Raw genomic sequence first — 55,521 nt, forward strand, 5'->3', positions numbered from 1 at the left:
TGGCGGCGATCATCACGGGCGGCGTGTTCGACCCGGTCGTCACCGACGAGACGGTGCTGCTGCGGTTCCGGCCAGGGGTACGCCAGCAGCTGCGCCCGATGATCGCCTCCGCCGCCACTCGCACGAGCGTTTTCACCGTCATTCGCACGAAATTCCTCCGTCCCCGCGCTGTCCCAGCCTGCGAGATGCTTGCCCTACGGAAAGCATGTATGGTTCCGGACGGGTCGGGCAACACGCGGTAGAGACTCCGGCAAGGCGTGCTGCAAGGGGACGGCGATCGTGGACGAAACATCAACTTTCACACCGGCATCAATCCTCAAGGAGCGGCGAGGCGAAGTCCACGACAGGGTCCACGCCGAGCTGCGCCTGTCCAACCCGGCACTGCTGGACAACGACGAGCGCCGGCGGCAGGTCACCCACCAGGTCGACGGTGTCCTTGACGACGTCGAACGGTGCCTGTCCGGCCCGCGCGGCACGCCCGAGCGGTGTCAGAGCACCACCGGTGCGCGCCGCAGGAGCCACGGGCTCCTCCCGGCGGAGTCCCTGCGGATCGACGGCATCCTGTTCGAGGCGGCCCTGGTCGTGCTCACCCGCGACGAGCCGGACCCGGCCCGGGTCGCAGCCATCGCCACGTGCCTCAACGATGCCATCATGCAGCGGGCGAGCCGCGCCACCGGCGCCTACGTCACGGCCCTGGTCGAGCACAACTGGCTCTCCCAGCGCGCGGAGCGCCGCCGGCTGGCCCGCGAGATGCACGACCGGGCGGCACACAGCGCCGGCGTGGCGCTGCAGAGCCTGGAGCTGCACGAACTGTTCAGCGTGCACGACACCGAGCGGGCCGCGGCCCACCTCGTCACCGCGCGGCAGAGCATGCTCGAAGCGGTCGAGACGATCCGCGCCATCGCCACCGAGGTGCGCGACGCCCTCGCGGGCCGGGACCTGGGCGAGGCACTGACCGCCTACCTCGACAAGTTCGCCGGGCCACGGATCAAGACCGTCGTGCACGTCGCCGGTGACATGTCCGCGCTGAGCCCCGCCGTCGCCGAGGAGCTCTACCTGATCGTGCGAGAGGCGGTGTACAACACCATCCTGCACGCCGACGCCACCCGCCTCGAGGTACGCATCGAGGTCGACGACGCCGCGGTCCTCGCGGAGGTGCTCGACGACGGCGCCGGCTTCGACCCCGCGAACGCCATGGGCATCGGCATCATGTCGATGCGCGAGCGGCTCGAGGCGCTCGGCGGGCGCCTGGAGCTGACCCGACGCCCGAACGGCGGCGCCGGCGTCCGCGCCGTCGTGCCGCTGCCCGCGCGATGACCGGCGCCGAGCTCACCATCGTCCTGGTCGACGACCACGTCCTGTTCCGCGAGGGACTGCGGCAGCTGCTGACCTACGACACCGGATGGACGGTCGTCGGCGAGGGCGCCGACGGCGCGGAGGCCCTGCGGCTGGTCCGGGAGCACGACCCGGACGTCGTCCTGCTCGACGTCGAGATGCCCGGCCAGCCGGCGGTCCGCACCGTCGAGCAGCTGCGCCAGGCCGCGCCGCGCACCCGCATCGTCGTGCTCACCATGCACGACGACCCCCACCTCGTGCAGGAGCTGCTGAGCCGCGGCGCGTCGGCGTTCCTCACCAAGACCGTCGGACGCGACCAGCTCCTCCCCGCGGTCAGGGCCGTCGCACACGACTCCGACACGGTGCTCGTCTCGGTGCAACGCTCCACCTTCGTCCAGATCGGCCGGGACGAGCCGGTCCCGAGCCCGCTGTCACCGCGCGAGCGCGAGGTGCTGCGGCTGCTCGCCCAGGCCTGTTCCAACGCCCGGATCGCCGAGCTGCTGTTCATCACCGAGGGCACCGTGAAGCGACACCTCACGAACATCTACGCGAAGCTCAACGCAGTCTCGCGCGTCGACGCGATTCTCAAGGCCAACTCGGCCAGGATCCTCTGATGGCACACCCTCCCACGCAGCTGCTCCCCGCGCTGGCCACCAGCATCCAGACGTTCCGCCACACCACGGACGCACTGGAGGACGGCGACGAGCGGCACCCTTCACTGCTGCCCGGCTGGAGCCGCGCGCACGTCCTGACCCACGTCGCCCGCTCCGCCGACTCCCGCAGCGGCCTGCTGCTCGCCGCCCGCGACGGCGAGGTCGGCCTGCAGTACGCGAGCGAGGAGCAGCGCGCCCGCGACATCGACTCGGGCGCGACCCGGCCGCTGCGGGCACTGCGCGACGACGTCGAGACCGCCCTCGACCGCCTCCTCACGGCCGTCGCCGAACACCCCGCCGACCGGTGGGACGCACCGGGCGAGTGGCTCGGCGTCGGCACCCGGCCGGTCCACCGCGTGGTGCCGAGCATGCGGCGGGAGCTGGAGTACCACCACGTCGACCTTGCCGCCGGCTACACCCCCGTCGACTGGCCGGACGTCTTCGTCGCCGAGCAGCTGGCGTCGGTGACGGGCAAGTTCGGCTCGCGGGGCGTGGCGCTGGTGGTGCAGCTGCCGGATCGTGTGCTGCGCATCGGTGACGGCGGCCAACTGCGGGTGACCGGCGACCCGGCGGCCGTGCTCGCCTGGCTGACCGGCCGCTCGGACGGCGCCGCGCTGCGCACCGACCCGCCGGGGCCGTTGCCGGACCTGCCGCCACTCGCCTGAGAACCGCGCCGGCGAGGAGCACGTTGCCGGCGGCGTCATGACCGGTGACCTTGGCGATGACCCGTCGGAGCGGGTCGGGCTGGTCCTCGACCCACACGTAGTCCGCACCGGCCGGCACCGACACCCACTGGTAGAACCGGCGGTTCGACTGCGCCTGGATCTCGGCCCGGCCGGTGTTGGCGATTGAGCACAGACGCACCAGTGTCGTGCGCTTGTCCACGCTGCTCCAGCTGGGTGCGGCCGCTCCGACGCGCGGCCGGGCGTCGGTACGCTGCGTCGTGAGATCGGCGAAGGAGTCGGCCAACTCGCGCACCCAGTTCGGGATCGGGATCCACCCGAACAAGTTCGGTGAGAAGTCCTTCATCGACAGGTAGGGCACCCCGTCGGCGGTACGCGACACCAGTTGCCGCCGTCGGGCTTGTGCAGCACCACGGGCAGCGCATCCTTCGGTAGCCCGCGGGTCGCGTCCGGGTCGTCGAACAGGATCGTGACCGGTGACGACAGCGAGGTGCCCTCGAAGGTGACATCGACGCCCTTGCCGCCAACGACAACGAACGAGTTGTCGGCAACGTCGGACCGAAGGCCGTGCACCACCATCCTGCCCGGAGGGAAACCGCCTCATGCTGCGTTGGCTGAAGACCGTCGTGGTGGCGGAAGAACCGGCGCACCCACAACAGGACCCGGACGGGCCGACCGGCGACCGGTGCGTCCATCAACGTCCGGCGATACCGCGAATGCACCCGAGACGACGCCACCGCGCACGCCTGACAACGGGCCTGATGACCTCGAACCCGAGCTGTGATGATCAGTTCGGAGCCAGCGTCCACGACCGCATCGATCTCGATACCGTTCAGATGAGGGAGTAGCTGTCCGACGGCATCGCGCACCGCGATAACGATCTATTACTCGGTGCCCATCACACAGTTCGCGCCAGAACCCCGTTCTCACTGACGAAGCCACCTGCCCAACGTGCGCAGGTCATTCGGCTGTTCGAGTCATCAGGCGTCCCATGAGGGTTTTGGCCCACGGGTGGTACCGCGTGTTCTGGAATGCTGCCACCAGCCACCTGTCTCCGTCGTGACGCAGGACCGTCGTGTTCGTGGAAAGGCGCTTTCTTGACGGAATCTTCCGGCCTTTTTGCCAACGCATGATGATGCCGGCGCGTTGCACCACGATCGCTGTCTCGGGATCGGTGAATCTGATGGTGCGCTCGATGACGGCGAGGCGGGAGCCTCGCATGATGCCGGCGAACAGCGGTCGATGGCCTGCGGCGATCTCCTCCCGGCCGGTCAGGACGGTGCCGTCGAACGCTACGTAGGTCGCCTCAGCCGTGTGCAGCCGGGCGTACCCGTCGGCATCACCCGCCTGCCAGCACCCCTCCAGGTCAGTGAGCGTGGCCAAGACGCGACCGTGAGCCGTGGTCGTCATCGCATCCTCCTGGTTTACTTAGATTCGGTGTAGTAATTACTATGCCGAATCTAAGTAACGGTGGGTGAAGTGTCAACTGGTCAGGACGCAGGACGTAACCTGGGCCGCGACCTCAGCGGGGCGGTCGTGCTGTTCCATCAAGCCGTAGCGGCACGCCTGGGGCTGTCGGCGGGGGACCTCAAGACACTCGATCTGATCGCGACCGAGGGTCCGTTCAGCGCCGGCGAGCTGGCCCGGCGCACCGGGCTGACCGCTGCAGGCATCACCAGCGTCGTCGCGCGGCTCTCGGCCGGCGGCTTCGTCCTACGCGAGACCGATGCGAATGATCGGCGGCGAGCGATCATACGTGCGGCGGATGTCGAACGCCCGGAGCTGACCGACGCGTTCGCGGGACTCGGTCAGGCGCTCGGCAGCGTCATCGCCGAGTACGACACGGCTGAACAGGCGGCAATCGTGAGCTACCTGCATCGCGTGATCGCAGTGTTGCGCGACCAGACGATCCGGCTCGGACCCGACGGTTCCTCCGGCTGAGCGCGGCGCTGTGCGACCCGCCCGGCCAGCGTCCTCGACGGCCGCCGTCCCGAAACCGGTGGTTGCAGCCTGCCGGTCGCCGGTCAGCCGGTGCAACACGGCGCGGGAGTCCGCGGCGAACACGGCCTCGGCCGCGGCGAGCGTGGCTGCGGTGCCGTGGCGTGTCTCGGGCCGGTAGGTGTGCAGGCTGTAGTCGCGCAGGATGCCGCCGTTGTGCAGGTACGCTGCCCAGCGGGCGAGCGCGTCGACGGTGTCGGCGAACTGGTCCGGGCCGGTGATCGGCAGTCGCAGGCGCAGGTGTGGTTGCGGGTTCGGGTACCGCAGGAACCACCAGCCGACCGGCAGATGCTCGGCTGGCCGCCGGGCCAGGTCGAGGAGGATGTCGTCGTCCGCGCCGCCGGAGTTCCGCAGGAGTTGATGGCTCCTAGGCTACGAATCATTGGTCTGAGCTGGGAGAAAAGGTCAGGGGCAGCGTCAGCAGGCGAGTCACTAGGCCGCCGCGTTTCCGCAGTTCACGGGGGGTGGAGCTGATTCCCCGTAGCTCGCCATGTGATCGACACGCATCGTTTCCTGGGTGTGGCGCCAGCATAGGGGTACACGAGGCGCCCGCCTTGGAACGACACGCACACGTACCGTTATGTCGTGGTTTGCGATGCGCCTTCGGCGCCTTTGGTGCGGCGACCTAGTGGCACGTACGCGGGCTCTGACCTGCGGAAGCGTGTCCCGCCGTCATCGCTCACCTCGCAACTCGGCCAGCTTCGGCTTGATGACGTGCAGGTACTCCCAGCGCTCAATGGCGCGGGCATCGGCCGAAGAGGTGGTCGACGCTGGCGCTACGACGTGACCGCCACCCCTGCTGAAGGTATCGTCGTACACATGGCCGACCAGCAGCCCGACACCCGCGGCGACGTCGTCGACGAGCGCGGTGTCCTGATCACCGCCGAGGGTCGCGCCCGCATGCGCCAGAAGATGGACGAGATCCGCAACCGCTGGACACCGGAGCAGCGCGAGGAACGCCGCCAAGCACTCCTCGCCCGCCTCGACGCCGCGTGACCGCAGCCGCGGTCTTCGACACGTCCGCCGTCGTTGCGTACACGCGCGCCTCCGAGCACGTCGGTGAGCTGCTGCAGGAGATCAGCGACGAGGACGGGTTCGTGCTCGTCCCCGCTGTGTGCCTGATCGAGGCACGCACCGCCGGTGAGGACGACGGCAGGCTGCGGCTGCTCGCCGCGCACCGCAGGGTGAAGGTCCTCGGCGTCGAACCCGGCGACTGGATGCGGCTCGCCGCCGGGGTGGCACTGCTCGGGACGCTGGGGCGGGCGTGCGCCGCGCTGGCTGCGCTCCAGGAGGCCGCCTGGTATGTGGCGACGTGCGACCCGGCCGTGTACGGCGATGGGATCGACACGGTCCCGATCGAGGACTGAACCATCAGCTCTCTGCGTTGAGAGTTCCCGCCGCCAGGCCCGCTCCTCATGCCGCCGCTGCGGCTTCCGCGACCGTGGCCCACAGCAGCAGGCACACCCGTGTTCCATCAGCACGCCTTGCAGAGCATCTACGCCGCGGCGCTACCCGTCCCGCCCGTCCGCCCAGACGTGCTCCGTGATCCCGTCAGCGTGCCGCTCGAGGTACTCGGCGAGCGGGGTCCAGCCGGCTGGCACCAGCCACGGACCGGATTGACCCGGCCGTCGACCTGCGGCGGGGTCAGCTTCCAACGGGTTGCATCGGCGGGCCGGTCATCTTCAACGTTCACGGGTCGCCTTCTGGCACTCTCTGACGGACACCTCAACGCGGGACGTCGGCGACTGCGGCAGGGCGAGGGTCACGCCCGTTCCCCCGCCGCTGCTCCGACTGCGGCGAGGAACTCTTCGATCGTGTCCGGTGGCAGGTAACCGTCGTACGGCCGACACCGATCGCGACCCAACCGTCCGGTGCCGCCTCGACGGTGATCGTCTCCCGCTGCTCGCCGAGCGGCCGGCCACCCTCAGGTTCGACCGGATGCTCCCACAGCTCGCCCGTGCCGCCGTTGTCGCAGCTCACCGCCGCCGCAGGCGCCGACCGGCGTGCAGTCCCGGCGCAGCTTCCTCGGCGAGGAAGCTGCGATGCCCGTCGAGGAAGACGCGGCACTCCCGCCGCCCTTCCTACCGCACGCGCCGGTTTCTCCGCCGCCGCCAGTAGTTGCCAGAGCAGCCACGGCAGCCGCAGTAGATGTTCGCGCGGCCGATGTAGCGCAGGTGGCAGCAGCCACGAAACCAGCCCTCAGCGACGTGGCGGTCGAGGGTGCAGACGCCGCCCTCATGGTTGTGGTCCTCAACGAACAGGCGGTGGTTGAACGGGTCGCGCTCCTGAACGAGCGGCGGCCGGTGCACGTCGGTGCGAGGCACGGTGACTCCCCGGGCGCCCCACGCGTCTGGCGCGGGGCTATCGACTGCAGCGCACCGAGATCACCGCTTCCGTCAAGAACTGTCAGCTCTCATTGTCGCAGGTGGGAGCGTTGCAGGCATCGGCCGGCAGGACGCGTCACCTCTCGCAGGCAACCCCGTCACCTCTCGCAGGCAACCCCGTCACCGTCGCGGTCCAGGCCTGACCGGTAGCCCGGCTGGCCGCGGTACAGCGGCGCCTTTCCGGCTGCCTTCACTGCGTCGCAGTTCTTGTAGTAGACCGCCGCCGGTGCCGTCGTCTTTGGCGCCGCCGGCTTCGTGGTCTTCACCGCGGGGGGCGTCTTCGGCGCCGGCGTACCAGCCCCGGGCGCGGCGACGTCGCTCGGCACGGCAGCGGACGATGACGGACTCGGGGACGGGCTCGGCGAGTCACTCGGCGACGGGCTGGGCGACTGGCTCGGTGACGCGGCGAGCTGCCCGGCGGTGCTCGACGGTTCCGGGTCGGCCCCGCACGCGGCGAGTGCGAACACGACAGCGGCGGCGGCGATGAGGCGGGCTGATGTCATCCGGCGATCGTCGCGCCGTCATCTCCGCCGTGCGATCGGGTGCCCGGGTCGTGACCGGCGTCGATCGTCGGACGGTGCTGGCCGGGCGGCGTGGACTTTCGCACCATCCGGCAGACTCCCGCCGTTGCCCGGCCCGCCGGTGTCGACGCTGGTACATGTCGGGTACGGCGCGGCGGCGAGGTGGCCCAACCGGACCACCGCCTCCGCAGCACGGCAGCCGCCGCGCCGGCACGACACAGCCCGGCCACCGAAGCGACCGGGCCAGGGTTCGCAGCGTTCACCCGATCGGGTACGTCGGGCACAACCGCTGGTGCACCACGTCCAGGATCTTTGCCGACGGCTGTGCGTGCCGGTCGCGGCCGATCGCCGATCGCCGATCGCCGATCGCCGATCGCCGGGCGTCGAGGGTCGAGGGTCGAGGGTCGAGGGTCGAGGGTCGAGGGTCGAGGGTCGAGGCGACCCTCGACGGGACCAATTCTCGCGAAAAAGCAACAGGCTCGCAGTGAACGCAGATCAACCGCGTTGCACGTTCCGTCCAGTGCGGACCTGGGGTGTTCCGCACGGGAGTCTGATGGGACCGCGCCCGTGTTCGCCCTCTGTCGGCCAGCGGCCTCGGCCGTCGCACGGTTGGGCAGCTCATCGCGGGGCTGCTGCCTGCGGTTGCGGCCGGGGGGTACGGTGCGGGCGTGGATTTCAGCCCCGCCCTGGCCGAGGCGATCGCCGCGCGTGACGCTGCCGCGCTGGCCGACCTGTTCGCCGCCGGCGCCGACCCGGCCTCGGCCGACGAGGACGAGGACGACCCCTTCCTGCTGGTCGCGGCGAGCACCGGCGACGTCGAGCTCGTGCGGGCGTTCCTCGACGCCGGGCTGCCGGTCGACACCGAGGACCGCTACGGCACCACCGCGCTGATCGCCGCGGCACTGGACGGGCACCTGCCGCTCGCGGAGTTCCTGCTCACCCGTGGCGCCGACCCGGACCGGGCCCAGTTCGGCAACAGCGAGAGCGGCACCGCGCTCACCTGGGCCATCGGCCGGCCCGACGCCGCCGCATGGGTGGAGGCGTTGCTCGCCGCCGGCGCCGACCCGAACCTGCCCCGCCTGGACGGCTGGACCCCCCTGATGCTGGCCGCCTCATCCGGCCCCGAGGCACTCGTGCGCCGGCTGCTCGACGCCGGCGCCGATGTGCTTGCCGACGCCCACGACGGCGAGCTCAACGCGCTCAGTGCAGCCCGGTACCACAACCGTGAGGAGATCGTCCGACTCCTGCTGGAGCGCGGCGCGATGGACCCGGTCGAGCCGGGTGCGAGGCAGTTGCCGGCCGCTCTGGCCGAACTGGAGCAGTGGCGGGCTGCGCACCCGCCCGGTCCTCCGTCCGAGCCGGCGCCCGGCGACGCCGAGGTTGACGCGGCCGCCGAACGGCTGGCCAGCGTCGTGGACGACATCGTCGCCTGGTTCGCCGAGCACGCCCCGCCCGCAGGGAGCTGGATCGAGGCGGCCCGCGGCGGCGCCGACGCGGCCGGGATCGCCGCTGCCGAGGCCGCGCTCGGGGTCCGCCTGCCCGCCAGCGTCCGGGCCTACCTCCGGCTCTTCGGCGCCACCGCCGGGATCGGCATCGCCGAATACGAAGGGCTGTCGCTGGACCGCGCGCTGGACCACTGGCGGATGCTGGAGGAGTTGCGCGCGGAGGGCACCTTCGCCACCTGGCCGCCGCGGGAGACGACGCCCGGCAACGGCTTCGTGCAGTTCACCTGGTGGCACCCCGGCTGGCTGCCGTTCGCCATGGACAGCGCCGGCAACCTCTTCTGCATCGATCTCGCCCCGGCCGAACGCGGCACGATCGGCCAGGTCATCTCCTGGGAGAAGCACGCCGGCCCGACCGGCCCGATCCGGCCCACCATCGAGGACTACCTGTGCCGCTACCTCGACCGGATGCGCAAGGGCGAATACGATTTCAACCCGGCCACCGGATTCGCGTACGGCGGCGAATGACCAGCCGCTGACCGGCCATCGGCGAGCGCAGCGCGCAACAGTAGCCACACCGTGGTCGTCCGGCCCCGGAAGAGGCCGAGTCACCGCCCGGACGCCCCGGCGTTCCCCGTCCGGCCCGATCATCGGGTGGTCCCGCCGCAGGATATCGAGATCAATCCGATCCCGGGCACCGCTCGGACCACTGGCAAATCGACCATGAGCGTCGAGCTGCGCCGACGGCAACCCCGGCCCGCGCTGTCTCCGCTCGTCACAGCTGGTGACCAACATTCCGCATTGGCTCGCACCCTGATCTGGCCGATAGGCGTGCGAGTTGGCAGTTCTTTGGCTGGGCCGGTTTCGCCGGGCATCTCCGGAGTCGGTCGGCTCGGCCGGCTACAGCCAGATCTGCTCCCAGTGGCGGTCGCCCCAACCGTCCTGGTTCACGAGGTAACCGCGGAAGATCTCGGCGACTTCCTCAAGCGTGTCGACTTCGCATCGGAAGTGAAGATCCGGGCTGCCCTCGCGCCGTTCGACCCAGAACACTCCGGCCGGGATCTCGAATCGACCCCCGACTGCCGCCTGCAGGTAGTTCTCGCCGCCCATGTCGACGATCAGATAATCGAGCCCGTTACTGAGCCGGCGGACCTGCGACTCGACATCGAGGGCCGACGGTTGCGCGATCGGGCGGCCGTGCGATCGCTCCAGCGTCAGCCTCGGTACGCCCAACCGGAAGCCGGCCAGCGGGACCCGGTAAAGATCGGGCATCTCCTCCAGCGGCGTACCCTCGATGACGAACCCGCACAACGCCGCCAGCGCGTCCTCACCGAGATCCAGAGGATGAAACGGCAACGGATAGGGCTCGTCATCGTCGTCATCGTCGTCATCGTCGACCGGATGCCGTCCAGCCCAGTAGGCCTGCTCGAACGGCATCCGGTCACCGCGATCCTCGACGATGCCGTCATCAGGGCTCAGGCACAGCGCTCGTTCGAGCGTTCCGTCTGCACTCCAGACCGCGAAGCCGAGAAAGTCCGAGACGCTATGCATCGAGTGCAGGATCACGCGCCGGCCCGCCCCCTCGGCCAGCCAACCCGGCCGTAGATCACCAGGCCTTATCTCGCCCAGCTCGGCTGCGCAAATGACGGTGAGACCCCGGAACACTCCGGCGTACAGCAGGCCGGTCGTCGGGTTGATGTTCCGCCCCAGGTTGCCGTCCTCGACCGCAACCACATCGAGCCCGGGAAACAGCCGCGCCACCAGCGCCTCGGCCGCCGCACGATCCAGTTCGACCGCATCGTGCAGCGTCTGACCCACATCGCCTTCGGCGTATAGCAGCAGCGCTGTCTTGGCACCCACGCCCGGACACGCTACGGCAACGGCGCCGCACCCAATGCCTCCGCCGGCCCGACGGGCAACTCGGACTGGCCGCCCTCGGCAGATCACCTCCGTAAATCACGATGACAGCGGTCTTCGGGCCGGAAGGTAGGGGCGTACCAAGATCTGGTGCGCGCTCATGCCGTTGCGACACGATGTCACATCTTGCGAGTGGACTCGCTGATTGGAGGCCGACGTGATGTCGGTGGTGTAGTTCCGGGCGCGTGCTCACTGCCTGGCCCCACCTTGGCGTGCGTCGCTGGTAACGGCGGGGTGCGGAGCCCGAGGGAAAGCTGAGGACTTCCGTTCCATCCGGGAGTTACGGGCGAGGGGCAGACCGGACGGGTGAATCGCGTGAACCTTCGTTGATGCCTCGTGAAGCGCAGCTCCGTGATGGGTTGTTGCAGCGGAGTGTAGGGACGGGCCGTTGTGATACGGCAGGCGCCGGTCGGGCACGGCATCGGGGTCTAGCGGTACGTGTACCGGGCCGTCGACGAGTACGGGCAGGTCATCGACGTGCTGGTCTCGGCCCGTCGGGACGCCAAAGCCGCCCGTCGGTTCTTCCGCCGGGCGCTGTCGGTGTTGAAGGTGACCCCCAGTGTGGTGGTCACCGACGCCGCTGCGGTCTACCCCGCCGTCCTCGACGAGTTGGTCTCGTCCGCGTGGCATCACGTCGAGCGGTACGCCAACAATCCGATCGAGGCTGATCACAGCCGGCTGAAACACCGATTGAGACCGATGCGCGGCCTACGAACGGACCAGACAGCGCAGGTGATCATCGCCGGGCACGCGTTCATGCAGAACCTCCGCCGCGGCCACTACGAACTCGCCGTCGAAGCCCCGCCCGCGCTGCGGGTCGCCGCAGCGTTCGCCGAACTCGTCCACGCGATCTGACCGCGGACCCGACACGGGTTCAACGCGTCCGCCGATCCCACAACGCAACGGCGCCGGCTGATGAGTTTCGAGGTCCTGCTGGAGCGCGACGAGCTGCGCCCCGTCCACGCGGGTGAGGTGCTCCCGGTGGACGTGGCCCAGCTCGCTGAGCTTCGGCCGTCCTACCGGTTCCTCACCTGGATCCAGTCGACCCGCGGCGTGACGGTCAGTCAGGACCTGCTCGGCGACGACCGGCCGGCCGAGCTCGACGCGTTCCACCAGGGCGAGACGGCCTGGCTCGTCGGCACGGGATAGCGGTCAGCGCCGCGAGCCGGCCCTCCCGGACGGCACGGGAGGGCCGGCGCCGCCGCGGGCTCAGCCGCTGCTGCAGACGGTGCCGTTGAGGGTGAACAGGGCCGGTGGCGGCTTCGTGAGCGTCAGGGCGGTGGTGGCGTTGAACCCGACCATCACGGTCGCTCCGGGTTGGATGCGCTGGTTGTAGGTCTCGTTCGTGACGGTCACCGTTGCGCCGTCCTGGGTGGCCTTGCCCAGCCACGCCTCGCGTAGCACCGGGTCGGTGGCCCAGGCGAACCGTAGTGTCCAGCCGTCCACGGTGGTGGTGCCGGTGTTGGTGACCTCGACCTGGCCGGTGAAGCCCGTTCCGTCCTGCCACCGGCCGTAGTCGATGTACCGCACGGTGCAGGCGGCCGTGGCCGGGGCGGCTGTGCCCTGATCGTCGAGGAACGACGCGATCCATGCGAGCGCGGAGTTCCAGTTCACCGCGACCTCGTTCGTGGCGTAGGACTCGATGTGGTCGACGTAGCAGAACATCGGCTTGCAGCCGCGTAGGAGCTTCGCCGCGTACGGGTCGTCGAGGCCGGCGTTGGCGCCGCCGGCGAGGGAGCCGGCCGGTGGGTGTGGCAGCCGCTCGTCGGCCTGGTTGGCGAAGATCCGGGTGTGCTGGTTCTGCGCCGCGTGCTCGCCCCACCCGGTCACGTACGACTGGTTGAGGGCGTTGCGGCCGAAGATGTAGTCCATCGCCTGTACGGCGCCGTCGCGGAACTCGGTCCGGCCGCTGAGGTCGTACGCGGTGGCGAGCACGACCGCGTTGTTGATGATGTTGCTGTTGGCGCCCCAGAAGTAGGCGCCCGCGTCGCCGGGCATCGGCAAACCGTACGCTTGGCCGCGCTGCGTGCTGAGGTACCGGCCGGCCGCGTCGAGCACGGACTGCCGGATCCGGTCGCGCTCCGCAGTGGACAGTCCACTGGGGACGGTGGCGAGGTCGAGCCGGCCGAGCGCGGCGGTGGAGCCCCACCCGAAGCCGGAGCTGGTGAACACGTCACCGGTGTGGTGCCGGGAGGCGGTCACGTCGCCGAGGTACCCGGCCTCCCCGGTGGTGAGGTACAGCTCGGCCGCGGCCCAGTAGAACTCGTCGCTGACGTCACCGTCGGCGTAGGTCCCGCCGCCGTTGCCGTCGTTCGGGTCGGCGTACACCGCCGGGTGCTGCTTCGCCGCCGCGTACGCCGTGCGGGCCGCGGTCAGGCAGCGGCGCGCGTACGCCGTGTCGTACGGGGCGAACAGCCGGGCGCACTGCGCCGCCGTCGCGGCCAGGTTCAGCGTCGCCGCCGTCGACGGCGGGTGCAGCTCCCGCGGCTGCGGGTCGTCCTGCGGCTGCATCGGGATGCCGGTCCACGCCTGGTCGTGCACCTTGTGATGGGCCATCCCGGCGAGCGGCTGACCGGCCGGCACCTGCATGCGCATCAGGAAGTCCAGCTCCCACCGCGCCTCGTCGAGCACGTCGGGGATGCGGTTGCCGCGCTCCGGCACCCGCAGCGACCCGTCGCCGAGTGCCGTGCCGAACCGGCCGGTCGCCGCGGTCTTCGTCCGCTCGTACGTGCTGAGCAGCTGCGCGGTGGCGATGCCGCCGTTGACGACGTACTTGCCGTGGTCGCCGGCGTCGTACCAGCCGCCGCGCACGTCGAGCCGGTACCCGCAGCCGCCCGCCTGGCACGGCACGTCGGTGTCGCCGCGGTTCGGCGCGACGCCCAGGTGACCGGCGGGCCGGGCGTACTGCGCGCCGACGAGCCCGCCGTCGATGGCGATGCCGCTGCGCTGGACGTAGAAGAACTGCAGCGCGTCGGCGCGCAGCCGCCGGTACAGCTCGGCGGAGATGTCGAACGGGTGGCTGGTCTCGCCGGCGGCGACGAGCGTGTACCCCGTGCCGGCGCGGGTGAAGCCGCTGAAGTCGACGGTGTGCACGTTCTGCCCCGACGCGGCGTCGACCCCGCGCGGCGTCGACGTGCCGGACGCGACCAGCGCCCCCGCCGCGTCCCGCAGCTGCCACGGCAGCGCCTCGGTGCGGGTGGTGACGACGGTCGCGGCCTTCGGGCCGGCGGGCAGGTAGCCGACCTGGTTCACGCGCACCCGCGGACCGGTGTCCGGCTCGTACGGCTCTTCGGCCCGGCCACCGACGAGCGACACGTCGTCGAGGCAGAACGTGAAGCCCGTGGCGGCGCCGCCGAGCTGGAACGCGACCTGCCCCTTGGCGCTGTCACCGGCGCCGGTGAACGTGTAGGAGTAGCTTTTCCACGTGGTGTCCAGCGTCAGCGGCTGCGCCAGGCTCGCGGTGTACGGGTCCTCGCCGAGCTGCACCGCGGCCCGTACCGACGCCGCCGAACTGCCTTTGGCTCGGAAGCTCAAGGTGTACTGGGCGCCGGCGACCAGCGCGACGTCGTTCTGGCCGACGCCGGCGTCCCACGGGTTCGCCAGCCCGCCCGGCACGGTCGTGCACAGCGCACCGTCGGTGACCCCGGTGTCCGTGGTGCCGTACGAGTACCACGCGAGGGTGCCCTCGTCGAACCGGCCGTTGTCCACCTGCTCCGGACCGTCGCCGGGGTCCTCACCCGGTTCGCTGGTCAGCGACACGTCGTCGAGGCAGAACGTGTACGCGGTGGCGGCGCCGCCGAGCTGGAACGTCAGCGTGCCGTTGGCGGAGTCGACGCTGCCGGTGAACTCGTACGTGTGGGTGCCCGGCTGGCTGGTCAGCGCCACGTCACGGCTGGTGACGGTCGTCCACGGCGCCTCGTTGAGCTGCACGTTGGCCTTGACCGTCACCGGCGCGCTCGCCTGCGCGGTGAAGCGCAGCGTGTACCGGGCGCCGGCGGCCAGTGGCACGGCGTTGTGGCCGATGCTCACGTCCCACGGGTTCGCGGCACCCGCCGGGACGTCCACGCAGAGCCGGCCGTCGCGGGCGGCGAGGGTGGTGCCGCCCGCCCACCACGGGTCCGTCCCGTCGGTGAACGTACCGTTGGTGATGTGCTCGGTCGGCGCCGCCCACGCGGTGGACGCCGACAACGGCAGGCCGGCGAGCGGCAGCAGAACGGCGGTCAGCGCCGCCACGCGCCGGCGCCATGTGACAGATCCGGTCACAGCGGTCCTTTCCCCTGGCAGGGTGCCGCGCCGGTCGACGGGCAGCCGGATGCTGGCAGGGTCGCCGCGCCAGAGTCAATCAACCGCGGTGGATGGCTCGCGTACCTCCAGGGGATCGGTGCGTGCAGGATGAAAGCGCCTGAAAACGATCATTGCCCGTCCGGGGTGGGCGGCGGCCGCCGCCCACCCCGGACGGGCCGGGTCGCAGTGCTTGATCGCCAGTCAGGACGGCCGTGGCGCCCGCCGTTCGCGACGGCTCTCCAGCTCCTCGGCGTCGACCAGCCTCAGCATCGGTTCGCCGGGTACCATGATCATCATTACGACGAGTCGGAGCCACGTCGTCGGCAGGTTGTTGGCGGTCTGGTAGTGGATGACGTCGCCGCCGGGCTCCCAGAACGCCTCGCCGGCCCGGATGACACGCTCGGGCTCGCCCTCCAGCTCGAAGATCATCTCGCCTTCGAGGACATAGCCGTACACCGGACCCGAGTGCCGATGCGGAGGTGTTCCCGGATCGCCCGGTGGCACCTCGACGAGCACCGTCATCACCTCGGGTGACTCCGGGACGAACGGGGGAGACTGGTCCAGGAGCATGGTCTGCACCGTGAGGTCTTTTCTCATTGCCATCCTCACCATCGAGGCCGGAAACCGCAGTGGATGATCACCCGCCACCATGCTCGCTTGACGGCTCGGAACCGGCCCCATGCCTGTCGGGTGATCGCGGGGCTCGCCGGCCCGCCGGCGGGATGGGTGTGCTCATCAGCGCGAGAGCAGCCGACGCGTGCGGGCGGGGGCGTCGGTGGGCAGCGTGCCGATGACATCGGCGAGGCTGACCGCTGCCAGGCTGGCTCGCCAGGCCTCGTGGGCCGCGCGCATCGTCGTGGCCAGGACGCACGGCTCGGTGCAGTCGTCCGGGGACAGCGCGCCGCGCCCCTGCTGCCTGATCTCCCGGCACTGGTACGGGTCGGCACCGCCGTCGACAGCCTCGATCACGTCCAGCACGGTGATCTGCGACGCGGGCCGGGCCAGCCGGAATCCGCCCCGCGGACCCGTCGTGGCGGTCAGTACCCCGGCCCGGACCAGGTTTGCCAGTTGCTTGGCCAGGTAGGGGGCGGGAACGCCGAAGAGCTCCGCGAACTGGGCAGTGCTCGCCGTGGCCCCGTCGTCGAGCTGCGCCAGGGAGGCTGCGCAGTGCAGCACCCACTCCGCGCTCTCAGGCAGTTTCATGGGTCCAGCTTAGCCATCGCTGCTATTGTGGACCTCTGATATCCGTAATGGTGATGGAGCTGTGAGCATGCGAGTAGCCGTCGTCGGCGCATCCGGACGGATCGGATCCCTGACCGTCGCCGCCCTGCAACGTGACGGGCACGACACCGTGCCCATCAGCCGGACCCACGGCGTGGACGTCGTCGCCGGCACCGGCCTCGACGCGGCACTGGCCGGGGTGGTCGCGGTCGTCGACACCACCAGCACCAACGTCACGGACGAGGCCGAGGCCGTCGGATTCTTCACCACCGCCACCGCCAACCTGCTGGCCGCCGGGCAGCGGGCCGGGGTCCGGCACCACGTCCTGCTGTCCATCGCCGGGGTGCACGCCCTACCCGGCAACGCCCACATGAAGGGCAAGCGCGCCCAGGAGGCGGCCGTCGAGGCCGGGCCGATCCCGTACACCATCGTTCCCGCGACGCATTTCCACGACTTCCCCGAGATGGTCGCCGGCTGGGTCGAGCAGGACGGGGCCGCGCAGCTGCCGCCGCTGCTGATGCAGCCGATCGCCCCCGCCGACGTGGCGGACGTCCTTGCCCGGGTCGCCGCCGGCGCCCCGTTGGGCCGCCATCGCGACATCGCCGGGCCGGAGCCGCAGGACCTGATCGACATGGCCCGCCGTACGCTCGCCGCCCAGGGCAGGACCGTCCGGCTCGTGCCGACCTGGCACGGAGGCATCTTCGACGAGACCGCGGCCGGCGACGTCCTGCTGCCCGCGGCCGACGCCGAAATCACTCCCACCACCTTCGACGAATGGCTGGCCGCCCTCCCGCGATGAGCGAGCCCGGCGCCCTGGCCGCCGCGGGAGCACTGAAGCCTGTCCTCGATCCCCGGCGGTACACCCTGGCCACCGTCGGGGGTGTCGGCTTCACCGTGACTTGGCGACCGTCAACAGGACGACTGCGTCGTCGAGTGCTTGGAGGGCGTGCCGGGCGTCGGGGATGACGAGGAGTTCACCCGCGCCGGCTTCGACGCCGTCGTCGGCTGAGGTGAGCCGGACGCGTCCGTGCAGGACGTGGAGGGTGGCTTCGCCGGGGCTCTCGTGCTCGTCGAGGCGTTGCCCGCCGGTCAGGGCGAGGAGCGTCTGGCGCAGGGCGTGCTCGTGGCCGCCGTAGACGGTGTGGGCGCTGCGGCCGCTGGAGGCGGCGCGCGCGGTGGCGAGGTGCTGGTCGGCCAGCGATGACAGGGAAAGCGCGCGCATGGTGTGTCCTTCCGGTCGTGGAGCAGGTCAGATACTGCGAGTGCCGGTGGCGACGTCCCGGAGACGCGGTCCCGGGCACCGATCGGCAGCGTTGCGATTGCGGAGCTAGACGGTGACGGGCTGGCGGTGCAGGCGGATCTGCCACACGTCGGGTCCGTCTTGCAGCCACTGGATGTCGATCTGAGCCGGGTAGCGGGCCTCGATCTCGGCGAGCAGCGGCAGCGGCGCGTGCGGCGCGACGAGCACCAGGGCCGCGTCGGCGGGCAGGGCGTCGACGGCGGCCAGGATGTGGGTGTGACGGTCGTGGTGGGGCAGGCCGCGGACGTCGAGGCGGGCGTCGACGCTGAGCAGCGGTGGGACCGCTTCGCCCGGGCCGCGGTCACCGCCGCATCCGCAGCTGCCGCCGCAGCCGGTTGGTTCGGCCGCGCCGAGCAGGGTGTGCATACCGGCGAGGAGGTCGGCAACGGCGACGTGCGGGGTGTCCAGCAGCAGCGGCAGGATGAGGTTGTTCTCCTTGGCCAGGTGGACGTGGAACACCGCGGCCAGCGCGCGGGCGGTTGCGGCGGCGTCGACGGCCGTGCCGGCGTTGTCCAGTTCGGCGACCAGGTCGGTGATGGCCTGGTGTTCGGTGAGCATCCCGTCGACCAGCAGGCGCCCGCCGGGCTGGGCGGCGGCAACCGGATACAGGGCCGCCTCCTCCGCGGCGGCGTGCGGCACCAGCTCGGTGTGCAGCCACTGCGTGAGCGCCTGCCGTTCGCGCCGCCACGGCTGATCGTCCAGGCTTGCCGCCCGGTTGGCGGCGTCGCGCAGGGCCGTGACGTGGCGGGTCAGGTCATCGGCGAGTTGCGCGTGGTGGGCGACGACTGCTGCGGCGGCGGCGTGGTCGGTTTCGGACTGTGACATGGCACCCTCTCCCGGGTTTTCTTGCCGTTTGACGTTATAACGTTAAACCTTGTGGAAACCATGCGGCCAGGTCCTTCGGGAGAGACGATCGACACGCCCCGGCACCGCGCGCTCGGCTCCGCGAGCCGGGTGGCGATCCTGCGGCTGGTCCGGGCCGCCGGCGCCGGCCTGACCGGCGCCGAGGTGGTGGAGCGCACCGGCCTGCACCCGTCCACGGTGCGCGCCCACCTGGAACGGCTGGTGGAGGCCGGCCTGCTGGTCAAGGCGCGCGCCAGTGGTGGCGCGCCGGGCCGCCCTGCCTGGCGGTACCGCGGCGCGGACCTGGAGCCGGCCCCAGCCCCGTACCGGGCGCTGGCCGCGGCGTTGCTGGACCACCTCGCCGGAGCCGGTGGTGGCGTCCCGGCCGCTCTGGAGGCCGGTCAGGCATGGGGGCGGCGGCTGGCGGCCACCTCGGCGCGGACCGCCGGGCCGGTGGCGGCGGCCGTGGATGTGCTGACCCAGCTGGGGTTCGACCCGCACCTGATGCCGGCCGGCGGCCACGGTACCGGTGGCACGGCCCCACCCGGCGGCGACGTGGAGGTGCACCTGCGGACGTGTCCGTTCCTGGACCTGGTCGGCGGGCAGCCGGATGTCATGTGCGGCCTGCACGCCGGGATGATCCGCGGGGTGGTCCACGCCGCCGGAGCCCCCGACGGGCAGACGGTGCTGGAGCCGTTCGCCGCGCCCGGCGCCTGTGTGGTGCGGCTGCACGTCCCGGCCGCGCCGGCCGGGGAGCGCCGGCCGTGACCGCTGCCCGCCCGGCCGGCGTCGCCTGGCGGCTACCGCTGCTCGCCGCCGCAGGTGCGGCGCTGCTGGCCGGGCTGTATGCGGCCGTGCTGCTGCTCGGCTTCGACGTCGCGGTCCCTCGACCGGCCCTGGCCGAGGTGCACGGCCCGCTGATGGTCCTCGGCTTCGTCGGCACCCTGATCGCCCTCGAGCGTGCCGCCGCGCTCGGCACCCGGTGGGCCCTCGCCGCACCCGGCTGCTCCGGCGCCGGTGGCCTGGTCCTCGTCGTGGCCGGTCCGGTCCTGCCCGGCAAGCTGCTGCTCGCCACGGGCGGCGTCCTGCTGCTGGCCGTCTACCGGGCGTTGTGGCGCCGCCAACCCGGGGTGGCGCTGCTGGCGCAGGCGACCGGTGCATTCGCCTGGTACGCCGCCACCATCCTGTGGCTGGCCGGACTACCGATCCCCGAACTGGTGCCGTGGCTGGCCACGTTCCTCACCGCGACGATCGCCGGGGAACGCCTCGAACTGGCCCACGTGGGACTGACCGGCCCCGCACCACAGCGCTGGTTCCTCGCCGCCCTCGCCGCGCTCGTCGCGGGCGCCACCGCGACGACCCTGTGGCCGGTCGCCGGGGCACACCTGTTCGGCGCCGGCCTGCTCGCCGTCGTCGCGTGGCTCGTCGTCTTCGACGTGGCCCGGCGCACCGTCCACGCGCACGGCCTGCCCCGCTACATCGCCGCCGGGCTGCTCACCGGCTACGCCTGGCTGGCCCTGGCCGGACTGCTGTGGACCGGCGCAGGTCCGGCAGTGGCCGGTCCCCGGTACGACGCCACCACGCACGCGGTGTTCCTCGGCTTCACCATGTCGATGATCTTCGTGCACGCGCCGGTGATCCTCCCGGCCGTGCTGCGCCGACCGCTGCCGTACCGGCCGGTGCTCTACCTTCCGCTGCTGCTGTTGCACGGCTCGCTGCTCGTCCGGGTCGGTCTCGGCGACGGTGCCGGCTGGGAACCGGTGTGGCGGTGGGCCGGCGCCGGCAACGTCACCGCGGTGCTCGGATTCGCCGCCTGCGCCGCCGCCCTCGCCGCCCGGGCGGGCCGTCACGGTCCCCGGTCCGGGCCGCCCGGCTCCCCGCGGCGGCACAGGCCCGCGGCGGCCATGACGGTCGGCGCGGAAGTGCCCCGATGAGCGCCACACCGGCGCCGACCCAGCCGACCGGACGGGCGCACTGGCACCGGCGCAGCAGCCTGCTGCCGCTGGGGTACCTCGCCGGGATCGTCGCGGTCGGCGTCGCGCATCCGCTGCTGGCCCAGTGGCGGTGGCTGGCGATCCACCTGCTGCTGCTCGGCGCGGTCAGCAACGCCATCGTCATCTGGAGCGCCCACTTCACCGCCGCGGTGCTGCGGGCCCCGACCCCGGCCCGCCGGCGCGGCGAGGCCACCCGCCTCGGCGTGCTCAACCTCGGGGTCCTGACCGTGCTGACCGGCGCCACCGCCGGCCTGCCCTGGGCCGGTGTCGGCGGCGCCACGGTGGTGTTCGCCGCGATCCTCGCCCACCTGCACTGGCTGCGCGGCCGGCTCCGGGCGGCGCTGCCGGCCCGGTTCGCCGTCACCGTGCACTACTACGTGGCCGCCGCCATCGCGCTGCTGGCCGGTGTCCCGGTCGGCGCGTGGATGCTGGTCACCGACGACGCCGTCCGGCCCCGGCTGGTCCTGTTCCACGCCCACGTCAACCTGCTCGGCTGGGTCACCCTCACCGTGCTGGGCACCGTCCTCACGCTGTGGCCGACGGTCCTGCGCACCCGGATGGCCGACGGCGCGGTCACCGCCGCCCGTGCCGCCCTGCCCACCGCGGTCACCGGTCTGGTGCTGCTCGCCGCCGGCGTGCTGGCCTGGTGGCCGGTCCTCGCGATCGGCGGTCTCGCACTGACCGCCGTCGCCGCGGTGATCGTGATCCGCCCCGCCATCCAGGTGGCCCGGCAGAAGCCGCCGGCGTCGTTCGCCGCCTGGTCGTTCGCCGCGGCCGGAGGGTGGCTGCTCGCCGCGCTCGTCCTCGACGCGATCAGCCTGGCCGTTGCCGCCGGTCCCGCCGACGCGGCCGACCGGTTCGGTGACGTGCTGGTCCCGCTGCTGGCCGGTTTCGCCGCACAGATCCTGCTCGGCGCCCTCACCCACCTGCTGCCCGTGGCGCTCGGCGGTGGCCCCGTCCGGGTCCGCGCCGCCATCGCCGTGCTGGAGCGGCACGGCCCGCAGCGGGCGGCCATGGCCAACCTCGCCCTACTGGTGTTCCTGCTGCCCGTCCCGGGCTACGTGCGCATCACCACCTCCCTGCTCGTCCTTGCCGCACTGGTGCAGTTCCTCATCCCCGCCGCCCGGCTCATCCTCGCCAGGAGACCATCCGTGAACGCCGCCCCTGACGCACCGCCGCTCCCGGCACCGGCACGGCCACTCGGCGGTGTCGCGGCCGGGACCGCCCTGGTGCTGCTGGCCGTGCTGATCGGCGTCGCCGCCCAGCACGCCGCCGGCCCCGCCACGTCGCCGGTCCCCGCCGCAATCGACGTGCCCGCCACCGGGCACACCACCACGGTCCAGGTCATCGCGCAGGGCATGCGGTTCCACCCCGACCGCATCACCGTGCCGGCCGGGGACCGCCTCATCATCGAGCTGACCAACCGCGACAACCGCCGCCACGACCTCGTCCTGGCCACCGGCCCGAAGACCGGCACCATCGGTCGCGACGCCACCACCCGCCTCGACGCCGGCATCATCGGCGGCACCCTGCAAGGCTGGTGCTCCCTGCCCGGCCACCGGCAGGCCGGGATGACCCTCACCATCACCGCCACCGGCGGCCCTGCAGCCGGCCACGACCATGCCAGCACGCCCGCGCCCGGGACGGGCACCCCGCGTATCGACCCGATGGCCGACCCCGGTCCCGGGTTCACCGCCCGCGCCGCCACCGCCCCTGCCATCGGCCCCGATCGGACGCACCGCCTCGAACTGCACGTGCAGGAGGTGACCCGCGAGGTCGCGCCCGGTGCCCGGCAGCGGCTGTGGACGTTCAACGGCACCGCCCCCGGCCCGACCCTGCGCGGCCGGATCGGCGACACCTTCGAGATCACCCTGGTCAACGACGGCTCCATCGACCACGGCGTCGACTTCCACGCCGGTGCCCTCGCCCCCGACACCCCGATGCGGCCCATCGACCCGGGCCAGCGGCTCACCTACCGGTTCACCGCCACCAAGGCCGGCATCTGGATGTACCACTGCTCGACGATGCCGATGCTGCTGCACATCGGCAACGGCATGTACGGCGCCGTCATCATCGACCCACCCGACCTCGCCCCCGTCGACCACGAATACGTCCTCGTGCAGTCCGAGCTGTACCTCGGCCCCGACGGCGAACCCGGCGACCTGACCAGGATGCAGCACGAGCAGCCCGACGCCGTCGTGTTCAACGGCTACCCCGCCCAGTACGAGCACCGGCCGCTGACCGCCACCACCGGGCAGCGCGTCCGGATCTGGGTGCTCGACGCCGGACCCAACCGCCCCACGGCCTTCCACATCGTCGGCGCCCAGTTCGACACCGTCTACCGCGAAGGCCACTACCAGCTCCGCCCCGGCGACCCCGGCGGAGCCCAGGTCCTCGACCTCACCCCCGCCGCCGGCGGATTCGTCGAAACGGTCCTGCCGGAGGCCGGGCACTACCCGTTCGTCTCCCACATCATGGTCGACGCCGAGCGCGGCGCCCGTGGCGTTCTCGAGGTGGGGGAGCGCACCCCGTGACCCCGGCGACGGGCGCCGTACCGGCCGCCGCTGCCGCTTCCTCGGCCCGCCGGGGTCTTCATCGACCGGATCCGCCACCGGCGCGGGCTACCTCGTGACGGCCGATCCGGAGGGAGACGAGTTCCGCTTGGGCTGCACGACGGGAAACGTCACCCCGGTGAGGTCTTCGGAGACGGCCCACAGCCGCTGCTGGACGGCGACCTCGTACGACTCCTGCAGCAGTGGCTGACGGAACTGGCCGACGAGCTGGCCGCCGGCACCGACGAAAATCTCCCCATGGCCGAGCGGGCGGCAGCGGTGGCCGAGATCCTCAGCCGCTCACTGTCCAGCCGGGTGGTGCTGTGCGACCTCTCCGGCGCGCAGGGCAGCGTCCTGGAACGCAACGTCTCCGTCGAGGTCGTCGCACGCTACAAGCGCGCATCCCTGGACCGCCTGACCACCACGACCGCCCTGATCCAGCAGTACCTGCCGGAACTGGGCGAGAACGCAACACTGTTCAGCCTGCAGACCATGGTCATGGCCGGCGCGCTGTCGGCGTACAGCACACCCCCACCCAGCCTGCAGGCGGCCTACCAGGCCGAGCCCGAGCTGACCCGCTTCCACCTGGAACTGAAGGAATCCCTGAAGCTGGCCCTGACCGCAACCCTCCTGGGCGTGCTACCCCGCCGCTGACCCGCGTCGCACTGCCGAAATGGTGCGGGCGCGGCTGGCGCAGTGATCAGGTAGGTCCGGGGGAGGACGCGGCACCGGCGGTGTGCCGGTAGGCGACGAAGGCCGGCAGCTTGGCTGCGATGAGGCCGGCGCCCACGACGGCGGCCAGGCCTCCCGCCACCGCGCTGATCTGGGGTGTCGACACCGTCGCGATCAGGCCGGCGCGGAAGTTGCCCACTTGCGGGAACGCCGCTCCGACCACGTATTCGGCAGAGCTGGTCCGGCCGCGCATCGTGTCCGGTGTGGCAAGTTGCACGATCGTGGATCGGAAGACGACGCAGAGCATGTCGGCGGCGCCGGCCACGGCGAGCAGTGCCAGTGATGCGGCCAGTCCGTGCACGGCACCGAATCCCGCGACAGCCGCGCCCCAGACCGCGCCGGTGATCAGCATGGCCCGGCCGGGGCGGGCGACGCTCCTGACGGGCCCGGACAGCATCGAGCCGAGCAGCCCGCCGACCGCGATCGCGGTGCCGAGCAGGCCCAGTGTGCGGGGTGAACCACCGAACCGGTCGGCGTTGATCGCTGGGAACAGGGCGACCGGCATGGCCAGTACCGTTGCGCTGAGGTCGGCGAGCATAGCTCCGCGCAGCGCGGTGTTGCGCACGACGAACGTCAATCCCTCGACCACGGCTGCGACGCTGCGCCGGGACGCTGTTCCGTCGGGGCGCATCGGCGGCAGCCGGAACACGCCGTAGAGGGCGGCGCCGTAACTGACCGCGTCAACGAGGTAGCAGACCTTGAGCCCCGCGGCCGCGGCGATGACGCCCGCGAGCGCGGGCCCGACGATCATGGCAAAGTAGCCGGAGAACATCATCAGCGCCGCGGCAGCGGGCACCAGCTCGCGGCGTAGCAGTCGTGGCATGAACGTGCGCCGGGCCGGCCCATTGACAGCGCTGACCGCACCGTTCGCCGCGGCCAGCACATAGAGCAGCCACAACGCGGTGCTGCCGGCGAAGGCCTGCGCGGCGTACGCAGCCGACACCAGGGCCAGCACCGTGCTGGTGACGAGCACCAGCCGCCGGCGGTCCGTCGAGTCGATCAGCACACCACCGGCGAGTCCGACGATGATCGCGGGGACGGCCGAGGCCAACCCGACCGCACCCACCGCGGCAGACGACCCGGAGATGTCGAACACCTGCAACGCCACCGCGAAGGTGGTCATCTGACCACCGATGGAGGACAGCGCCGAGCTGAACCAAAGCCGACGGTACTCCGGCGACTCACGCAGCGGTCGGATGTCCGCGAGCAGGCGGTGTCCTCTCACGACCGGCCCCGGCTGAGTCGTGGCCGTCGGGCACGGCTGTGCAGCGCGAACGAGGCCACGGCATGCATGCTATAGGGCATTCATGGGCGTACCTGTGGGAACCGCAGCTTCCGCGCGAGCGGGTGGAAGCCGCCGGTTCCGCCCCGACGGACTCCCGCGGCGCCGGCGGGGATGGCGTCGGCGGTAGGGTTCGAGGTCGGTGAGGGGCGCCCCGGGTGGCTTCGAGTCCGTCGGCGCCGGGCGGGAGGTCGGCTTGGTTCTGCGTGATCCGTCGAGCAACGTCGGCACCCTGCTGCGCCACCTGCACCTGGACGGGCCGGTCTCGCGGGCCGAGCTGGCCGAGCGGATGGGGCTGAACCGCAGCACGATCCTGGCCGCGACCGCCGAGCTGACCGCCGCCGGCCTGGTCCGCGAGGAGACCCCGGGGGACACCGGCCGGCGGGGCCGCCCGTCGCTCGTGGTCCGGCCCGAGCCCGGCCGGGCGCACGTGCTCGCCTTCGACGTCGCCGTCGACCGGGTGGTCGCGGCCCGCGTCGACCTGGGCGGCACGATCGCCGACCGGCACGAAGCCGTACGGCCCCGGGCCGGCGCCGACCTGGACCGGGTGGTGGAGGTGCTGACCCGGTTCGGTCGCCAGCTGCACCGCTCGGCCCCGCCCGGCTCGACGTGCGTCGGCCTCGGCGCCTCGTACTGCGGCATGATCCGGCCGGGCGACGGCATGGTCCGCTTCGGTCCCGAGCTGGGCTGGGTCGACCAGGCCTTCGGCGCGGAGCTCGGCCGCCGCCTCGGCCTCGGCCGGCCGGTGATCGTCGGCAACGAGGCCCACCTCGGGGCGCAGGCCGAGCAGCGCCGCGGCGCCGGCCGGGGGCTCCGGAACCTGGTCTACCTCCACGGCGACGTCGGGGTGGGCGGCGGCATCATCGTCGGTGGCACGCTGCTCGACGGGGACGGCGGCTACGGCTGCGAGGTCGGCCATATGGTCATCAACCCGTACGACGGGCGCCCCTGCGGCTGCGGATCACGCGGATGCTTCGAGGCCGAGGTCGGCGAACGGGCACTGCTGGACAACGCGGGCCGCCCGGCGGACGAGTTCGGCCGGGACGCGATCCGGGCGGTCGTCGACGACGCCCTCCGCGGCGACCCTCAGGCGAGCGACGCGGTCCGCCGCATCGGCGACTGGCTCGGCATCGGCGTGGCCAACCTCATCAACCTGTTCAACCCCGCCATGGTCATCTTCGGCGGCATGCTGCGGGACCTCTACCCGGCCGCGGCAGCCACGGTCCAGAGCCGCATCGCCACCAACGTCCTGCCGGTGGCCCGCGAACGGATCCGGCTGCGCATATCCGAACTCGGGGACGACGCCACCCTCATCGGCGCGGCCGAACTCGGCTTCGAGGAACTCCTGAACGATCCGCTGGCCACCCTCGCCCGGACCGAGGACCGCACCGGCGACCGCCCCCGAGACCACACCCGGCGGTAGACCCGTACCACGGGCCGCCGGCAACGGGGTAGCTGCGGCGTGCGGCAGAACGGTCAGCGACCGGAGTGCGGGGATGTGCCGGCTTCGAGGCGGGCCGCTACCGCCCGTCGCGGTAGCGGCCCCTGCCCGCGAGTCAGGCGAACTGGGCCAGCAGCGCCGCCGGTGCGGGCTGCACCTCCGTGGAGGCGGGCTTGCTGATTGAGACCGGCTTGCCGAAGTCGCTGAACGTTGACGTTGCCGTCGTCGCTGGAACCTGGCCAACGCCGGGCGTCTTCACCGTCAGCGAGGTGACGTAGCCCTCAGCGCCGACCGTCGCCTCGAACGGCACCGACTTCGCGGCGTCGCCCATCTGCCGGATCAGGACGGCGCTGGCTGCCGGGAGGTTGCGCTTGGTCATGTCGATCGTGCCCTTGAACGCGCTCGTGCCGGTCCGCTCGACCGTCACGATCGCGTCAGCGAGCCCCTTGACGTTGGCCGGGTCATCCGGGTTGCCGAGGCCGAGCTTGCTCAGCGACGTCTTGGAGCCGTCGACGTACATCCACTTCTTCGGGTCGACGCCCGGAATCGGCAGCCCCAGCTTCAGGTACAAGTCGGTGCCGACGACGACGACCTCGGCAGTGATCTGCTGAGCCTGCGCGGTGATGGTCATCGAGCCGCTGCTGGCCTTCGTGGCAGGGTCGCTGAAGCCCGTCAACTTGCTGGTGCCCGCGGCACCCGATTCGGTGGTCGTCGTGTACGCAACGGTGACACGAGTGAGCTTGTCGAACGCCTTGGTCAGCTCCGTGTGCGCGTCGGCCTCCGGTGACGCCACCGCGCTGGTCGATGCGGCGCCCGCCGTCGCCGCGACGTCGCCGTTGTCGTTCTTGTCTCCGCAAGCCCCGGTGACGGTGAGCACGCCGGACAGTGCCAAGGTGAGCAGGACACTCGTGCTGGACTTCATCAGTTCCTCCCCGTTTGGGCGGCGCCGTGCCGCCCCGGCGAGGATAGCCACGCCGGGGCGACTGAGGCCCACCACCCCTCAGGTCGAACCTGAGGCGGCGGTGCGATCGTGGTCGTGATGGTGCAGCGTCACTTGCATGCCTTCGGCGGTCAGATGGCTCGCCAGCAGTGCCGTCTCGGCAGGCGTTCCGGTGATTCCCACGCCGGTGAGGGCGGCGTAGTCGTGAGCTGCGCCGGCGATGGTTGCCCCCTGTCTACGGAACATGGCGAGCGCGCGCGGCCGTAGCGTCCGGTTCACGCCCGGATCGGCATGCACCCGTGCGAACCCAACCCGGGCGACGAGGGCCTGTCGGATCGTCGCGTCCAGGGCGTCGAACACCCCCGGCCGGTCCTGCATCACATCGGTATGGCGACACCCCACGCATTGCGACGTGATGCTCCAGAGGACGCCGTCGCCGTCGCCGTCTACGGCTTCCGCGACGTGGAGTGAAACTGCGTCGCCGCAGCGGGGGCACGGACCGTTGAGATCACCGCAGTAGAGCACGTACATCTCGCTGTCGCTCACAAACCAGGACGGTAGGCCCACCGGACGGAACCGGCATCCACATTCCATCTGGGTGCACGCGTAGCCGCGACTCGGGCGTTGATCGCAGCCCGGTCAGTTTGGCGCATCGCTCGATCATGGGTAGTGCCGTCCAATACTGCCAGCTGGCGCACGATCAGGTGCAGCGGCTTGATCAGGTGCGCACATAGCCGCCGGTCGGGCGCTGCGGCTCGCTGGGCGGTCGTCACAGACCGTCAGCGGCGCACCGTGGCCGAGGCTTTCTGTCCTGTCGATGAGTGTGCGGTGACGTTCGTGGTCCAAGGCCAGCGCGGAAGGGCGCGGTCGGCCCTTGCGACGGCGGTCGAAACTGGTTGCCGAGCAGCGGCCGACTGCTGAATATTGCGAGATGAGCCGAAGTCTTCGGTCTGAGCCGCGGCATCGTCAGGCGGAGCGGCAGGCACCGTCATTGGATCGGTTGCGAGTGCGGGTGCACCGGCCGCGCCAGGGGTTCGTGCGCCCGGCCGGTCGACGAGACATTCTGCAGGTGTTCGAGGTGCTCGGCCCGTGGGCGTGGTACGGGCTGCAGGTGGTCGAACTGCGGCAGAAGGAGGACGTCGACCTCGTCTACGGGCGGATGCGCACACCGGGCGAGATTCTCCTGTACGAGCAGCCGGTGGGGAAGCCGCTGCGGGACTTCATGCGGTTCGACGTGCTGCTCCACGAGATCGGGCACCGCGTGCTGCAGCATCGTGTACGGAAGGTGGGCAGCGTCCGACGGACCTCCGATCATGAGCAGTTCGCGGAGTTGTTCGTCGCGCGCTGGAAGCCAGTGGTGCGGGCGGCTCTCGATCAGGCTGGGTGAGGCGACCGGCCGGACACTGGTGCCCAGCGGATCCAGCTGGCGTACGCCAGCGACCCGACTCCAGCTGTTCAGCTTGGAGTGGGACGCCCTTGATCAGGTATCCGCTATGCCGATGAGCGTGCATTCGCCTCAGCCCCGCCGACGGGGCCGTTTTTGTAGGCTGGGTGGATGGTTGATGCCGATCATGTTCGGCTGGGGCGGATCGCTGAGAAGCTTGCCGAGGCACGTGCGAAGCCGGTAGTGCCGACGCCGTTCGGGGCGGAAGCGCATGGCTTCGTGGTCGGGCCGCCGTTGTCAGAGGCCGTGGTGGCGGAGTTCGAGGAACGGCACGAGGTGTCGCTGCCGCCGGCGTATCGGTTGTTTGTGACCGAGTTGGGCGGCGAAGGTGCCGGGCCGGGCTACGGGCTATGCCGTCTCGAGCCCTCGTGCTGTGCGTACCGGCGCTCGGGTCATCTGGCTCAACCCAGTCCGTACCTGCCGGGGCCGCGGTATCCCGTTGACTGGGAGCAGCGACACGAGGACCCGCCGGGTCCGGGTCAGAACTTTCTCCGCGGCACGCTGGCAGTCGCCGCTCATGGGTGTTCCCTCACTACGCAGTTGATCGTGACGGGACCGGCGAGGGGGCGGCTGTTCAACCTCGACGGGGGAAGCCTCGGCGGAGCGGCGCCGTACGTCGTCGGGGATGTTGACTTTCTGGCCTGGTACGAGCGGTGGTTGGACGAGGCGGTCGCCGGATACGACGTCGGCTGGTTCGGTGAGCGGCTTCCATTGCCGGAATCCGACCTGGTCGCCGTACTCCTCAGCGATGCCTCACCCGACAGGCGGAGCCGAGCCGGGGTGTCGCTGCTGGACCTGCCAGCGATACGCGCCAGCTCGTGGACGGCGTTGGTGGGCGCTATGACGGCCGACGCGGACGCCGACGTGCGTGCCTCGATGTGGTTGCTGCTGGACCGGGCACGGAACAAGCATGGGCGCCGGTTCGACGACGCCGAGGAGATCGCGGATGACGTTGAGCGGTACGCCAGGTCGTGCGCCCCGCCAGACCTGCGTGCGCTTGGCGCGCTGAAAAGACTGACGCTCGCCGACATGCTGGCAGAGCTGGCAAGTCCCGACCTCGAACGGCGCCGCCGCGCGGCAACCGCGGCGCATGAGTTCTGGGGATTCGCAGAGGTGAGCGCGCCCCGAGGACTGCTCGGCGACGCGATCGCCGGACTGCTGCGCGACCCGGATCCGCTGGTTCGCTCAGGCGGCGTCGCCATGGTCCGCTGGTTCGACCCTGCGAGCGTTCCCCTGCTGCGCCAACTGCAGACCACCGAGACCGACCCCTGGGTCCGGTTCCGCATCCGGGAGTGCCTCGACGAGCGATCGACCGCCGCCGCCTGGGACGACGCGGCCGAGCCAGCTTGATCAGGTGTCCGCCCATCGCGCTCCGCGTGCGCGCACACGCCGCCGGGAGTGCAGTCATGCAGACCTGCCGCGACGTGCGCGGCATTCGCCTCTGGTGAGGCGCCGCGATCGGGCGTTGGACGGTCGGGGTTACTGTGCGACCCTTGGCGATCATGGCGGTTCGGAACGATTCGGCCGGCTGGCTCGTGCTCTGGCTGGAGCCGCTGGGCGAAGACTTCTGGCTGCGGCCGGCGGAGACATTCCAAAACCGGTCTCCTTACGCCGGCGCTGAACTCGAATGCATCGTCAACTACTGGGTCAACGACGACGATCGCGCGGCTGGGATCGGGACCGTGACCATGTGGATTCAGAACCGGGATCCCTTCGAGGTCGTGGTCACGGATGGCAGAGGGGCCGTCGTTGAATGCGGACACGGTCGCCCTGTCGAGATCGCCGAGAAGTGGGCCGCGCAACGCGAGCAAGGTCAGACTCAGGTGGACGATCGGGAATCGAACGACGGACCGTAGACGTGAGCACACATCTGCCGCGAAGCGCTCGCCACGGTCTCGCATGGCGATCAATGATCGCCATGCGTGTGACCTGCGGCTTCACCGCCGTCCGTGCCTGGACCCGCCCAACTGTGCAACGTTGTACCCGGCGTCGCGGTCGCAGTCGGACGTCCTTATCCTGATTCCACCAGCTTATCGATGGCATCGGTGCAACGATGGAGGGCGTGGGAACTGCGACAACTGCTACGCCTGCTATCTCGCCGCTTGCCGGCGATCCGATTGAGCGTGCCGATGCCGAGCGGCTCGCGGGAGTACTGAAAGCTTTCGCCGATCCGGCCCGGCTGCAACTGCTGAGTCTGATCCAGTCCGCTCCGGAGAGCGAAGCGTCCGTGAGTGACCTCACCGCGCCGCTTGGTCTGTCCCAGCCGACCGTGAGCCATCATCTTCGGATCCTCACCGAAGCCGGCCTGCTCGAGCGCGAGAAGCGCGGCGTCTGGGCGTACTACCGCCTGGTGCCGTCCGCGATCGCGGCCATCGCCGACCTGTTGACGCCGCCCCGCAAGCGGGGGACGAAGAGGGCCCGCTGAGCGGCACTATCGAAGGCCATGAACGCGTCAAGCGAACTGCGCCCAATCCGCCAATTCCCTCGATCAGATGTGCGCACCTGCCGCCGTTGGTGCGCGGTGGCTGGTCCGTGCGCCAACGGGCAGCGCCAGCACGGCAAGGCCAAGGCGTACGGTCCTCGCAGCGAGCGCCTGCCTGTGCTTGTACAAGGAGCGTCAGGCGCGGGCGCTGTTAGGTTGTCCGGGTGAACAGCCCACTTCGGCGTTTGTACAGGTGACGGCGAGCCGTGTCCTTTCACGCCTATGGTCCGGCTGGCGACGACCTGGCACTGCTTGACGACCTTCGCCGGGGTGACGACCTTCCCCAGGGTGCTGACGAGCCGTTCTGGCGTGCACCGTACTCGTTTCTGTGGTCTGCGCTCTATTGCGGCGGGATTCTGACGCCGGCCACCGTAGATGGTGTGCGGTATCTCGTCCGGACGGTCGCAGAGCCCGGGTTCGGTGGCGAGGACCGGCCCCTGCGCGTTGCGGCCGTCTGGTTCCTGCGCGAGGTCGCCCGTGAGGTGCTCACGGGTGTCGACCGAGCGAAGGCGTCCCGCCGTGACGATCCCGATGTACGTTCCTGGCTGATCGGGTACCTTCGCGAGCGGCGCTTCGTGCTGGGCTGGACGGACGCTGACGCGCCGGGCCGGGTGCTGCTGGCCGCGGCACGCGTGGACTGTTTCGACCTGCTGCCTCAGGTGTACACGGCGGTCGAGCCGCTGTTAGCCACTCAGGCGCCGGCGCTGCGGGGTTGCGCGGCTTTGACGGCCGCGACGCTGAGCGGCCACCCCGATCTGGTGGTGCATCGGCCTCGGCTGCTGGCGTACCTGCTGGCAGAAGGCGCTTCGACCGACGCGCACTATCGGGCCTCGATGCTGCTCGGCGTCGGCGAACTGGGCGGGTCGCCTCGGGCGTGGCTGCGTGACCCGCATCCAGGTGTGCGAGTGTGCGCCGCGCTGGCTCCGGCACTTGCCGACGATCCCGAGGCGAACACGGTGCTGCTGACCGAGGCGTCCAGGGACCCCGACGTCATCGGCATGGGAGGATTCCAAGGCATGGGGCTCTCGGCTCTGCCGAACCCGGAAGCCACGCTCGCAGAACGGTTGTGCGCGGTCGTCCGCGACGTCGACCGCCTCCTGCCAGCTGCTATCGCGGCGGTACCGTCGGCCCCGACGTACCTCGACATCGGAACGCAGCGCCGGGCACCCGGGGCACTGGCCGAGCCATACCTGCGGGTGCTCTTCCCAGACGGCCTGCTGCCGTCGCCGGCGGCGGCCACGCCCGCCCAGCGCCGACTCGCCGCGACCGTCACCCGGCACGCGACCTTCGGCGAACCCGACACCCAGCAACGGCCTTCCCGGGGCGGGTACCACGAAGCCTGGAACGCCACCTTCTCACGACTCGGCCTGCCCAACGACCGGTCCTCCTGGCAGACCCTGGCCGACCACGTCTGAGCCGATCTAGAGCGGCCGCGACCACCGGCGTGCCGCCGACTGCCCGTACGCCGACTGCCTGCGCGACCCGCCCGCGGTCCGGCTGGGGCTGCGCTACCACCGGCTGCCGCCCGCAACGACGCCGACCTGCGCCACCGGATCGCGCTGACGGGCCTCGACCCGTGGCGGCCACCTGCGCCGCACCCCGCTCGCCGGCCTCTGAACGCGATACGGGGTGCGTCCACCCGCATATCCCGGCAAAGGCCGACTCGGTGTGTACCGCGGCGGCCTGCTCGGTGTCGAGACTGGCGACCAGTTCTGGCTTGGCGGTGGTGGTGGCGAACGTGTCGTTTGCTGCTTCGACACCTGCACTGCTCGGACCGGTGTCGTAAGGCCGCATCTCGCGACCGGACCGGCTGACCTTCGCGTCGACGCGGGACGGCTCGCCTGTCGCCCTGGGAGCGGACACCGGCCGCCCAGGGGCCGCAACCCCTGAGTTGTCCAGGCGACTTCCGGGTCGCCGCCGTCGCGCCGCCACGACTTCTGGGTTGTGGCCACAACCCAGAAGTCGTGGTCCCGCTCAGAAGTTGGTCGGCATCGAGTAGATCATCCGGCCGTAGGTCGGGGTGGCGTTCTGGTAGTACTCGGAGACCGACCACAGCTGGCCGGTGCTGCGCCAGAACGACAGGTCCTCCGGGCCGATCGGCGTCGCCCGGCTCGCGCCGAGGGTAAACGTGGTGCTGGTCTCGGTGGTCTGCAGCAGCGACCCGTTGTTGTGGCCGTTGCTCTTGTTGAAGTACCAGTAGATGCCGTTCGTCGCCGCGCCCTGGATCTGCCTACTCGGCAGGTTCTTCACCCAGCTCGGGGACAGCGTGCTGCCCGCACCGGGCACGGCCGACGCCATCGGGTAGGCCGCCAGGCGGCCAGGAACACTCTTGGTGGACTCGCAGAACTCCCCGACGATCAGCCGGTCCGGGTCGTTCGGGCGGTCCACGGCCAGGTACGAGAAGCGGGCCTTGCCGCTGTCCGGGTTGCAGAAGTCAGCACTGGCCGCCGGTGAGCTGACCTTCCAGTACCCGATCTGCGGGATGACGTACTTGTACTGCGCCGCGCAGTAGGTGCCGTTCTGCAGCCCGATGTAGCTGCAGCTAGTGGTGCCGTTCGTGGATGCGCCCAGATCGTAGATGTAGTCCAGGCTGAACACGCGGATGCCGTTGGCGGTGTCCGGCACGTACAGGTAACGGCCGTACCACAGCAGGCCTCCCGCGTGGATCTTGATGGGACTGTAGCCGGCCGGGCTGGTGCCGAAGGCGTCCACCAGCAGGACGTGCCGGTACTCGCCGGTCGCCCAGTTGATCACGCTGATTCGGATCCCGTTCGGACCGTCGGCGTCGCCGGGCGCCCCGTGATACCAGCCGACGATCGACGCGGAGCGGCCGTTCCACGTCTCGTCCATGTTCATGTCCGAGGTCGTGGTCATGCCCTGCGGGACCCAGGCGTTGCCCACCTCCGGGTCTTTCCAGCTGCTGGCGTCGACGTCGTCGAAGCAGTACCAGTCGATGACCGCGGCCGAGCCCTTCGCGTCGTCGCACTGCGTGCCGCGGTACACCAGGCCGTACAGACCGTCGTCGATGACGGCGGTCATGGACGCCTTCACCATGTTGACGTACCCGGCGGCGCTGTCGGGTGTCCAGGTCATGGTGAAGGCCGCGGTGTTGCTGATCGCGGCCTGCGCGGGCGCGGCGTGCAGCGGCGTCACCGCGGCGGTCGCACACACGGCGGCAAGCAGGCCGCCCGCCGTACGCCGCCATCGTGCGGCACGCCGCCGCGGGGTCACCTGATCTCGGTAGTCGCTCATCTGCACCCTTTCGTGACTGTGCCACCCGGCCTCGTCCGGGCGGCGCCGCGGCCGCACGTTCGCAGCCGTCCTCGTGAGTTAGTGCTGGGTAACGAGCCGCCATCGAAAGCCATTCCATCAATGGCGACTACTGTCGAAGAGGACATCGTCGCCGCCGCGGACGCCGGCGACAGCTAATCCGGACGATCCCGGACAGGGGACGGGTGGGCCGACCGGATCCGGAGGGCGCCGCCGACCTGAACAACCTGGTCGCGCGGCTCGCCGTCGAGTCGCATCCTGTACCGCCGGCTGTGCGCCTGCGGAAGGCGTGGGCGGGTGACCCGTCCTACACGCTGATCACCAGGCGGATCAGCGAGGCCAGTGACTGGCCCGGCACGTACAGCGTGAGCTTGTTCGCGGAGGACATCATCGGCATCCTGGACCAACTGGGCACCGGCGCGGTGGACCTGGTCGGTCACTCCCTCGGCGGTCTGGTGGCCTGTCCGGATCACGGCACCCACCCTGCTCCTCGGCGGCGGAGCAGCGAGCCCGGTCCCTGTCGGGCTCGTAAATCCGGTTGGGGCTGTGACGTGCGATTTTGTGTGGAGTCTGCCCGGCGGTACTAGGTCGTGTGTCGAATTCGGGCGTGGTGCTTGAGCTGCCCTGACGTGATCGGGAGCGTGTCGGAGATCGACAATGGGCGAGGTCTCCGGTAGTTGGTTCATCGACCAAGAAGAACCTGCACCGGAGACCTCGTGGACACCATAGCGGTGACGAGGTGGCACGACCTGACCGACGCACAGTGGGCAGCGCTGGAACCGTTGCTGCCCAAGCCCGTCCGGTCGGGCCGGCCGTCGTTGTTCAGTAAGCGGCAGTTGATTGATGGGATTCGGTGGCGGGTCCGTGTCGGTGCGCCCTGGCGGGACGTGCCGGCGTGTTACGGGTCGTGGTCGGCGGTGGCCGGGTTGTTCCGCAGGTGGCAGCGGGCTGGGGTCTGGGCACAGGTTCTGACCGCGTTGCAGGCTCACGCCGATGCGGCTGGGCGCATCGTGTGGGATGTGTCCGTGGACTCCACGATCGCCCGTGCGCATCAGCATGCCGCTGGAGCGCGGAAAAGGGGGATCTGCAAGCGGAACCGCCCGGCGGTGTCCGGGACGAGCCTGCCGATCATGCCCTGGGTCGTTCCCGTGGTGGGCTGACCACGAAGATCCACCTTGGATGTGAGCAGGGTCAGAAGCCGTTGTCGCTGGTGCTGACCGCCGGGCAACGCGGCGACAGCCCGCAGTTCACCGTGGTCGTGGACGGCATCCGGGTGCCTAGATTGCACGGCGGGCGGCCGCGCACCCGACCGGACCGGGTCCTGGCCGACAAGGCGTATACGTCCCGCGGCAACCGCCGTTACCTGCGCCGCCGTGGGATCAAGGCGTGTATCCCGTCCAAGGCCGATCAGGACGCCAACCGGCGCAAGCTCGGGTCGAAGGGTGGCCGGCCGCCTGCCTTCGACCCTGAGCTGTACAAACAGCGCCACGCGGTGGAGTGCGGCATCAACCGGCTGAAACGCAACCGCAGTGTCGCCACCCGCTTCGACAAGCTCGCCGTCCGGTACGAAGCTACCCTGCACATCGCCGAGATCAACGAATGGCTATGACTTCGACACACGAACTAACGCCTGTGCACCGATGGCCGCACCGCCGCCCGACGGGCCGCGTCGATGACCGTCGACGCATCCACCAACGGGAGCTCGAGGCCCACGGCCAGCGGTAGCGCGGCCAGGCGGCGCCGGTCCGGTCCGGACGGGCGCCGCCGGCGTTGATCAGCAGCGCGTGCAGGGAGAGTCCTTGCGGACGCTCCAGGTGAAGGTGGTGCTGCCCAGGCTGCCGAATCCGTCGTTGGCGGTGACCGTGACGTTGTAGGAGCCGATTTGGGTGAGCGTGCCGCTGATCCGGCCGGTCCCGGGGTCGATGGTCAGCCCGGGCGGTAGGTTGACCGCCGTCCAGGTGTACGAGTAACTGCCGCCGGTGGCCTGCATCTGCAGCCCCCCGTTGTCCCCCTTGAGTGAGCTCTGGGTGCCCGGGTTGGTGACCGTCACCGTGCTGGGATTCGGGCCGGTGGGCGGAATTTCCGGAAACGAGCAGGTCAGCGATACCTGCTGCGACGCGATCGATCTGGTGATGTACTCCGGTTCGCCCGAGCGGTACTGGACGGTGGCGGTCGCTCGACCCGAGTAGAAGCCCGAGTCGCAGAGCGTGTTCGGGGTGGTGACGCCGAGCGCGACCACGGGGATCGAGGTGCCGTCCGTCCACAGCGTCGTCCGGCCGTTCACGGTCGTGCCGGCGCCGCCGCTCGTCCCGTGGTACAGCAGCTCCACCGTGAGGTCGACGCGCCGCACCGCGCCGTCGCACTGGACCGTCGCGGTGTAGTTGACGATGTTGTTGGCCGCTTTCCACGGCACGCTGTCCGGCAGGACGTACCAGCAGTAGTGGCCGTCGGGGGTCGCGGCGGCGGCCGGCGTGCCGAGGCCCAGGGACGCAATGGACATGGCCGCTGCGGCCACGGTCAGCAACAGGCGGGACCTGTTGCGACGCAAGAGCTTCACACTCATCGATGAATGTTCGCACGGACGAGTCGGGAGCGGCAATGGCCTCGTACAGCTGACGGGAAGGGGGGCGACGCCCTCGATGTCGGTGTGCACGTCGAGGACGACCGGGCGGCCGGCGGACAGGGCCTGGTCCAGGGCCGGTCGCAAGTCGGCCGGCTTGTCGACCCGGATGTCCTGGGCGCCCATCTCGGTGGCGACGCGGGCGAAGTCGACGTCGACGTAGGTCCACAGCTCCCGTGACTGCTCGGTGCCCTGCCCGCCGTACGCCCGGTCGAAGCGCGCTTGCTCTGGTTGAGCCTCGGTCTTTCGTTAGCTGTTGATCAAGCTGGTTCGACGGCGGGTTGATGTTGCTTTGGCCGGTAGCCGCTACCTCTTCATCTCCCAGCGGACCAGGCCGCACATGCGATCTTGCCGGTGTGATCCCGGGTGCTCGCCCGGAACCGGCCATCCCGCCAGTAGCCGATGCGCCCGCATGCGGTCATCCAGACCCCGATAGAGACCATCCGCTCATGACCGCTGGTCTCGCGCGGCGCCGGCACCGTGGTCGTCACAGCGAGCGACGCGCCCCGGCGACGCCGACGCTTCCTGTCTTGCCGATGAGCGGTTTGGAACGAAGCGGAATCTGGCGTTCTCGGCGGCGCCGGTGAGCTCGCGTACGCATGTGATGAGTTGGCGGTCCTCGAGGGCCGGATCGGTGGGCCGCTGCCTGAGCCGGCGGCTCCTGCTATCCTCGCGGCCTCGATCGCTTCCGGGAGCGTGGATGAACACGGTGGTACGTGAGGGCGCAAGCCTGGTGATCGGACTCATCGGCACTGCGCTGCTGGCGATCGGGCTCAACCAGATCATCGACATCGGCAGCTGTGTCTCCGGCGGCTCGTACGTGGTCGCGAACCCGTGCCCCGAAGGCTCGGACAGCCTGTTCTGGCTGACGTTCGCCGGTGCGATCCTGTGGATCGCCGGCATGTTGATGAGCATGCGGATCTTCGAACCGGGCGCCGGGCAGGTGCTGTGGGTCGTCGGCTTCGCCGGAGGCGGCGCCGCCATGCTCATCAAGGCGTTCACCCAGTCGTCACTGCCTCCGGACGCGAAGCTCGGCACCACCATCACGGGCGCGACTTTCCTGCCCATGGGTCTGATCCTCGGCATCGTCGGCATCGTGCAACTGGTCCGCAGGCGGCGTGCCCCGGCACCGCCCAAGAAGCGCGCCACCGGCGGCACGCAACGCGCCGACCCATGGACCCGGCTGAAGGCCCTCAACGATCTGCGCAGCACTGGGGCCCTGACCCGCGCCGAGTACGACGTGCTCAAGACCGACCTCGACAGCCCGCCGACCGACGGTGATCGCTTCACCCTGATCCGGCAGCTGGCCGCGAAGCGGAACGCGGGCGTGCTGAGCACCGAGCAATTCGAGGCCGCGAAAGGCCGCGTCATGCGCGGGTGAGCAGGCGTAGCCGGCTTCGTCCGTAAACTGGACCAAGGTGCGTGACGTCTGGGCCTGGGCGCATCACGCGGCGCGTTGACCGGAGAGCTATCCTGCGCGGATGGACGAGCCCCAGAGGACGTACTCGATCTCGGTTCGGTTGCAGCGGACCACGACCGAGGAGGCGTATCTGTCCGTTCCTGTCGACGAGGCGATCATGAAGGATGAGGCGGCATCCGACGGCAGCTACCGGATCGATCCCGTCAAACTCTGGGCTGAGGCGATTCGATTGGCCGGGGAGTCGGCCGACTGGACGACAGAAGCTCGGCAGGTGACGCCTCATCCGATCCAGCAGGCACCACCTTCGATCGCGGAGCAACTTCGGGAGCAGCCGCCTGAGGCGTGAGACCGGACTTACGGTCTGCCGTCGCGGGCCGGGTGCGTGCAGCGGTGTCCGCACACGCCGCAGGTCGCGCGGGCGGTGGTCGGTTGATGCGTACGGTCGGTGACCTGCGCCAGCGGCGGCAGGTCGTCCCGAACTGGCTCCGTGCCGACGGCGTGTTGCGAGGAGCTACAGCAGGTCCAGCACGGTGTCGATCCTTGCGGCCAGGACGATGTCCATGGCGCCGTCGACTTGGACCATGACCACCGAGCCGTCTGCCGACCGAGCCAGGCGGATCGTCAAGGCGGGCGTGCCGGCCAACGGATACTCGAACCAGCCGTCGGCGGTCTCGTCGTTGGTGCCCTCCAGCGCACCGGTCAGCGCGGCCTCGTCCAGTTCGTCGTATCGGTAATCGATGTAGGCACTGATCTGCCGTAGCGCCTGCACGACGTGGTCCTCAACGACCCATCCTGCGACCCGTGTGATGCGCTCAGGCACGCCGGCATCCGGGGCTCCAGGCCGGGGCGGTACGAGGGAGTCCGGCTGCGGGTCGTAGACATCCAGCCCGAACGCGCCCGCCACGACGGGCAGCGCCGCGGTGGCCGGCCAGCCGAAGGGTAGCGTCAGCACGACGAACCGGTCGGCCAGATCAGTCCTGCCGTACGGGCGCCAATCCAGATCCTGATGCCATGGCGCGATCATGCTGGCGAGCTCAGGCCAGCGACGCAACAGCTCCGCACGGAACGCCAGCACCCGCGCATCCGGTACCAGCCCGTTCGCCCGCTAGCCGCTCAGCCAGCCGACGGGGATTCCTCGCCGCTCCGGACGGCCAGAAGTAGACGTCGTAGCTCACCGGGAGCAGCGTAAACGACTGATCAAGACGCCGCTCGGAAGCCGCAAGCGGGCGCGCTCTTCTGCCGCGATCCGGCCGCGACTGGTCGGACGGTCACTGTCCGGCCTGAGCCCGCCAGAGGCGCAAGGTCCGCCGCGCCGTGGACGAGCCACTCGCCTGCGCCGTTCCTGGCGAGCACCAAGCCGCGTTCGTTGATCGAGATCCAAGGGTTCTCGTTGCCGGACGCACGCAGCGCATCCTGTCAGCCCCCTGTCGATCACAGTGCCGCGAGCGGGTATCCGATCGCGACGACGTCCGCATGCAGGCCCGCCAGGGTCGCCTCCGGATTGAGTGCCCGCACCGTGGCGTCGGTGAGCGGGATCTGCGCGACGATGTGCCCGACCGTGCTCCGGTCCACCTGCATCTCGTAGTAATCCTCGGCGAACGCAACGTACCGATCGGCGATGTCGTCGAGCAGGATTGCGAGCATGCCGGAGCCGTCCGGCCCGCTATCGTAGAGCCCACGCGGCGGCGGGACGGTGATGTCCGCCCCAGCATGCCAGCGATCGTCACCGCCGAGCCGCCACAACACCGCGGTGGCCAGGAACCGCCCATCCTCGTCGCCGAACGCCGGCTCCTCGACCTGGGCGGCGAACACCGCTGGCATACCGTCGAGCAGCCCCGGCCACAGTTCGTGGTCCGCATCCTGGGACGGCGACATTGCCGACTCGTGGTCGAATACCCGGATGAACGCGCCGTCCGCGGTGAACACGACAGCCCACTCATCGCCGCTGCCGTTGCTCATCAGCGCCGCCTCATCGTCACCCCATTCACGGGTGTACGTGTAGTACGGCTCGTCACCACCGATGATGCACTCCAGCACGGCGAGAGCCCGGCAACGGTTCCGCAGCACCTCGATCGGGGGCAGCTTCGCGGCAATGTCGTACACGATCACCCGATGACCCTACCGAGCTCACGCCGGGGCGATCTTGGCATCCGCTGTGCCGCCGGTCGGGCGCTGCCGCTCTTCGAGGTCACAGGGCGTACGTCGATCTGGCGGCATGCGCTGTGGAGCCGTTGCACTCTCGTGCCGGTGCGCGAACGCCGTACAGCACCTTTATCTGATCCGTATCAGCAAGGACGAATCGTGCTTTCACCCGAGGGCAAGGCGTCCCACAACGTATTCGCTCGTTCTCGCGCTATCAGCAAGGCCGGCCGGGTTAGAACGACGTCGCCGGCCCGCTGAACGCCCATGATGAGGCCGAGTTCGTCGGCTCCGGGGTCCCCGCCCGGCGCGTACCGCGGGGCAATGCCACGTAAGGACAGGTATCCGAGCAGGTCAGCCTCCCACTCAGCCCTTTCAACCTGACGTTGCAGCTCAGGGCCGGTAGTCGGGACGCATGGACCGGGGTCGACAGACCGGCCGACGCGCCCCGTGCCTACCGAGCCCGCCTACAGGTCCGCCACCCCATCGCCAGACCCCCACAGAGGGCCACCATCGCCACAAGCCCGGCGACCACCGGCCAGACCACAGCTGGCCCGGCGTCCGCGGCGCGGGCGTACCGGGGACGCTCCGCGTTGTAGCGAACCCGCAGCCGGTCACCCGCCGACAGCCGGCCGCGCATCTCGTACACGATCGTGGTGACCGGCCGCCCGTCCGCCGTGACGAACCGGACGGTGAGCGTCCCGCCGTTGCCCTTCACATGCGGGTTCCACGCCACGACCTCCGCGTCGGCGGTGGGCCGGTCACCGAACAGCGCGATGTTGCGGGCCGTGGCATCCACGCAGTACACGGCCGGCGCGATGCCCAGCCCGAACACGAACACCGCGACCAGCAGATCCTTCCACCGGTCGCTGATCCGTCGCGGCCGACGACCCAGCCGCCCAGCTGACGGAGGTGTCGGCGGACGTAGCGGCGGGTGAGAGGACACGACACCAGTGTGCCCGCAAGTCGCAACAGACCGATCATCCGACCGGACACTCAGCCCTTCCAACCTGACGTTGCAGCTCAGAGCCGGTAGGCGAGACGCATGGACCGGGGTCGACAGAGCGAGAGGCTCCCGGTAAGACAGCTGTCGACCAAAATCAGAAGCCACGCCGAGAAGCGTTCACCCGATCTTGCTTCGCTCAAGGTTTGTCGACCTCGGATTACAGTTGAGTAGCAACGAGATCCGCTGACCGTTCGGCCGGCTCGTCCTGGCTGGGTGGACCACGGCGGTTCACGCCGCTCGGGTGATCCCAGGCATTACGGCACCGTGCTGGAGCACCGCCGAGCGCGCTTCAACCGCGGCCGCGGCAGATGCGGGATAACCGCTGGGGCGCCGGGTAGCGTGCCGCCGTGAACACACAGACGAGCGAGCCGCACGTCGGGATCACCCCGAACCTGTTCGGAATCGCGTACGGCCTGACAGGCCTGGCCGGCTGCTGGGGCTACGCCGCGCTGCTGCAGTTCGCACCCGCGCTCGTTTCCGACATCCTGTGCGTCTTGGCCGCCGTCGTCTGGCTCACGCTCCTCGTCAGCTATGTCTCGCAGGTGCGGCGGCGACCCGGCGGCTGGCACGCTGAACTGACCGACCCGGTGCTGGGACCGTTCGTCTCGCTGATCCCGATCGTCGGCATGCTGCTGGCCATCGGCCTGATGCGACACGAACGAGCGGCGGGTCAGTGGCTGTTCGGCGTGTTCGCCGCCGTCACGATCGTGCTGGCCGGGTGGATGACCGGCCAATGGATCTCCGGCGGCCTCGACCTGGACAAGCTGCATCCCGGCTACGTGCTGCCCGCCGTCGCCGGAGGACTCATCGCCACCATCGGCGCGGCCCTCGCCGGCTGGTCAGGCCCCGCCCGGGTGTTCTTCGGCCTCGGTCTCGTGTCGTGGCTCGTCATCGAGTCGATGATCCTGGCCCGGCTGTACTTCCGCCCCCCGCTTCCCCCGCAACTGCAGCCCACCCTGGCGATCCAGGCGGCCCCGCCCGCCCTCGCCGGCCTGGCGTACCTGACCATCACCCGCGGCAAGGTCGACGCCGTGACCTTCGGGCTCGCCGGCTACACACTCCTGGCAGCCCTCACCCAGCTCCGGCTCGTCGGCGTGTACCGCCACCTGCACTTCACCCCCGGATTCTGGGCGTACGCCTTCCCCTATGCGGCGGTCGCCACCTTCGCGCTGCACTGGGTCGCCTACGCCCACCCGCCGGGCTACCGGATCTGGGCCTGGATCGTCATCCTCGCGATCACCGCGTTCGTCGCCGCCCTCGCGGCCGAGACGACAGCGGCCCTCGCCCGGCACCGCTTCCTGCCGCAGCTCCGCTGAACCCCGCGAGTTCGTCGTGCCCACCACCGGCGTGACGCGCTCTGTTGGGCCACTCGGCGGGGTGGCGGTACGGGTCGCGGTGCGGATCACCGAGCCGTTGACGGCATGCCTGCCCCGCCGGGCCTGACCGGGGCGTCCGGGCGGCGTTTCCCGGCGCCTCGAACGCCGCACCTCGAACACCACGGTCTGGGGCGACGGCACCATCAGCGCCATCGTGATCCGCCCCGATCGACTCCCGGATAAGGTGCGGCTTGCCGGGGCCGGCACTCACTACTCGCCGCCCGCCGAGTGGCTTCCACAGCGATGTTCCTGCTCGCCGCGCTCGTCACCACCGGGCTGAGCGTCGCGCCGTGGTACGCGTCGCGGGCGGTCGACTCGGCCACCGGCGCGCGCATCGCCGCCGCCCGCCGCCGCCGTCGACGGGCTCGCAGTCACGCTGCTGCCGCCCCCCGCCGGGAAGCGGGCAGCCTCCTTCCGCCCGACGTCCCGGCCGCTCTCGCGCTGGTGTCGACCGGCCGCATGCTGCCGCTGTTCGCATCTGCTGCCGTTGTCCGATGATGCCTTGACGGCGGTGCCTGTCGGGCCGTCCGGGGAAGCGGTCGCCGAGGTTGCGCGCTCGGCCCAGTGGATTGCAACGTCAAGCGGCTCGATGGCTCACTCGTCCTCGATGTATCCCGTGGCGGGGTCAACCTGGGCCAGGAAGCCGCGGATGTTCTCCGTGTGTCCGTCGAGCGACAGGTTCGGGGTCGGACTCACGCCGAATCCATAGCCGGGGTTCGGCCCGCTCAGCCACGCGTAATCAGTGCCTCCGAACTCGTTCGGGCTGAGGGCGAACAACTCCCCGTCGACGCGAAGCGTGAGGGACCCGACGCCGGCCGCACCTTCGGTTTCGGGGCACACGCCGGGCACGGCCTCCGGGTCGCCTTCGCCGCTGTCCGGGTAGATCGCCTTCACGCAACCATTTTCGCGCGCTTGCCCGGCCGGCGTCCTGGATTCATGCTGACCTCAGGGCCACCCGAGAGGTCCCGCCACGGACCGCCAATCGATCACGCAGGTATCCACAACACCATGCCTCAGAGCAGAGGCGGCGATCGGATGCCCGTTGCCGCCGTTGACGCGCTGACCGGGCGGCGCTCGTCACAGGATCCCGTCGTCGACCTGTTCCAGGACGAGCGACCACCATCCGCCCTTGACGGCGGGTCTGTCGATCTCCCGTAACGTCTGCTTGAGCTGTTTGATGCGGGCAACCCGGTGGTCCGGCCGGCCGGCGGCGGGCTTGATCTCACCACGCCGGAACGCGGCGAGTTTCTCGGCCATCTGTTCGGCCGTGTAGGTCGCCGGCGGCGGATCGTCGGTGGCGGCGAAGAACTCGCCGAACAGGTCGAGGAACCGGCGCAGCGCGTCGACGGAGGAGTTCATCGGCGTCCGGGTGCGCCGGTCCGGGGAGTACGACCACACCGCGCCGGCGCTGTCGAGCCCGACCAGTTCGGTGGTGGGTTCCCACACGTAGCCGATGATCGACAGCCGCTCGCCGTCCACGACGACCTCAGCCGGCACGGCCGTGGTGTCCAGCACGACACCGAGCGTGGCGTCGTTCGATCCCATGACCACCCCCAGCGGCGAAGACTGCAACGCCATGTCCGCGCGTCCGCGGCTGCCGCGACGCGGCCCCGGCGGGCCGGCGTCGCGGCAAGCCATGATGCCGGTCAGCCCGCGAGGGGGTGGCCGCCGTCGCCGTCGACCTTGACGTCCATGATGCCGTCCTCGTCGAGGTCCACCATGGTGACGTTCACGGCGCCGTCGCCGTCGCCGTCGAGCTGGAACAGGTCAGCCTTGCCGTTGCCGTCGGTGTCGATCGCCAGCACGTCGGCGGCCCCGTCCTGGTTCGTGTCGACGGCCAGCAGCTCAACGCGCTGATCGCCCCGGGTCTCGACTGATTCGCTCATGTCCGTCGCCTCTCCTACCTGTCGCTGAAGGACCGCATCGTAGTCCTCCCGGACGGTGGCCGGTGTCGGCCGGGCGCTCAGACATGCAGGGTCGGCCGGTAGGTCAGCTCCTGGGTGCGACCGTCCAGGGTCCGGCTCTGCACCAGTTCCAGGTCGAAGTCGGCCGCACCCTGGAAGATCGGCTCGGTCCCGGTCTGGCCGGTGATCACCGGGAAGACCGTCACCTGGACGAAGTCGACCAAACCGGCGGCCATCAGCGCCCGGTTCAACGACAGGCTGCCGTGCGACCGCAGCGGCACGTCCGACTGCTGCTTGAGCGCGGCGACGACGTCGACGGCGTCGCCGCGCACGACGGTCGCGTCCGGCCAGTCCAGGGGCCCGTGCAGCGTGCTGGACACCACCGTCGCCGGCAGGTTCCGCATCCGGGTGACCCAGGCGTCGCGTACCTCGGCGTCCTCGGTGCTGTCGGCCAGCATCCTCGCGAACACCCGGTACGTGTTGGCGCCGAACACCATGCGCTGCTCCCCGCCGTACAGGCTGAGGCGGTGCTCGAGCAGCTCGGGGCCCTGTTTGCCCCAGTAGCCGCCCCAGTCACCGCTGGTGGTGCCGAAGCCGTCGAGACTGCAGAAGACGTCGAACGTGTAGGTGGCGGTCATCATGTACTCCTCGCAGCGCGGCGCGCCTGCAGGAAGGCGCGCTCGGTGTCGTTGGTGGCCAGCGCCACGGCCTGGTCGTAGGCGTCTCGGGCCTCCGCGTCGCGGCCGAGCCGCGCCAGCAGCTCGGCCCGGGTGGCGGGCAGCCTGTGGTAGCCGGGCAGATCGAGGTCCTCCAGCGCGGCGAGCGCCGCCGCCGGGCCGTGCACCTCGGCGACGGCGACCGCACGGTTGAGCGCGATGACCGGCGTCGGGGCGATCGTGAGGAGCTGGTCGTACAGTGCCAGGACCTGCCGCCAGTCGGTGGCGGCACCGTCGGTGTGCACGGCGTTGATCGCCGCCTGGATCTGGTACGGGCCGGGCCGGTTGCGCCGCAGGCAACGGCGGACCAGGTCGTGGCCCTCGGCGATGAGCGCCCGGTCCCACAACGACCGGTCCTGGTCGGTCAGCAGCACCAGCTCGCCGGCCGCGTCGAGCCGGGCCGGGCGGCGCGCCTCGGTGAGCAGCAGCAGGGCCAGCAGGCCGAGGACCTCGGGTTCGTCGGGCATCAGGGTGGCGAGCTCGCGGGCGAGCCGGATCGCCTCCGTGCACAGCTCCGTGCGGATCAGCGGCCCGTCGGTGGACGCGTAACCCTCGTTGAACATCAGGTAGAGCACGGTGAGCACGGGCGGCAGCCGGTCCGGCAGCTCATGTCCGGCCGGCACCCGGTACGGGATGCCGGCGTCGCGGATCTTCTTCTTGGCGCGCACGATCCGCTGGGCGACCGTCGCCTCCTGGACCAGGTAGGCCCGGGCGATCTCGGGTACCTCCAGGCCGCCGAGCAGGCGCAGCGTGAGCGCGGTCCGCGCGTCAGGGGCGAGCGCCGGGTGGCAGCAGGTGAAGATGAGTCGCAACTGGTCGTCCTTCACCGGTCCCATCTCCGGGGGCTCGTCCTGCTGGTGCAGCAGCAGGGCCTGGGCGTGCCGGGCCTGCCGGGTCGACTCCCGGCGGAGCCGGTCCACGGCCCGGTTGCGTGCGGTCGTCACGATCCAGGCACCCGGGTTCGGCGGCGGGGTCTGCCACTTCTGCACCGCCGTGGTGAACGCGTCCTGGACCGCCTCCTCGGCGAGGTTGATGTCACCGAGGAGGCGGGTCAGGGTGGCGACGCAGCGGCCGTACTCCGCGCGGTAGATGCCCGCCAGGTCCATGTCGGGTGCCGGCCCCTGCTCAGGCCTGGGACAGGTCGTCGAAGGGGCGCACCTCGACCGGGCCGCAGGCCGCCGCGCACTGCTCCGCCCAGGCCAGCGCCTGGTCCAGGTCCGCGCACTTGATGACCCAGAACCCGGCGATGTGCTCCTTCGTCTCCACGAACGGCCCGTCGCTCATGGTGGTGGCGCCGTTCTCGATCCGTACGACGGTCGCGCTCTCCGGCGACATGAGCCCTCCGCCGAAGACCCAGGCGCCCGCGGCCTGCAGTTCGTCGTTGATCCGGGCGGTCTCGCGGAACATGGTCTGCGTCTCGTCATCGGACATCGGCGGTGCACCCTCGACGCTGTGCACGGAAATCAGGTACTGCCTCATGACGGTCCTCCGTAGCTGGATGGATGGTGCGGTGACGACAGGCTCAGGCGGCCAGGCGGCGCGCGACAGCGGGGATCACGATCGCGGCCGCGACCAGGTGGGTGAGCATCAGCAGCGCCTTCGTGGGCGCGGTGGCGTCGGCGAGCACGTCCGGCACCAGCGACAGGACGGTCAGCACCACCGTCGTGCGGACGAAGGTGCGCCGCGGGTGCCGGGCGAAACGGGCCAGCAGCGCGGCGATGACCACGCCGATCGCCGAGAAGGCGGCGGTCAGCACGCCGAACCCCGAGACCGGGATCGGTGCACCGGCCATGTCGAGACTGATCCCGGCCGCGTGGCCGGCGGCGGCGACGGCCATGGTGGCGGCGCTCGCGGCGACCACGGCGGCGGCCCCGGCCCTGATCAGCGGGCCGATGGTGGAAGCGGCGGCGCGGGTCGCGTTCACGGTGGTGGTCATCGTGCTCTCCAGCGGGTGTCTGGGCCGGCGCTGTGCCGGGCTCTCACCAGAGCTACGAAAAGGACCGACCCCGATCGACAAGCCCGCCGGAAAGATTTTCGAAGAACCATCCGCCGGGCATACCGGACGAACCCGACGGTACGCCGCTGCGACGCGGCGTGCGCCTGGATGCTCGCGTCGCCCGCCGTGCGAGGCTGCGATCAGCTCGATGCCGGGATACGCCAGGGCGCTGGCGGCCAGGGCTCTTGGCCGCCCGGCGCAGGGCCGAGCGGCTGGTTGAACGAAACGCCGGCGCCGCGCCGGCCCTGGCTGACGAGGTCAGATGAGGCCGTGGGCCAGCATCGCCTCGGCGACCCGGCGGAACCCGTCGATGTTGGCCCCGGCGACGTAGTCGCCGGGCATGCCGTACTCCTCGGCGGTGGCATGGCAGCGGTCGTGGATGTCCCGCATGATCTCCCGCAGCCGCTGCTCGGAGTGGGTGAACGTCCACGAGTCGCGGCTCGCGTTCTGCTGCATCTCCAGGGCGCTGGCGGCCACGCCACCGGCGTTGGCGGCCTTGCCCGGGGCGAACCGTACACCTGCCGCGGCGAACGCGCGGATCGCCTCCGGGCTGGTCGGCATGTTCGCGCCCTCCACCACCATCACACAGCCGCCCTTGATCAGGGCCGCCGCGTCGGTGGCGCCGATCTCGTTCTGCGTGGCGCACGGCAGGGCGACCTGGCACGGCACCTCCCACACCGGCCGGCCGGCGTTGAAGCGGGCGTGCGGGCGGGCCTGGACGTAGGCGTCGATGCGAGCGCGGCGGACCTCCTTGAGGTCCTTGAGCAGCGCGACGTCGATGCCCTGGTCGTCGAGGATGTAGCCGGAGGAGTCGGAGCAGGCCACGACGGTGCCGCCGAGCTGATGGATCTTCTCGATGGCGTAGATGGCCACGTTGCCGGAGCCGGACACCACCACGCGCTTGCCGTCGAAGCTGTCACCGGCCGCGTGCAGCATCTCCTCGGCGAAGAACACCGCGCCGTAGCCGGTCGCCTCCCGCCGGACCTGCGCACCGCCGTAGCTGAGGCCCTTGCCGGTCAGCACCCCGGACTCGTACCGGTTCGTGATGCGCTTGTACTGCCCGAACAGGTACCCGATCTCGCGGCCGCCGACGCCGATGTCGCCGGCGGGGACGTCGGTGTACTCGCCGATGTGCCGGTACAGCTCGGTCATGAACGACTGGCAGAACCGCATGACCTCCCGATCCGAGCGGCCCTTCGGGTCGAAGTCCGAACCGCCCTTGCCACCGCCGATCGGCATGCCGGTGAGCGCATTCTTGAACAGCTGCTCGAAGCCCAGGAACTTCACGATGCCGAGGTACACCGAAGGATGGAACCGCAGCCCGCCCTTGTACGGGCCGAGGGCGCTGTTGAACTCCACCCGGAACCCGCGGTTGATGTGCACCTCACCGCGGTCGTCCTCCCACGGCACCCGGAAGATGATCTGCCGCTCCGGCTCGCAGATCCGTTCGATGATCTTCGCGTCGGCGTACTCCGGGTGCTTCTGCAATGCGGGCGCCACGCTGTCGAGCACCTCACGGACCGCTTGATGGAACTCGTCCTCGCCGGGGTTCCGGCGGGTCACATCAGCGAAGATCGCCGTGAGCTTGTCTCGTACGGTCATTCGGGGCCCCTTCCGGGTGACGCGACCTGTTCAGTCGCCCGCCGGCGGGTGCATCGGCGGCGGTCGCCCACACCGTTGTGGACTGTGCTCGTGGACCCGCTGTGATCTCGCAGGCGCACGCATTACACGTCATCGACCGTCGTTGCCAGCGGCGTCGCGGCACCAACGTGATCTTCGCCGCACCGCCCGGGTGGCGGCGTCGTCGTGGATGCGTGGTCCTGTATACGGCAGCAGCGGGGACTGTGGCAGTGTGGCGCCTCGCACAGCGTGGCGTTCGGGCGGGGCGATCATGAACCCGGGTACTGTGGCGGTGTGCGCGTAAGGGTAGAGCAGACCGAGCTGCCGGGTATCGGCGTCCGGCACGATCTGGTGACGTCGTCAGGCCGGACCCTGGGGGTGGTGTCGCACCGCAGCGGACGCCGCGACCTGGTGCTCTACGACGTGGACGACCCCGACGCGAGCCTCGCCTGCATCCCGCTCACCGACGATGAGGCCGAAGCCCTCGCCGACGTCCTCGGCGCGTCGCTGATGCTCAGCCAGCTGGCCGGTCTGCGGCAGCAGGCCGCCGGGCTGCTGACCGAGCAGGTCTCGCTGAACGCGGGCTCGCCGTTCGTCGGCCGGAGCCTCGGCGACACCCGCACCCGCACGTTGACCGGAGCGTCGATCGTCGCGGTGCTGCGCGACGCACAGGTCATCGCCTCGCCGGGACCGGAGTTCGTGTTCGCCGCGAACGACGTCGTGGTCGTGGTCGGCACCCGTACGGGCGTCGACGGGGCCACCGCCATCCTCGCCTCCGGCGAACCGCGCGGCTGATCAGTCCGTGCACGGTACAACCATCCTGCTCATCGAGCTGGGCGCGCTGCTGTTCGCCCTCGGCATGCTCGGCCGCCTGGGGCGTCGGTTCGGCCTGTCGCCGATCCCGCTGTATCTGCTGGCCGGTCTGGCGTTCGGCCATGGTGGCCTCCTGCCGCTGGAGGCCAGCGAGGAGTTCATCGAGATCGGCGCCGAGATCGGCGTCATCCTCCTGCTGGTCATGCTCGGCCTGGAGTACTCCGCGAAGGAACTCGTCGGCAACCTGCGCTCCGCGGCGCCGGCCGGCCTGATCGACGCTGTGGCCAACGCCGTGCCCGGGGCCGCGTTCGCGTTCCTGCTCGGCTGGGACTGGAAGGCGGCACTGGTCCTGGCCGGCATCACCTGGGTCTCGTCCTCCGGTGTCATTGCCAAGGTCCTCGGCGATCTCGGACGCCTCGGCAACCGCGAAACCCCGGTCATCCTTTCCGTGCTCGTCATCGAGGACCTCGCGATGGCGTTCTACCTGCCGCTGGTCACCGCGGTCCTGGCCGGCATCGGCTTCGCCGGAGGGCTGAAGGCACTGGTCATCGCGGTCGTCACGGTCATCGTGGTCCTGATCGTGGCGATCCGGTACGGACACCTCATCAGCGCGTTCATGTCGGTGAAGGACCCGGAGGCGCTCCTGCTCAGCGTCCTCGGGCTGACCCTGTTCGTCGCCGGCGTGGCGGCGCAGTTGCAGGTCTCCGCCGCCGTCGGTGCGTTCCTCGTCGGCATCGCCCTCGGCGGCCGGGTCGCTCATCACGCCACGGAGATCCTCACACCGTTGCGGGACCTGTTCGCCGCCGTGTTCTTCGTGTTCTTCGGGCTGTCCACGAACCCGTCGGACATGCCGCCGGTGCTGCTCCCGGCCCTCTGCCTGGCCGCCGTCACCATGACGACGAAGGTCCTCACCGGCTGGTTCGCGGCCAAACGCGTCGGGGTCGCCGCTCCTGGCCGGCTGCGTGCCGGGCTCGCGCTGATGCCGCGTGGCGAGTTCTCCGTGGTCATCGCCGGCCTGGCCGTCGCCTCCGGGGTCGAGCCGCGCCTGGCGCCGCTGGCGACCGCGTACGTCCTCATCACCGTCGTCGCCGGTCCCTCGCTCGCCCGGCTGCCCGACTACGCCTGGTTCAAGGCCCTTTTGCGTCGCCGTATGGCGGTACGGCAGGCGCCGCTGCCGCTACCTGCCGAGGACTAGGGAGCGCGGCGGGCCGGCGAGGAAGCACCGGACCCGCGCGCCGCCACCGCACCGGCGACGCTACGGTGTCATCCAGCAACGCCGCCTCGTGCTCCGTTCAGCGCAGCACGAGCGGCGTGACGACGACCGGACCGGCGATACGGCACTGGTGGATGTGAATGCGGTGAGGATTTCCACGCGGACTGCGCTGCTCGCCGTGACGGGCAACGCTGTCGTCATGGGCGCCGTCGGGGTCACCGCTCCGATCGGGTGGCTGCTGGTGCCGGGGCTGGCCGGGATGGCATCCCGGCCGCGGATCGCCGCGTTGATGTCCGGCTGGGCGGGCGCGCTGATCCTGCTGTCGGTGGCGTTGCCGATCGTCCCGGGCCACCGCGGCGACGGGGGATCGCTGACCGCGTCCGCGATCTGCCTGGCGGTCGTGCCCGTCCTGTCGTGGCAGCGGCTGACCCGGCGGACCCGGGCGACGGCGACGAGCATCATCGACGTGGGCGCCGGTGGGCTCCGCCGCCGGGTGGTGCTGGCGGTGTCGGGGCTGCCCGGTGAGGTCGCCGTCATGGTGCGCCTGCCGAGCGGTGGCGTATGGGCGATGATCGGCCTGGTGATGGGGCACGTACCGGATCCGGCACGGTGCGCGGAGGCCGTCGAGCGGCGGTTCCGCGCGGCGGCACAGCGCGGCCATCTCGGGCTGCGGCAGCTGCCGGCGCTGTTCGCGCCGCTGGTGCGGCGGTACGCTCCCGACGGGTACGTGGCAGCAACGTTCGTGCAGGTGGACCCGGCCGGGACCGGGGTGGCGCTGCGGTGCGGCGGCCCGGAGATCTTCGCGCTGCAGGGCACGGCAGACGAATGGGACCGGCAGGCAGTTGTGGTGGACGCGGGGCCGGGCGGGTTGCCGCTCGGCGCGGTGTCCGAGACGCCGGTCGCGCGGCAGCTGCCGGACGACGCCAGGATCGCGGTCGTCACAGCCGGGTACGTCCTCGCCCACCACGACGACTACGCCGGCGCGGTCGATCACGCTCTGCGGTCGGCTGATGCCGACATCGCCGCGGTGTGGCTGCTGACCGGCCCCGCCCCCGTGCCCGGCCGGGCGAGCCTGACCGGCCCGGCGGTGGTGATCGACGGCGTCGCCGGCGAACGGTGACCGGCCGGCACCGGCTGGACTCAGAGTTCACCGCGGGTGCGGCCGGTCCCGGGAGCGCCCGGGATCACGTACCGGTGCGCAGCTGCTCGGCGAGGACGGCCGCCTGACTGTGCTCGACGTCCCGGGTGGCGGTGAGCAGCGTGACCGTTCTGGTGCGGATGAGGTCCCGCAGCCGGTCCATCGCGGCCGCCCGCTGCGGGTCGGCGAGCTCGGCGAGGTAGCGGCGACGGAACTCGGTGAACCGCTCGGGCCGATGGCCGTACCAGCGGCGCAGCGGCGTGGACGGGGCGACGTCCTTGAGCCACTCGTCGAGCCGGGCCGCGTCCTTGGACAGGCCACGTGGCCACACCCGGTCGACCAGCACCCGGCAGCCGTCGCCGGACGACGGGTCGTCGTACACCCGATGCAGAAGCACCTGTCGCGTCATGGGTGTCTCCTCGTCTTGCGGGGCGGGCCACGTGCGGCACGCCGTCACACGGATCCACCTCCATGGTGCTCGCCGACCGGCACGCCGCACAGCGTCCCGGCGGGCGGCACGACCACGCCGGAGATCGCGCAGAACGCCGTGTCGCGATCAGCGGGGCGTCGCGGCCACGTCATCGGCGCTGCCGTCCCAGGCAGCCGCAACCTGCCGCCAGCGGTCAGGCTGCCGCCGCGCTTGCCGGGCACCGGTAACCCCAGCGGGTGCGGGTTCGCCGGTGGCGGCCCCTGCCGTCCTGGCCGTGACGGGGCAGGCTTGATCTTGACGAGTGTTCCGGACCGCGTACGGAAGGTGGGTCGATCATGGAGAAGTGGTCCTTGCAGGCGCTCGCCGAAGGTCTGCTCCGTCATGGCCTCGGCGCGTCGGGCCGGTGCGGCGCCCGTATCGTCACCGGTGGACATCCGCACTCGCCCCGCCAGGCCGTGATCGCGTTGCGCCGCGGTCAGACGCTGGACGAGCATCACGACGGCGTCGAGGCAACCGTGCAGGTGCTGCGCGGCCGGGTGCGGGCGGTCGCCGGTGACGACGTGACGGACGGCACGGCCGGACAACTGCTGATCGTGCCCGGTGGCCGGCCGACGGTGACCGCCTTGCAGGACTCGGTCGTGCTCCTGACCGTCGGAGCACCCCGCGTCGCCGCGGACGCGGCCCCGGCCGGTGCCGGCTCGAACCGGCGCATCGCCGCGCCGGCGCGAGGGACGGTGCCGTCCCGCGGATACCGCGCTGATCGACGTGCGTCCCGCCGGGACGCTGGCACCGCGGCACACGGCGTCGACGGTCGCCCGGAGCGTGTGCGTAGCCGACAAGCAGCGGGGACCCGGGGCGTCGGCAGTCAGTAGAGGAGCCCGGGCGATCCCCGTCGCGCGGACCGGGACCATGCTGCCGCAGCGACCGCCAGGGCCAGACCGGCCCACAACGCGATGCCGGCGCCGCCGTCCAGGCCCAGCGGCCCGGCCCAGCCCGGTCCGTCCGGCACGGCGTTCCCGGACCCCAGGTAGGGCGTGTACTGCGGCGTCAGATACCCGGTGGCCGCTGCCTGCCGCTCGACCGGGCCGGCCGCGGCGAGCCACGGCAGGACGGCCGCGCCCAGGAAGGCCACGGCCGTCAGGGCCCCGAGCAGCGTGAGCCGGTCGCGGTACCTTGCAGCGCTCATGCGCGGGGAGCATACGGTCACTCCGCGCAGGTGGCCAGCCGGATGACCTGGGCCGCTCAGCGTGCCGGCCGGCCCGCGGATCCGGGATCCGGGCAGGTCACCGCCCGCCACCCAGCCGACGGCGCAACGAATCCGCCGCCGACCCGTTGCCTTGTACGGTGGTGCCAGTCCCGGGGGTCCTGTCGATTGTTGGAGAGGAGCTCAGTGATGTTGCCGGAGTGGGTGCCTGACGGGGTTGACATCACCACGCCGAACGCGGCGCGGGTCTACGACTACGCGCTGGGCGGTTTCCACAACTTCGAGGTGGACCGCCGGTTCGCCGAGGAGGCCGAACGTGCCTGGCCCGGCGTCCTCCAGCTGGCGCACGACAACCGCGCGTTCCTGGGCAGGGCGGTGCGGTGGCTCGCCGGGACCGGGATACGGCAGTTCCTGGACATCGGCTCGGGTATCCCGACGCTGGGCAACGTCCACGAGGTGGCGCAGTTCGCCGCCCAGGACGCGAGAGTCGTGTACGTCGACACCGACCCGGTAGCGGTCGCGCACAGCCGGCGGATCCTGACCGGCAACCGGTACGCCACCGCCGTTCAAGGTGACCTCCGGCGACCGCAGGACATCCTCGGCCACCCCGAGGTGACCGACCTGCTCGACTTCTCGGAGCCGGTCGGTGTGCTGATGGTGGCGGTGCTGCACTTCATCGGCGACGCCGACGACCCGGCCGGCATCCTGCGGCACTTCGCCGACGCCACGGTGGCCGGCAGTTGCGTCGCGGTCTCGCACTCGGTGCCGGCCGTCGACGCGGCTGGGCAGGAGAGAGTGCGACAGCTGTACCGGCAAACCCCGACATCGCTGCATGTGCGGACCCCGGCACAGATAGCGGACCTGCTGGCCGGGTGGCAGGTCCTGGAGCCGGGCCTGGTGCCGATCAGTGACTGGGACCCCGACCCTGAGGACGACGACGTACCGGCGCAGTGGTCGGCGGTCGGCGGCATGGCCCGCAAGGCCGGATGACCGACCCGCCGATGCTTGCGGTCTGCCGTTGACGCCCGGGCGGGCCGGCATTCATCCGTTCGATGGACGGGGCTGGCGATCGGCGGCCGTCGCGGTTCACAATTCGAGGCCCAGGCCCTCGCCAGCTTCAGGTCCGCCACGGAATGGAACGGCACCCGCATGCCCGAGTTGACGGCGATCATCGCGAGCACAGATCCGAGGCCGACCACCGGCAGTCG

General features: G+C 70.8%; 58 protein-coding genes and 4 pseudogenes. 31 read left to right on the top strand and 31 right to left on the bottom strand.

Going from position 1 to position 55,521, the window contains the following annotated elements; all coding sequences use genetic code 11:
- From AB0H83_RS21225 to AB0H83_RS21240, 4 genes are all read left to right on the top strand, one after another.
- Positions 1–242, top strand: a 242-nt coding sequence (locus tag AB0H83_RS21225) for a hypothetical protein (protein WP_360096386.1), incomplete at its 5' end; no start/stop codon positions are given.
- A 37-nt stretch (positions 243–279) separates the two neighbouring features.
- Complete coding sequence (locus tag AB0H83_RS21230) at positions 280–1,317, top strand: ATP-binding protein (RefSeq protein WP_360096389.1); 1,038 nt, start codon at positions 280–282, stop codon at positions 1,315–1,317.
- Entirely contained in the window at positions 1,314–1,949 is a 636-nt protein-coding gene (locus AB0H83_RS21235; protein ID WP_360096392.1) for a response regulator transcription factor, read from the top strand. The genes AB0H83_RS21230 and AB0H83_RS21235 overlap by 4 nt, the downstream gene beginning before the upstream one ends.
- Positions 1,949–2,653, top strand: a complete 705-nt coding sequence (locus AB0H83_RS21240; RefSeq protein ID WP_360096395.1) for a maleylpyruvate isomerase family mycothiol-dependent enzyme — start codon at positions 1,949–1,951, stop codon at positions 2,651–2,653. The genes AB0H83_RS21235 and AB0H83_RS21240 overlap by 1 nt, the downstream gene beginning before the upstream one ends.
- 360 nt (positions 2,654–3,013) lie before the next feature.
- Here the strand turns inward: AB0H83_RS21240 and AB0H83_RS21245 are convergent, their stop codons facing one another.
- Positions 3,014–3,250, bottom strand: a complete 237-nt coding sequence (locus tag AB0H83_RS21245) for a hypothetical protein (protein WP_360096398.1) — start codon at positions 3,248–3,250, stop codon at positions 3,014–3,016.
- Between the two features lie 381 nt (positions 3,251–3,631).
- Entirely contained in the window at positions 3,632–4,081 is a 450-nt protein-coding gene (locus tag AB0H83_RS21250; protein ID WP_360096401.1) for an SgcJ/EcaC family oxidoreductase, read from the bottom strand.
- Between the two features lie 69 nt (positions 4,082–4,150).
- On the opposite strand from AB0H83_RS21250, the gene AB0H83_RS21255 reads away from it, so the two are divergent.
- Positions 4,151–4,612: a MarR family transcriptional regulator gene (locus AB0H83_RS21255; RefSeq protein WP_360096404.1), complete on the top strand. Its 462-nt coding sequence runs from the start codon at positions 4,151–4,153 to the stop codon at positions 4,610–4,612.
- Between the two features lie 57 nt (positions 4,613–4,669).
- Here the strand turns inward: AB0H83_RS21255 and AB0H83_RS21260 are convergent.
- Positions 4,670–4,999: pseudogene (locus AB0H83_RS21260) on the bottom strand (thiopeptide-type bacteriocin biosynthesis protein); the annotation flags it as partial.
- 489 nt (positions 5,000–5,488) lie between these two features.
- On the opposite strand from AB0H83_RS21260, the gene AB0H83_RS21265 reads away from it, so the two are divergent.
- Both AB0H83_RS21265 and AB0H83_RS21270 read left to right on the top strand, forming a co-directional pair.
- Positions 5,489–5,665 (top strand): hypothetical protein, encoded by a 177-nt coding sequence (locus tag AB0H83_RS21265; protein WP_360096407.1) that lies wholly within the window; start codon positions 5,489–5,491, stop codon positions 5,663–5,665.
- Positions 5,662–6,036: a hypothetical protein gene (locus AB0H83_RS21270; RefSeq protein WP_360096410.1), complete on the top strand. Its 375-nt coding sequence runs from the start codon at positions 5,662–5,664 to the stop codon at positions 6,034–6,036. The genes AB0H83_RS21265 and AB0H83_RS21270 overlap by 4 nt, the downstream gene beginning before the upstream one ends.
- A gap of 714 nt (positions 6,037–6,750) precedes the next feature.
- On the opposite strand, the gene AB0H83_RS21275 is transcribed toward AB0H83_RS21270, so the two are convergent.
- Positions 6,751–6,993 carry a hypothetical protein gene (locus AB0H83_RS21275; RefSeq protein WP_360096413.1) on the bottom strand — a complete coding sequence of 81 codons (243 nt, stop codon included), beginning with the start codon at positions 6,991–6,993 and terminating at the stop codon, positions 6,751–6,753.
- A 158-nt stretch (positions 6,994–7,151) separates the two neighbouring features.
- Positions 7,152–7,556 carry an excalibur calcium-binding domain-containing protein gene (locus AB0H83_RS21280; protein WP_360096416.1) on the bottom strand — a complete coding sequence of 135 codons (405 nt, stop codon included), beginning with the start codon at positions 7,554–7,556 and terminating at the stop codon, positions 7,152–7,154.
- Positions 7,557–8,242: 686 nt separating this feature from the next.
- Here AB0H83_RS21280 and AB0H83_RS21285 point away from each other — a divergent pair.
- Positions 8,243–9,544: an ankyrin repeat domain-containing protein gene (locus tag AB0H83_RS21285; protein ID WP_360096419.1), complete on the top strand. Its 1,302-nt coding sequence runs from the start codon at positions 8,243–8,245 to the stop codon at positions 9,542–9,544.
- Between the two features lie 372 nt (positions 9,545–9,916).
- Here AB0H83_RS21285 and AB0H83_RS21290 read toward each other — a convergent pair whose 3' ends face one another.
- Positions 9,917–10,876 (bottom strand): hypothetical protein, encoded by a 960-nt coding sequence (locus tag AB0H83_RS21290; RefSeq protein WP_360096422.1) that lies wholly within the window; start codon positions 10,874–10,876, stop codon positions 9,917–9,919.
- 492 nt (positions 10,877–11,368) lie between these two features.
- Here AB0H83_RS21290 and AB0H83_RS21295 point away from each other — a divergent pair.
- Positions 11,369–11,788 (top strand): annotated as a pseudogene (locus AB0H83_RS21295) (DDE-type integrase/transposase/recombinase); the annotation flags it as partial.
- Positions 11,789–11,848: 60 nt separating this feature from the next.
- Positions 11,849–12,082 carry a hypothetical protein gene (locus AB0H83_RS21300; RefSeq protein WP_360096425.1) on the top strand — a complete coding sequence of 78 codons (234 nt, stop codon included), beginning with the start codon at positions 11,849–11,851 and terminating at the stop codon, positions 12,080–12,082.
- A gap of 60 nt (positions 12,083–12,142) precedes the next feature.
- On the opposite strand, the gene AB0H83_RS21305 is transcribed toward AB0H83_RS21300, so the two are convergent.
- The 3 genes from AB0H83_RS21305 to AB0H83_RS21315 all read right to left on the bottom strand — a co-directional run bounded on the left by AB0H83_RS21305 (position 12,143) and on the right by AB0H83_RS21315 (position 16,420).
- The gene (locus AB0H83_RS21305) at positions 12,143–15,196 is read right to left on the bottom strand and encodes a glycoside hydrolase family 9 protein (protein WP_360096428.1); all 3,054 of its coding nucleotides are present in this window, start codon (positions 15,194–15,196) and stop codon (positions 12,143–12,145) included.
- Positions 15,197–15,418: 222 nt separating this feature from the next.
- Positions 15,419–15,814 (bottom strand): cupin domain-containing protein, encoded by a 396-nt coding sequence (locus AB0H83_RS21310; RefSeq protein ID WP_360096431.1) that lies wholly within the window; start codon positions 15,812–15,814, stop codon positions 15,419–15,421.
- Positions 15,815–15,952: 138 nt separating this feature from the next.
- Positions 15,953–16,420 carry an Rrf2 family transcriptional regulator gene (locus tag AB0H83_RS21315; RefSeq protein WP_360096434.1) on the bottom strand — a complete coding sequence of 156 codons (468 nt, stop codon included), beginning with the start codon at positions 16,418–16,420 and terminating at the stop codon, positions 15,953–15,955.
- 67 nt (positions 16,421–16,487) lie between these two features.
- On the opposite strand from AB0H83_RS21315, the gene AB0H83_RS21320 reads away from it, so the two are divergent.
- Positions 16,488–17,237 carry an SDR family oxidoreductase gene (locus tag AB0H83_RS21320; protein ID WP_360096787.1) on the top strand — a complete coding sequence of 250 codons (750 nt, stop codon included), beginning with the start codon at positions 16,488–16,490 and terminating at the stop codon, positions 17,235–17,237.
- 90 nt (positions 17,238–17,327) lie between these two features.
- Here AB0H83_RS21320 and AB0H83_RS21325 read toward each other — a convergent pair whose 3' ends face one another.
- Both AB0H83_RS21325 and AB0H83_RS21330 read right to left on the bottom strand, forming a co-directional pair.
- The gene (locus tag AB0H83_RS21325; RefSeq protein ID WP_360096437.1) at positions 17,328–17,660 is read right to left on the bottom strand and encodes a cupin domain-containing protein; all 333 of its coding nucleotides are present in this window, start codon (positions 17,658–17,660) and stop codon (positions 17,328–17,330) included.
- Positions 17,661–17,765: 105 nt separating this feature from the next.
- Entirely contained in the window at positions 17,766–18,563 is a 798-nt protein-coding gene (locus AB0H83_RS21330; protein WP_360096440.1) for a DUF2249 domain-containing protein, read from the bottom strand.
- A 60-nt stretch (positions 18,564–18,623) separates the two neighbouring features.
- Here AB0H83_RS21330 and AB0H83_RS21335 point away from each other — a divergent pair, with 60 nt between their 5' ends.
- The 4 genes from AB0H83_RS21335 (at position 18,624) to AB0H83_RS21350 (ending at position 23,781) form a co-directional block, all read left to right on the top strand.
- On the top strand, positions 18,624–19,349 hold the full coding sequence (locus AB0H83_RS21335) for a helix-turn-helix domain-containing protein (RefSeq protein WP_360096790.1): 726 nt from the start codon (positions 18,624–18,626) through the stop codon (positions 19,347–19,349).
- Complete coding sequence (locus tag AB0H83_RS21340) at positions 19,346–20,515, top strand: hypothetical protein (RefSeq protein WP_360096443.1); 1,170 nt, start codon at positions 19,346–19,348, stop codon at positions 20,513–20,515. The genes AB0H83_RS21335 and AB0H83_RS21340 overlap by 4 nt, the downstream gene beginning before the upstream one ends.
- Positions 20,512–23,109, top strand: a complete 2,598-nt coding sequence (locus AB0H83_RS21345) for a multicopper oxidase domain-containing protein (protein ID WP_360096446.1) — start codon at positions 20,512–20,514, stop codon at positions 23,107–23,109. The genes AB0H83_RS21340 and AB0H83_RS21345 overlap by 4 nt, the downstream gene beginning before the upstream one ends.
- 276 nt (positions 23,110–23,385) lie before the next feature.
- Positions 23,386–23,781 carry a hypothetical protein gene (locus AB0H83_RS21350; protein WP_360096449.1) on the top strand — a complete coding sequence of 132 codons (396 nt, stop codon included), beginning with the start codon at positions 23,386–23,388 and terminating at the stop codon, positions 23,779–23,781.
- A 46-nt stretch (positions 23,782–23,827) separates the two neighbouring features.
- Here the strand turns inward: AB0H83_RS21350 and AB0H83_RS21355 are convergent, their stop codons facing one another.
- Complete coding sequence (locus AB0H83_RS21355; RefSeq protein WP_360096452.1) at positions 23,828–25,084, bottom strand: MFS transporter; 1,257 nt, start codon at positions 25,082–25,084, stop codon at positions 23,828–23,830.
- 259 nt (positions 25,085–25,343) lie between these two features.
- On the opposite strand from AB0H83_RS21355, the gene AB0H83_RS21360 reads away from it, so the two are divergent.
- Positions 25,344–26,564: an ROK family protein gene (locus tag AB0H83_RS21360; protein WP_360096793.1), complete on the top strand. Its 1,221-nt coding sequence runs from the start codon at positions 25,344–25,346 to the stop codon at positions 26,562–26,564.
- 133 nt (positions 26,565–26,697) lie between these two features.
- On the opposite strand, the gene AB0H83_RS21365 is transcribed toward AB0H83_RS21360, so the two are convergent.
- Complete coding sequence (locus AB0H83_RS21365; protein ID WP_360096455.1) at positions 26,698–27,504, bottom strand: hypothetical protein; 807 nt, start codon at positions 27,502–27,504, stop codon at positions 26,698–26,700.
- Between the two features lie 78 nt (positions 27,505–27,582).
- Positions 27,583–28,068 (bottom strand): hypothetical protein, encoded by a 486-nt coding sequence (locus tag AB0H83_RS21370; RefSeq protein ID WP_360096458.1) that lies wholly within the window; start codon positions 28,066–28,068, stop codon positions 27,583–27,585.
- A 523-nt stretch (positions 28,069–28,591) separates the two neighbouring features.
- Here AB0H83_RS21370 and AB0H83_RS21375 point away from each other — a divergent pair.
- The 5 genes from AB0H83_RS21375 to AB0H83_RS21395 all read left to right on the top strand — a co-directional run bounded on the left by AB0H83_RS21375 (position 28,592) and on the right by AB0H83_RS21395 (position 32,863).
- Positions 28,592–28,909: a hypothetical protein gene (locus AB0H83_RS21375; protein WP_360096461.1), complete on the top strand. Its 318-nt coding sequence runs from the start codon at positions 28,592–28,594 to the stop codon at positions 28,907–28,909.
- A gap of 168 nt (positions 28,910–29,077) precedes the next feature.
- Entirely contained in the window at positions 29,078–30,316 is a 1,239-nt protein-coding gene (locus AB0H83_RS21380) for a hypothetical protein (RefSeq protein WP_360096464.1), read from the top strand.
- 143 nt (positions 30,317–30,459) lie between these two features.
- Positions 30,460–30,822 carry a hypothetical protein gene (locus AB0H83_RS21385; RefSeq protein WP_360096467.1) on the top strand — a complete coding sequence of 121 codons (363 nt, stop codon included), beginning with the start codon at positions 30,460–30,462 and terminating at the stop codon, positions 30,820–30,822.
- Between the two features lie 197 nt (positions 30,823–31,019).
- On the top strand, positions 31,020–31,391 hold the full coding sequence (locus AB0H83_RS21390) for a metalloregulator ArsR/SmtB family transcription factor (RefSeq protein WP_360096470.1): 372 nt from the start codon (positions 31,020–31,022) through the stop codon (positions 31,389–31,391).
- A gap of 263 nt (positions 31,392–31,654) precedes the next feature.
- On the top strand, positions 31,655–32,863 hold the full coding sequence (locus tag AB0H83_RS21395; protein WP_360096473.1) for a hypothetical protein: 1,209 nt from the start codon (positions 31,655–31,657) through the stop codon (positions 32,861–32,863).
- Positions 32,864–33,422: 559 nt separating this feature from the next.
- Here AB0H83_RS21395 and AB0H83_RS21400 read toward each other — a convergent pair.
- Positions 33,423–34,700: a hypothetical protein gene (locus tag AB0H83_RS21400; protein WP_360096476.1), complete on the bottom strand. Its 1,278-nt coding sequence runs from the start codon at positions 34,698–34,700 to the stop codon at positions 33,423–33,425.
- Positions 34,701–35,449: 749 nt separating this feature from the next.
- On the opposite strand from AB0H83_RS21400, the pseudogene AB0H83_RS21405 reads away from it, so the two are divergent.
- Positions 35,450–36,327, top strand: a pseudogene (locus AB0H83_RS21405) (IS5 family transposase).
- 165 nt (positions 36,328–36,492) lie between these two features.
- Here AB0H83_RS21405 and AB0H83_RS21410 read toward each other — a convergent pair.
- Together AB0H83_RS21410 and AB0H83_RS21415 are read right to left on the bottom strand one after the other, a co-directional pair.
- Positions 36,493–37,371, bottom strand: a complete 879-nt coding sequence (locus AB0H83_RS21410) for an Ig domain-containing protein (RefSeq protein WP_360096479.1) — start codon at positions 37,369–37,371, stop codon at positions 36,493–36,495.
- A 9-nt stretch (positions 37,372–37,380) separates the two neighbouring features.
- A pseudogene (locus tag AB0H83_RS21415) lies at positions 37,381–37,515 on the bottom strand (thiamine pyrophosphate-dependent enzyme); the annotation flags it as partial.
- A gap of 457 nt (positions 37,516–37,972) precedes the next feature.
- On the opposite strand from AB0H83_RS21415, the gene AB0H83_RS21420 reads away from it, so the two are divergent.
- Entirely contained in the window at positions 37,973–38,719 is a 747-nt protein-coding gene (locus AB0H83_RS21420) for a hypothetical protein (protein WP_360096482.1), read from the top strand.
- Positions 38,720–38,819: 100 nt separating this feature from the next.
- A complete protein-coding gene (locus AB0H83_RS21425) occupies positions 38,820–39,104 on the top strand; it encodes a hypothetical protein (RefSeq protein ID WP_360096485.1) in 285 nt (94 codons plus the stop codon).
- A 165-nt stretch (positions 39,105–39,269) separates the two neighbouring features.
- Here AB0H83_RS21425 and AB0H83_RS21430 read toward each other — a convergent pair whose 3' ends face one another.
- From AB0H83_RS21430 to AB0H83_RS21440, 3 genes are all read right to left on the bottom strand, one after another.
- Complete coding sequence (locus AB0H83_RS21430) at positions 39,270–39,833, bottom strand: hypothetical protein (RefSeq protein WP_360096488.1); 564 nt, start codon at positions 39,831–39,833, stop codon at positions 39,270–39,272.
- Between the two features lie 356 nt (positions 39,834–40,189).
- Positions 40,190–40,867 carry a hypothetical protein gene (locus tag AB0H83_RS21435; protein ID WP_360096491.1) on the bottom strand — a complete coding sequence of 226 codons (678 nt, stop codon included), beginning with the start codon at positions 40,865–40,867 and terminating at the stop codon, positions 40,190–40,192.
- A 484-nt stretch (positions 40,868–41,351) separates the two neighbouring features.
- Positions 41,352–41,738 carry a DUF3592 domain-containing protein gene (locus AB0H83_RS21440; RefSeq protein ID WP_360096494.1) on the bottom strand — a complete coding sequence of 129 codons (387 nt, stop codon included), beginning with the start codon at positions 41,736–41,738 and terminating at the stop codon, positions 41,352–41,354.
- Positions 41,739–42,250: 512 nt separating this feature from the next.
- Here AB0H83_RS21440 and AB0H83_RS21445 point away from each other — a divergent pair.
- Together AB0H83_RS21445 and AB0H83_RS21450 are read left to right on the top strand one after the other, a co-directional pair.
- Positions 42,251–43,219, top strand: a complete 969-nt coding sequence (locus AB0H83_RS21445) for a hypothetical protein (RefSeq protein ID WP_360096497.1) — start codon at positions 42,251–42,253, stop codon at positions 43,217–43,219.
- Between the two features lie 303 nt (positions 43,220–43,522).
- Entirely contained in the window at positions 43,523–43,777 is a 255-nt protein-coding gene (locus tag AB0H83_RS21450) for a hypothetical protein (protein WP_360096500.1), read from the top strand.
- A 96-nt stretch (positions 43,778–43,873) separates the two neighbouring features.
- On the opposite strand, the gene AB0H83_RS21455 is transcribed toward AB0H83_RS21450, so the two are convergent.
- The 8 genes from AB0H83_RS21455 to gdhA form a co-directional block, all read right to left on the bottom strand.
- A complete protein-coding gene (locus AB0H83_RS21455; protein WP_360096503.1) occupies positions 43,874–44,173 on the bottom strand; it encodes a hypothetical protein in 300 nt (99 codons plus the stop codon).
- 183 nt (positions 44,174–44,356) lie between these two features.
- Entirely contained in the window at positions 44,357–44,824 is a 468-nt protein-coding gene (locus AB0H83_RS21460) for an SUKH-4 family immunity protein (protein WP_360096506.1), read from the bottom strand.
- A 101-nt stretch (positions 44,825–44,925) separates the two neighbouring features.
- The gene (locus AB0H83_RS21465; protein WP_360096509.1) at positions 44,926–45,165 is read right to left on the bottom strand and encodes a hypothetical protein; all 240 of its coding nucleotides are present in this window, start codon (positions 45,163–45,165) and stop codon (positions 44,926–44,928) included.
- Positions 45,166–45,242: 77 nt separating this feature from the next.
- On the bottom strand, positions 45,243–45,821 hold the full coding sequence (locus AB0H83_RS21470; protein ID WP_360096512.1) for a dihydrofolate reductase family protein: 579 nt from the start codon (positions 45,819–45,821) through the stop codon (positions 45,243–45,245).
- Positions 45,821–47,005 (bottom strand): RNA polymerase sigma factor, encoded by a 1,185-nt coding sequence (locus tag AB0H83_RS21475; RefSeq protein ID WP_360096515.1) that lies wholly within the window; start codon positions 47,003–47,005, stop codon positions 45,821–45,823. Before AB0H83_RS21475 ends, AB0H83_RS21470 begins: the two co-directional genes overlap by 1 nt.
- Before the next feature lie 19 nt (positions 47,006–47,024).
- Positions 47,025–47,378, bottom strand: a complete 354-nt coding sequence (locus AB0H83_RS21480; protein ID WP_360096518.1) for a YciI family protein — start codon at positions 47,376–47,378, stop codon at positions 47,025–47,027.
- Between the two features lie 43 nt (positions 47,379–47,421).
- Positions 47,422–47,835 (bottom strand): DUF6069 family protein, encoded by a 414-nt coding sequence (locus AB0H83_RS21485; protein ID WP_360096521.1) that lies wholly within the window; start codon positions 47,833–47,835, stop codon positions 47,422–47,424.
- Between the two features lie 318 nt (positions 47,836–48,153).
- Positions 48,154–49,497 carry an NADP-specific glutamate dehydrogenase gene (gene gdhA, locus AB0H83_RS21490; protein ID WP_360096524.1) on the bottom strand — a complete coding sequence of 448 codons (1,344 nt, stop codon included), beginning with the start codon at positions 49,495–49,497 and terminating at the stop codon, positions 48,154–48,156.
- A 312-nt stretch (positions 49,498–49,809) separates the two neighbouring features.
- Between gdhA and AB0H83_RS21495 the strand changes: the two genes are divergently transcribed.
- The 3 genes from AB0H83_RS21495 (at position 49,810) to AB0H83_RS21505 (ending at position 52,661) form a co-directional block, all read left to right on the top strand.
- Positions 49,810–50,310, top strand: coding sequence for a cation:proton antiporter regulatory subunit (locus tag AB0H83_RS21495; RefSeq protein ID WP_360096527.1), 501 nt, complete (start codon positions 49,810–49,812; stop codon positions 50,308–50,310).
- Positions 50,311–50,317: 7 nt separating this feature from the next.
- Positions 50,318–51,523: a cation:proton antiporter gene (locus AB0H83_RS21500; RefSeq protein ID WP_360096530.1), complete on the top strand. Its 1,206-nt coding sequence runs from the start codon at positions 50,318–50,320 to the stop codon at positions 51,521–51,523.
- Positions 51,524–51,686: 163 nt separating this feature from the next.
- Entirely contained in the window at positions 51,687–52,661 is a 975-nt protein-coding gene (locus AB0H83_RS21505) for a hypothetical protein (protein WP_360096533.1), read from the top strand.
- A 64-nt stretch (positions 52,662–52,725) separates the two neighbouring features.
- Here AB0H83_RS21505 and AB0H83_RS21510 read toward each other — a convergent pair whose 3' ends face one another.
- Positions 52,726–53,088, bottom strand: a complete 363-nt coding sequence (locus AB0H83_RS21510) for a DUF488 family protein (protein WP_360096536.1) — start codon at positions 53,086–53,088, stop codon at positions 52,726–52,728.
- Between the two features lie 44 nt (positions 53,089–53,132).
- Positions 53,133–53,261 carry a hypothetical protein gene (locus tag AB0H83_RS21515; protein ID WP_360096539.1) on the bottom strand — a complete coding sequence of 43 codons (129 nt, stop codon included), beginning with the start codon at positions 53,259–53,261 and terminating at the stop codon, positions 53,133–53,135.
- A 183-nt stretch (positions 53,262–53,444) separates the two neighbouring features.
- Between AB0H83_RS21515 and AB0H83_RS21520 the strand changes: the two genes are divergently transcribed.
- A complete protein-coding gene (locus tag AB0H83_RS21520) occupies positions 53,445–53,981 on the top strand; it encodes a LuxR family transcriptional regulator (protein WP_360096542.1) in 537 nt (178 codons plus the stop codon).
- Here AB0H83_RS21520 and AB0H83_RS21525 read toward each other — a convergent pair.
- On the bottom strand, positions 53,975–54,295 hold the full coding sequence (locus tag AB0H83_RS21525) for a hypothetical protein (RefSeq protein WP_360096545.1): 321 nt from the start codon (positions 54,293–54,295) through the stop codon (positions 53,975–53,977). The genes AB0H83_RS21520 and AB0H83_RS21525 overlap by 7 nt on opposite strands.
- 204 nt (positions 54,296–54,499) lie before the next feature.
- On the opposite strand from AB0H83_RS21525, the gene AB0H83_RS21530 reads away from it, so the two are divergent.
- Entirely contained in the window at positions 54,500–55,303 is an 804-nt protein-coding gene (locus tag AB0H83_RS21530) for an SAM-dependent methyltransferase (RefSeq protein WP_360096548.1), read from the top strand.
- Positions 55,304–55,521 lie beyond the last annotated feature (218 nt).

It is taken from the genome of Dactylosporangium sp. NPDC050688 (assembly GCF_040654515.1).
GTDB lineage: Bacteria > Actinomycetota > Actinomycetes > Mycobacteriales > Micromonosporaceae > Dactylosporangium.

Excerpts from the sequence above, each read along its gene's own strand:
- AB0H83_RS21235 (WP_360096392.1), top strand. The coding sequence starts at position 1,314 with ATGACCGGCGCCGAGCTCACCATCGTCCTGGTCGACGACCACGTCCTG.
- AB0H83_RS21240 (WP_360096395.1), top strand. The coding sequence starts at position 1,949 with ATGGCACACCCTCCCACGCAGCTGCTCCCCGCGCTGGCCACCAGCATC.
- AB0H83_RS21245 (WP_360096398.1), bottom strand. The coding sequence starts at position 3,250 with ATGGTGGTGCACGGCCTTCGGTCCGACGTTGCCGACAACTCGTTCGTT.
- AB0H83_RS21250 (WP_360096401.1), bottom strand. The coding sequence starts at position 4,081 with ATGACGACCACGGCTCACGGTCGCGTCTTGGCCACGCTCACTGACCTG.
- AB0H83_RS21265 (WP_360096407.1), top strand. The coding sequence starts at position 5,489 with ATGGCCGACCAGCAGCCCGACACCCGCGGCGACGTCGTCGACGAGCGC.
- AB0H83_RS21280 (WP_360096416.1), bottom strand. The coding sequence starts at position 7,556 with ATGACATCAGCCCGCCTCATCGCCGCCGCCGCTGTCGTGTTCGCACTC.
- AB0H83_RS21300 (WP_360096425.1), top strand. The coding sequence starts at position 11,849 with ATGAGTTTCGAGGTCCTGCTGGAGCGCGACGAGCTGCGCCCCGTCCAC.
- AB0H83_RS21310 (WP_360096431.1), bottom strand. The coding sequence starts at position 15,814 with ATGAGAAAAGACCTCACGGTGCAGACCATGCTCCTGGACCAGTCTCCC.
- AB0H83_RS21315 (WP_360096434.1), bottom strand. The coding sequence starts at position 16,420 with ATGAAACTGCCTGAGAGCGCGGAGTGGGTGCTGCACTGCGCAGCCTCC.
- AB0H83_RS21320 (WP_360096787.1), top strand. The coding sequence starts at position 16,488 with ATGCGAGTAGCCGTCGTCGGCGCATCCGGACGGATCGGATCCCTGACC.
- AB0H83_RS21325 (WP_360096437.1), bottom strand. The coding sequence starts at position 17,660 with ATGCGCGCGCTTTCCCTGTCATCGCTGGCCGACCAGCACCTCGCCACC.
- AB0H83_RS21330 (WP_360096440.1), bottom strand. The coding sequence starts at position 18,563 with ATGTCACAGTCCGAAACCGACCACGCCGCCGCCGCAGCAGTCGTCGCC.
- AB0H83_RS21335 (WP_360096790.1), top strand. The coding sequence starts at position 18,624 with ATGCGGCCAGGTCCTTCGGGAGAGACGATCGACACGCCCCGGCACCGC.
- AB0H83_RS21345 (WP_360096446.1), top strand. The coding sequence starts at position 20,512 with ATGAGCGCCACACCGGCGCCGACCCAGCCGACCGGACGGGCGCACTGG.
- AB0H83_RS21350 (WP_360096449.1), top strand. The coding sequence starts at position 23,386 with ATGGCCGAGCGGGCGGCAGCGGTGGCCGAGATCCTCAGCCGCTCACTG.
- AB0H83_RS21365 (WP_360096455.1), bottom strand. The coding sequence starts at position 27,504 with ATGAAGTCCAGCACGAGTGTCCTGCTCACCTTGGCACTGTCCGGCGTG.
- AB0H83_RS21380 (WP_360096464.1), top strand. The coding sequence starts at position 29,078 with ATGGTTGATGCCGATCATGTTCGGCTGGGGCGGATCGCTGAGAAGCTT.
- AB0H83_RS21390 (WP_360096470.1), top strand. The coding sequence starts at position 31,020 with ATGGAGGGCGTGGGAACTGCGACAACTGCTACGCCTGCTATCTCGCCG.
- AB0H83_RS21400 (WP_360096476.1), bottom strand. The coding sequence starts at position 34,700 with ATGAGCGACTACCGAGATCAGGTGACCCCGCGGCGGCGTGCCGCACGA.
- AB0H83_RS21425 (WP_360096485.1), top strand. The coding sequence starts at position 38,820 with ATGGACGAGCCCCAGAGGACGTACTCGATCTCGGTTCGGTTGCAGCGG.
- AB0H83_RS21450 (WP_360096500.1), top strand. The coding sequence starts at position 43,523 with ATGTTCCTGCTCGCCGCGCTCGTCACCACCGGGCTGAGCGTCGCGCCG.
- AB0H83_RS21460 (WP_360096506.1), bottom strand. The coding sequence starts at position 44,824 with ATGGGATCGAACGACGCCACGCTCGGTGTCGTGCTGGACACCACGGCC.
- AB0H83_RS21465 (WP_360096509.1), bottom strand. The coding sequence starts at position 45,165 with ATGAGCGAATCAGTCGAGACCCGGGGCGATCAGCGCGTTGAGCTGCTG.
- AB0H83_RS21470 (WP_360096512.1), bottom strand. The coding sequence starts at position 45,821 with ATGACCGCCACCTACACGTTCGACGTCTTCTGCAGTCTCGACGGCTTC.
- AB0H83_RS21475 (WP_360096515.1), bottom strand. The coding sequence starts at position 47,005 with ATGGACCTGGCGGGCATCTACCGCGCGGAGTACGGCCGCTGCGTCGCC.
- AB0H83_RS21480 (WP_360096518.1), bottom strand. The coding sequence starts at position 47,378 with ATGAGGCAGTACCTGATTTCCGTGCACAGCGTCGAGGGTGCACCGCCG.
- AB0H83_RS21485 (WP_360096521.1), bottom strand. The coding sequence starts at position 47,835 with ATGACCACCACCGTGAACGCGACCCGCGCCGCCGCTTCCACCATCGGC.
- gdhA (WP_360096524.1), bottom strand. The coding sequence starts at position 49,497 with ATGACCGTACGAGACAAGCTCACGGCGATCTTCGCTGATGTGACCCGC.
- AB0H83_RS21510 (WP_360096536.1), bottom strand. The coding sequence starts at position 53,088 with ATGACGCGACAGGTGCTTCTGCATCGGGTGTACGACGACCCGTCGTCC.
- AB0H83_RS21515 (WP_360096539.1), bottom strand. The coding sequence starts at position 53,261 with ATGACGTGGCCGCGACGCCCCGCTGATCGCGACACGGCGTTCTGCGCG.
- AB0H83_RS21520 (WP_360096542.1), top strand. The coding sequence starts at position 53,445 with ATGGAGAAGTGGTCCTTGCAGGCGCTCGCCGAAGGTCTGCTCCGTCAT.
- AB0H83_RS21525 (WP_360096545.1), bottom strand. The coding sequence starts at position 54,295 with ATGAGCGCTGCAAGGTACCGCGACCGGCTCACGCTGCTCGGGGCCCTG.